This window comes from Variovorax sp. E3 (assembly GCF_016082275.1).
In the GTDB taxonomy this organism is placed as follows: Bacteria; Pseudomonadota; Gammaproteobacteria; order Burkholderiales; family Burkholderiaceae_C; genus Variovorax.
This window is the reverse complement of record NZ_MOWM01000048.1, coordinates 1-46,670: the sequence shown is the minus strand read 5'-3', so window position 1 is coordinate 46,670 and position 46,670 is coordinate 1. Positions and strand designations below refer to the sequence as shown.

Genomic DNA, 46,670 nt, shown 5'->3' with positions numbered 1-46,670 from the left:
CAACGCCGGTTTCGGCGGCGGCCGTGACGAAGGCGGTGGCGGTTACGGCCGCAAGCCGGGCTGGGGCGACAGCGCCCCGCGCGGCGGCAACGGCGGTGGCCGTGGCGACTTCGCTCCCCGCGAAGGTTTCGCACCCCGTGAGGGCTTCGCACCCCGCGGCAATGGCGCCGGTCACGGCGGCCCGGGCAAGGTGTTCGTGCCCCGCGACGCGCAAAAGCGCGCGTTCAAGCCCACCCGCTGATCCCGCCCGCCGAGCGGCCTGACCGGCCGCTTCGCCCCCCGAAGCCCGCGTTTCTCACGAACGCGGGCTTTTTCATTTCGGGTTTCCGAGCAGTCCGGTGCTGTCAAATTTGGTTGACACCTGAATCGATGAAAAGTAATGTAATAGCGCATTGCTTCCCCGGGTCCGTCCTGCGGCCGCCGGTTCATCGACACCTGCTTTTCGACTTTCGACATGAAAATTGCGATTCTTGGGGGTGGTCACGGCGCCTACGCGGCCGCCGCCGACCTGTCTGAAACCGGCCACGAGGTGCGCCTGTGGCGCCGTGACGCCGCCGCGCTCGAACCTGTGGTCCGCGCCGGCGCGATCACGCTGAAAGACGCGGCCGGCGTGCGCGAGGTGCCCATCGCGCTGGCCACCGCCGACATCGGCGCGGCGCTGAAGGGCGCCGAGCTCATCGTCATCCCGACGCCTGCCATTGCCCAGCACGACATCGCGCTCGCCATGGCGCCGCACCTCGTCGACGGGCAGGTCGTGTTCCTGCCGCCGGGCACCTTCGGCAGCTATGTGATGGCAAGGACGGTGAAAGACGCCGGCAGCCGCGCCGACGTCGCCTGGGCCGAGACCGGCACCTTGCCCTACCTGGCGCGCAAGCACGGCGAGCGCGAGGTCAACGTCACCATCCGCGCCATCCGCCTGCCCACGGGCGTCTACCCGGCGCGCAAGGAGGCGCAGGCCATCGAGGTGATCCGCCGCGCGTATCCGGCCGTGCACGGCTGCGGCGACGCGCTCTCGGGCGCCCTCATGAACGCCGGCCCCGTCATCCACCCGCCGCTGATGGTGATGAACGCCGCGCCGCTGCAGCACTTCGAGCGCTGGGACATCCACAACGAAGGCACGCAGCGCGCCGTGCGCGACGTGACCGACCGGCTCGACCAGGAACGCATGGCCGTGCGCGAAGCCTTCGGGCAGGGCGCGCCGCACTATCCGCTGGCCGACCACTACAACAACGACCAATGGATGTACGGCGACGCGCACAAGCAGCTCGTGAAGTCGGGCGACTGGCGCGAGAACATCGACCTGCACACGCACCGCTACATCACCGAAGACACCGAGCTCGGCCTCGCCTTCCTGGCCTCGGCCGCGCGCCATGCGGGCGTGGATGCGCCCATTGCGCACGGCCTGCTGGCCATCGTCGGCGGCTTCCTCGGCCGTGATCTGCGGCGCGGCCCGCGCACCTTCGAGGCGCTGGGCCTTGCCGGCCTGAGCGCGACGCAGCTCAAGCAGAGGCTGCACGATGGCGAATGACGCCGCGCCGCCCCGCTTCGCCGCCGTCGGCGCGGGCCGCATGGGGCGCGGCATCGCGATCGCGTTCGCCTACGCCGGCCACCGCATCGCGCTGATCGACCTGCGCCGGCGCAGTGCCGACGCCTGGCAGCGCCTGCGCGACGAAGCAAAGGCCGAGATCGAAGCCAGCCTCTCGGGCCTTGCGCAACTCGGCGTGATCGATGCGTCGCAGATCGAGCGCATTGCCGCGCGCGTGGAATACGTCAACGCCGAAGCCGCTCCGCAGGCATTGGCCGCCGCCGAACTCGTGTTCGAAGGCGTGCCCGAAACCATGGAGGCCAAGCGCGAAGCCTTCGCGCAGATCAACCGCGATTGCCGCGACGATGCGATCCTCACCTCGACCACCAGCAGCATCCTCGTGACGCAGCTGGCCGCGATCGTGCGGCTGCCGGAGCGCTTCCTCAACATGCACTGGCTCAACCCGGCGTATGTGATTCCGGTGGTCGAACTCAGTTGCCACCCCGGCACCGACGCCGCCGTGCTCGCGCGCACCAAGGCGCTGATGGAACAGATCGGCAAGCTGCCCGTGGTCTGCGGCGCATCGCCCGGCTACATCGTGCCGCGCCTGCAGGCGCTGGTGATGAACGAGGCCGCGCGAATGATCGAGGAGGGCGCCGCCACCGCCGAAGAAATCGACAAGGCCACGCGCTACGGCCTGGGCCTGCGCTTCGCGGCGCTGGGCGTGGTCGAGTTCATCGACTTCGGCGGCTGCGACATCCTCCATCACGCGAGCCGCGAGATGTCGGTCTCGCTCGACAAGGGCCGCTACACCGCGCCCGCCATCGTCGGGCGCATGGTCGAGGAAGGGCGGCTCGGCCTCAAGAGCGGCAGCGGCTTCTACGACTACGAGGCCGCGACGTTGCCGCCTACCGGCGCGACGTGCTCTCGCGCACGCTCGGCGAACTGCGGCACGCGGGCCTGTGGCGCGCACCGGCCGACGAGACCTTGTCATGACCGCCATTCGCCGCGCCTTCGCGGACCTGTCGGTGGGGCAGGTGCACTACGCGGCGTGCGGCGAGGCAAGCGCGCCGCCCGTGCTGCTGCTGCACCAGTCGCCGCGCAGCTGGGCCGAGTACCGCGCGGTGCTGCCGCTGCTCGGCGCGCATCGGCGGACCATCGCGATGGACACGGCCGGCTTCGGTGATTCCGAAGACGGCGGCGTGCCCGCGAGCATCGCGCAATGGGCGCGTGTCGCCTGCGAATTGCTCGATGCGCTGAACATCCGGCAGGCCGACTTGGTCGGCCATCACACGGGCGGTGTCGTGGCGGTCGAGCTGGCTGCGGCATTCCCCGATCGCGTCCGCAGCCTCGTGCTGTCATCGACGCCTTTCACCGACGAAGCATTTCGGCTGGCGCGCGCGCAGCGGCCGCCCATCGACGAGGTCGCTCCGAGTGAAGACGGCACGCATCTCGCGGCGCTGTGGCAGAAGCGCCAGGGCTTCTACCCGCCGGGCCGCCCCGATCTGCTCGAAGCCTTCGTGCGAGACGCATTGAAGGTCGCACATGTCGAGGCAGGCCACCGCGCCGTGGCGTCGTACCGCATGGAAGACCGCATCGGCACCGTCAAACAGCCCACGCTGATCGTGCGCGCCACCGACGACCCGTTCGCCGCGCCGCATGCCGCGGAGCTGCGGCACCAGCTGCCGCACGCACGCATCGTCGACATCGAAGGCGGCATGGTGCCGCTGCCCGACCAGATGCCCGACGCCTTCGCGCGCACGGTGCTCGACTTTCTGGCGACGCTGCGATGAAGGCCGTTCGCATTCACGGCTTCGACGCGGTGCCGGTGCTCGAAGAGGTGGCCGACCCGCTCGCAAGGCCGGGCCGCACGCTCGTGCGGATGGAGGCCGCGACGGTCGGCCACATCGATCGCACGGTGTGGCGCGGCAGCTTCCTGCGGCATCCGCCGTTGCCTTACACGCCGGGCGCGAGGCGGCGGGCGTCGTCATCGCGAGTGAACGCTACGACGTCGGCCAACGCGTGTGGCTGCGCGGCAGCGGCCTGGGCACGCTCTTCGACGGCACCTGGTGCGAGCAGATCGATGCGCCCGACGAAGCGCTGGGCCTGTTGCCGGACGGCGTGCCGATGACGCTCGGCGCGGCGTTCTTTTCACCGACGACATCGGCATGGGTGGCGCTGCACGAAGTCGCGAAGCTGCAAGCCGGCGAGCAGGTGCTCGTGACCGGCGCGAGCGGTGCCGTGGGCTCGCTCGTGGTGCAACTCGCGCGTGAGGCAGGCTGCGAAGCCGTGGCGGTAGATCCGGCTGCCGAGCCACCTTCAATGGCCAGCGCGGATCTGCTGATCGATACGGTGGGCGGCGATGTGCTCGCGAAAGTCCTGCCTGCCGTGCGCCCCGGCGGACGCGCCGTGCTGGTCGGCTACACCGCCGGCCCGACGCTGCGGCTGGACATTGCTCACTTCCTGCAACGCGATGTGGCGTTGCTGCCCCTGAACATGTTTCGACGTGAATCAGAAGGCCGTGCCGCCGCGCCCGATCTGCTGGCAAGGCTGGCCGATGGCCGCCTGCATCTCGACGTACAGCCGTTCGCGTTGGCGGACGCGGCAGCCGCGCTCGGCTGGATCACGCAGCGCGGCCATCGCGGCCGCGCCGTGCTCGTGCCTCGTCTCTGAAGAAGCGCGCGCGAACGGCGCGCGCCCATCCTTCAGTCTTCCTCTGGCCCTCCGACGGGTACGTGCACGTGCAGGTCGATCATCTGCCGCAGCGTCTGCTTGAGCTCTTCGGCGCGCCGCAGGCCGAAGGGTTCGAGCACGCGGCGCTCATGGTCGCGCGCGAGTTCCATCAGGTGCTCGACCGCCTTCAGCCCCTTGCGCGTGATGCGCACCAGCGTGATGCGGCGATCACTTTCGTGGGGCAGGCGCTCGACCTGACCGCGCGCTTCCATGCGGTCGAGCAGGCGCGTCACCGTCGGTTGCTTGGTCACCGTCACCTGCGCGAGCTGGCCGATGCTGACGGGCTCGCTGCCTGCAAGAGACGCCATCACGCGCCACTCCGACACCGAGAAGCCCTGCTGCCGCGCGACCTCGTGGAACTCCGACGAAATCAACTGGCTGGCCTGCGCCAGCAGCGCCGGCAGGTAGTCGTCGACGAAGCGATGCGAAGGAGCCTGCGCTTCAGCCACGAACGCACCCCGCGCATGTGTCGGGCACGCTGTTTGCATGTCTAGGGTAATTCATGATTGTGGATACATTCATTTGTCAACATTATAGGAAGCGTGATGTGGCAACTGATGCCCATCCTCCCACGATAGAGAACAAGGACCCACATGGCTGAGCGTTCGTTCGTCGAAGAAGTCAAGAAGCTGCGGCTTTCTGGCGGAGATGTGTTTCGTGGAGAGGGCATTCTGGCCGTCACCAAGGCCCTGCTCGAATCCGGGGTTTCCTATGTGGCGGGCTACCAGGGCGCGCCCATCTCGCACCTGATGGACGTGCTGGCCGATGCGCAGGACATCCTGGCCGAACAGGGCATCCGCTTCGAGAACAGCGCCAGCGAAGCCACTGCCGCGGCCACGCTGGCGGCATCGGTCAACTACCCGCTGCGCGGCGCCGTCACCTTCAAGGCCACCGTGGGCACCAACGTCGCGTCCGACGCGCTGGCCAACCTGGCATCGGGCGGCGTCACCGGTGGCGCGCTCATCATCGTGGGCGAGGACTACGGCGAGGGCTCGTCGATCATGCAGGAGCGCAGCCATGCCTTCGCGATGAAGTCGCAGATCTGGCTGCTCGACCCGCGCCCCAACCTGCCGAGCATCGTCGACGCGGTGAAGCAGGGCTTCGATCTCTCGGAGGCCAGCAACACGCCCGTGATGCTGCAGCTGCGCATCCGTGCGTGTCACGTGCACGGCCACTTCATCGCGGGCGACAACAAGCGCGCCAAATTCACGCTGAAAGAAGCGCTCGAGAACCCGCAACGCGACGTCGGCCGCATCGTGCTGCCGCCCGCGAGCTTCGTGCACGAGCAAGAGAAGGTGAAGGACCGCTGGCCTGCCGCCGTGCGCTTCATCGAGGAGCGCCAACTCAACGAGTTCTTCTCGGAAGACGCCGACGACATCGGCATCATCGTGCAGGGCGGCAGCTACAACACGCTGCTGCGCGCGCTCGAGCGCCTGGGCCTGGCCGACGTGTACGGCAACACGCAGGTGCCGCTGTATGTGATGAACGTGGCGTACCCGGTCATCGAGAGCGAGGTCATCCGCTTCTGCGAAGGCAAGCGCGCGGTGCTGATCGTGGAAGAGGGGCAGCCCAACTTCGTCGAGCAGAACCTCGCGACCATCCTGCGCCAGGCCGGCTCGGCGACCGCGCTGCACGGCAAGGACATGCTGCCGGTGGCCGGCGAGTACACCGCCGCCGAATTGCTGAAGGGCGCGCGCAGCTTCTGCGAACACTACGGCCGCCTCGCGCCGCAACCCGTGCCGGCGCCCGTGCGCAAGGTGATCCCGTTGATGGAAGTCGCCGCGGTCGGCGTCGATGCGGCGCCCGAGCCCGCATTGCCTTCCACCGCGCTGGGCGAGGTGGTCCATGCACGCCCGCCGGGTTTTTGCACCGGCTGCCCCGAGCGCCCGATCTTCAGCGCGATGAAGCTGGTCGAGCGCGAACTCGGTGCGCACCACGTGAGCGCAGACATCGGCTGCCACCTGTTCTCGATCCTGCCGCCCTTCAACATCGGCAACACCACCATGGGCTACGGCCTGGGCGGCGCGGGCGCTTCCGCGCTCAACGCGCCGGCCGGCAAGCGCGCGATCTCGATGATGGGCGACGGCGGCTTCTGGCACAACGGGCTCACGAGCGGCGTGGCCAACGCGGTGTTCAACAAGAGCGACAACCTCACCATCGTCGTCGACAACAACTACACCTCGGCCACGGGCGGGCAGGACATTCTTTCGTCGAACGCCGTCAACAAGACGCGCAGCACCGGCCACGAGATCGAGCGCGCCGTGCGCGGCGTGGGCGTCGAGTGGGTCAAGACACTGCGCCGCACCTACGACGTGGCCGGCATGCGCGACGCGCTGAAAGAAGCGCTCACCACCCAGGCCAAGGGCCCCAAGGTGCTGATCGCGCAGTCGGAATGCATGCTCAACAAGCAGCGGCGCGAGAAGCCGCTGGTGCGCAAGGCCATCGCCGACGGCAAGCGCATGGTGCGCGAGAAGTTCGGCGTCGATTCCGACACCTGCACCGGCGACCACTCGTGCATCCGCCTGTCGGGCTGCCCGTCGCTGTCGATCAAGCCCAACCCCGACCCGCTGCGCACCGACCCCGTCGCGACCGTGCTCGACAGCTGCGTGGGTTGCGGCGTGTGCGGCGAGGTCTCGCATGCCGCCGTGCTGTGCCCTTCGTTCTACAAGGCGCAGATCGTTAGCAACCCGAGCCGCTGGGACATGCTGCGCGAACGCGTGCGCGCCGCCGTCATCGGCTGGCTGCAGCGCGGTGAAGCACGCCGGCGCGAAGCCTATGCGTTCTGAAACCATGAGCACCGCGCAACCCATCAAGATCGCGATCCTCGCCATGGGCGGGGAGGGCGGCGGCGTGCTGGCCGACTGGATCGTCGACATGGGCGAGGCCAACGGCCATGTGGCCCAGACCACGTCGGTGCCGGGCGTGGCACAGCGCACCGGCGCGACCATCTATTACGTCGAGCTGTATCCGACCGTGCGGGCAGACGCCGATGGCGGCAAGCCCGTGCTCGCGCTGATGCCGCTGCCCGGCGACGTCGACGTGGTGCTGGCGTCCGAGCTCATGGAAGCGGGGCGCGCGGTGCAGCGCGGCCTGGTCACGCGCGACCGCACCACGCTGATCGCCTCGACGCACCGCGTGTTCTCCATCGCAGAGAAAAGCGCGCTCGGCGACGGGCGGGTCGACAGCGGCCAGTTGCTCGCGCACACGGGCAAAGCCGCCAAGCGCTTCATCCGCTTCGACATGGCACAGGCGGCCGAGGCTTCGGGCAGCGTGATCAGCGCCGTGCTGTTCGGCGCGCTCGCGGGCTCGGGCGTGCTGCCGTTCAGCCGGGCGCAGTTCGAGGCGACCATCGAGCGCGGCGGCGTGGGCGTGAAGCCCAGCCTGAAGGCCTTTGGCGCGGCGTTCGAGCGTGCGCAAGGCGGCGACGACGGCGAACCCGCGGCGCAGGCCGCCGCGGCCGCACCGGCCCCGCAGCCGCGCCATCCGGCCGTGCGCGCGCTGGTCGAGCGCGTGCAGCGCAATTTTCCGGAAGCCGCGCAAGACCTGCTGCTCGAAGGCGTGCGCCGCCTCATCGACTACCAGGACCCGGCGTATGCGGGCCTGTACCTCGACCGCATGGCGGCCGTTGCGGCGCTGCCGGCCGGCGACCACCGCCTGCTGCGCGAAACCGCGCGCCACCTGGCGCTGTGGATGTCCTATGAAGACACGGCCCGCGTGGCGGCCCTGAAGACCCGCGCCACCCGTTTCGAGCGCGTGCGCGGCGAGGCGCGCGTGCAGCCCGGCCAGGTGCTGGCCATCAACGAGTACATGCATCCGCGCCTGCAGGAAATCTGCGAGACGCTGCCCGGCGGCATCGGCCGCTGGCTCATGGGCTCGACGATGCCCAAGAAGCTCGTCGAGCGCTTCACGCAGCACGGCCGCGTGATCCAGACCAGCTCGTTGCGCGGCTACCTCATGCTGCGCACCGTGGCGGCATGCAAGCGCTGGCGCCTGTCGACCATGCGCTATGCCGAGGAGAACCGTCGCATCGAGGAGTGGCTGCAACGCATTGCCACGACCGCGCAGCGCAACCCCGAACTGGCCGTGGAGCTGGCGCAGTGCCAGCGGCTCGTGAAGGGCTACAGCGACACGCACGAACGCGGCATCCGCAACTACGACACCGTGATGCGCGCCGTCGAGCGCGCCGGCGCGGCGCTGGCGCCGGCCACCTTGCGCGAGCTGCGCGACGCGGCGCTGGCCGACGAACACGGCCACAAGCTGCAGGCCGCGCTGGCGCAGCACGCACTGGCCTGAAGAGACGAGACAAGACGACGATGACCGCACCCACAGCCACCCTCTCACTGCGCGTTGTCCAGGCGCAGCCGCTGAATCCGCTGATCCGCATGCTGCGCCTGCGCGCCGAGGACGGCCGCGCGCTGCCCGGCTTCGCGGCCGGCGCGCACATCCGCGTGCAGGTGTCGCTGCCCGACGGCAAGACCGACTGGCGCCACTACTCGCTCATCAACTTCGGCACCGCGCGCAACGCCACCACGCGCCGACGGAATACGTCATTGCCGTGCGCAAGGAGGCCGAAGGCCGCGGCGGCTCGCGCTTCATGCATGAGCAGCTGAAAGAAGGCGACACCCTCGCCATCGAGGCGCCGAAGAACGACTTTCCGCTGCACACCGGCCCGGGCGGCTCGGTGCTGGTGGCCGGCGGCATCGGCGTGACGCCGCTCGCCACCATGGCCGCGCGCCGCCGCGCCGAGGGCGCCGCCGTGCGCATGCACTACGCCGGCCGCAGCCGCGACCTGATGGCCTTTTTGCCCGAACTCCAAACCCTGCTCGGCGACGACCTGCGCGTGCACACCGACGCCGAAGCCGGTGGCCCGCTCGACATCGACGCGCTGCTCGACGACTGCCCCGCGGGCGACCGCCTCTACGTCTGCGGCCCCAAGGTCATGCTCGACGCCGTGCTCGCGCGCACCCAGGCGCGCGGCTGGGAACACGACCGCGTGCACTTCGAGCTGTTCACCGAACCGGTGGCGGAAGCGGGCGACCAGCCCTTCGAGGTGGAGCTCGCCCAGTCGGGCCAGCGCTTCACGGTGCCGGCCGACCAGAGCATCCTCGACTGCCTGATCGAGAACGGCTGCGACCCGATGTTCGACTGCAAGCGCGGCGAATGCGGCGTGTGCGCCGTGCCCGTGCTCGAAGGCGAGATCGAACACCGCGACTACGTGCTCACCGCCCGCGAGAAGGCGGAAGGCAACGTCATGCAGATCTGCATTTCGCGCGCCAAGGGTGCGCGCCTGGTGCTGGACATCTGAAGCAGGAGCCATGAGAACCATGACCTCGTACCGAGACAACCCCGACGCCGTTCGCGCGCTGGTGCGCAACGACCGCGTGCACCGCGACCTGTACACGAGCCAGGAGCTGTTCGAGCTGGAGCAGGAGCACTTCTTCGCGAACACCTGGAACTACGTCGGCCATGAAAGCCAGTTGCCGAAGCCGGGCGACTGGATCAGCAACGAGATCGCGGGCCGGCCGCTGATCGTGGTGCGCCACGCCGACGGCAGCGTCCGCGTGATGATGAACCGCTGCGCCCACAAGGGCTCGCGGCTGGTCAACGGCCCGTGCGGCAACACCGGCAAGTTCTTTCGCTGCCCGTACCACGCCTGGACCTTCAAGACCGATGGCGCGCCGCTGGCAATTCCGCTGAAGACGGGCTACGAGCACACGCAGCTGCACGAGTGCGAGTCGGGCAAGGGCCTGACCACGGTGAAGCATGTGCGCAGCCACCGCGGCTTCATCTTCGTGAAAATCAACGACGCGGGGCCGGACTTCGACGAATACTTCGGCGATTCGCTGAGCTCGATCGACAACATGGCCGACCGCTCGCCCGAAGGCGAACTCGAAATCGCGGGCGGCTGCCTGCGCTTCATGCACCAGTGCAACTGGAAGATGTTCGTGGAGAACCTCAACGACACCATGCATCCGATGGTGGCGCACGAGTCTTCGGCCGGCACTGCCAAGCGCATGTGGGCCGACAAGCCCGAAGACGAACCCAAGCCCATGGCGGTGGAGCAGTTCGCGCCTTTCATGTCGGACTACAAGTTCTTCGAGGACATGGGCATCCGCACGTACGACAACGGCCACAGCTTCACGGGCGTGCACTTCAGCATCCACAGCAAGTACAAGGCGATTCCCGCATACGACGACGCCATGAAGGCGCGCTACGGCGAGGAGAAGACGGCGCAGATCCTCGGCATGGCGCGGCACAACACGGTGTACTACCCGAACCTGACGATCAAGGGCGCGATCCAGGCGATTCGCGTGGTGAAGCCGATCTCCGCCGACAAGACGCTGATCGAGAGCTGGACCTTCCGGCTGAAGGGCGCGCCGCCGGAACTGCTGCAGCGCACGACGATGTACAACCGGCTCATCAACTCGCCGTTCTCCGTGGTGGGGCATGACGACCTGCAGGCCTATCGCGGCATGCAGGCGGGGTTGCATGCGAGCGGCAACGAGTGGGTCAGCCTGCATCGCGACTACGACGCCTCGGAGCTTGCGGGCGGCGAGATCACCACCGGCGGCACCAACGAGCTGCCGATGCGCAACCAATACCGCAGCTGGGTCGCGCGCATGACGGAGACCATGTGATGGCCGCCGCCGACATTTCCTGCCAGGACCTGATCGACTTCGTCGTGAACGAAGCGCACCTGCTCGACACGCGTCGGTACGAGGAGTGGAACGCGCTCTTCACCGACGACGCGTTCTACTGGATCCCGCTCGTGCCGGACCAGGAAGACGGGCTCAACCACACCTCGCACCTCTACGAGGACAAGCTGTTGCGCGACCTGCGCATCGAGCGCCTGAAGAGTCCGCGCGCTTTTTCGCAACAGCCGCCGAGCCGTTGCCACCACCTGCTGCAAGTGCCGGTGGTCGAGCAATTCGACGCCGAGGCCAACCGCCATGTGGTGCGCACCGAGTTTCACTACACCGAGTCGCAGGGCGACGAGCTGCAGTTCTATGTCGGCACCTTCTTTCATCACCTCACGGTGCGGGACGGCGCGCTGCGCATGACGCTCAAGCGCGTGAACCTGCTCAACTGCGACGCGGCCCTGCCGGCCGTGCAGCTTTTCATCTAGGGACGCGATGACCCACGCCACCGTCCACGACGTCTTCCAGGCCACCGCGGCGCGCACGCCGCAGGCCGAGTTCCTGTTCACCGAATCGGTGACGGCCGCGGCCTATGGCATCGCACCCGGCGCGATCCGCTGGGGCGAGGCCGCGGCGCAGATCGAGCGCCTGCGCGCCGCGTATGCGCAGGCGGGCTACGGCCACGGCCACCGCGTCGGGCTGCTGCTGGAGAACCGGCCGGCCTTCATCTTCCATTGGCTCGCGCTGAATGCATTGGGCGTGAGCGCGGTGCCGATCAATTCCGAGATGCGCTCGGCCGAACTGGTCTACCTGATCGGGCACAGCGAGATCGGTCTGGCCGTGACGCTGCCGGGCCGCGCCGCCGACCTGCAGGCCGCGGCGGCGCAGGCAGGCGTGGCCTTCGAGACGATGGGCCCGGACGATGCCGTGCCGCCCGCCAGGACGGCCGCGCCACGCGCCAGCGAGCCCATCGGCATCGACACCGAATGCGGCCTGCTCTACACCTCGGGCACCACGGGCCGTCCCAAGGGCTGCATCCTGGGCAACGCGTACTTCCTGTGCGCGGGCGAGTGGTATGCCGCGCTCGACGGCGTGTGCAGCATCCGCAGAGACCAGGAACGCGTCATCACGCCGCTGCCGCTCAACCACATGAACGCGATGGCGTTCTCCACCATGGTGGTGCTGGTGGCGGGCGGCTGCCTGGTGCAGCTCGACCGCTTCCACCCCAAGAGCTGGCTCGCCAGCGCCAAGGAGAGCGGCGCGACCATCGCGCATTACCTGGGCGTGATGCCGGCGATGCTGCTGTCCGCGCCCGCATCGCCGGCCGACCGCGACCATGCGATCCGCTGGGGCTTCGGCGCCGGCGTCGACCGCAAGAACCACGCGCCGTTCGAGCAGCGCTTCGGCTTTGCACTGGTCGAGGCCTGGGCGATGACCGAGACGGGCGCGGCCGCCTGCATCATGGCCAACCGCGAGCCGCGCCTGGTGGGCACGAGCTGCTTTGGGCGGCAGGAAGATTTCGTCGAGATCCGCCTCGTGGACGAAGCCGGCGGCGACGCGGCCACCGACATGCCGGGTGAGTTGCTCGTGCGCTCATCGGGCGCGGACCCCAAGCGCTACTTCTTCTCGGGCTACCTGAAAGACGAAGAAGCTACGCGCGAAGCCTGGGCCGATGGCTGGTTCCACACCGGCGACCTGGTGCGCCGCGACGCCGAAGGCAACTTCTTTTTTGTCGATCGCAAGAAGAACGTGATCCGCCGCAGCGGCGAGAACATCTCGGCCGTGGAGGTCGAGAGCGTGCTCAACCAGCACCCGGCCGTGAAGGCGTCGGCCGTGGCCGCCACGCCCGACGCGGTGCGCGGCGACGAAGTGCTGGCCTGCATCGTGATGCGCGAGGACGCCGATGTCCTGCATCCGGAGCAGACCGCCGCGAGTATCGTCGCGCATGCGCTGGCGCAACTGGCGTACTACAAGGCGCCGGGCTACGTGGCCTTTGTCGACGCGCTGCCGCTCACGCCGTCGCAGAAGATCCAGCGCGGCCAGTTGCGCGAGATGGCGCAGTCGCTGCCGGGCCAGGGCCACTGCATCGACACGCGCGCCATGAAGAAAAGACAGGTGGGGCAAGCATGAGCAAGCGACGGCTCTCCTACGAAGGCGTCGCGGTCGCGGTGCCCGTTACCGTGCCCTACGTGCGCTACTCCACGCGCACGGCGCACTGGTTCATCGGCCAGGCCGTCCAGGCGCTGGTCGAGGCCAGCGGCGTGGCCAAGGAACAGATCGACGGCCTGTGCCTGAGCAGCTTCTCGCTCGCGCCCGACACGGCGGTGGGCGTCACGCAGCATCTGGGCATGTCGCCACGCTGGCTCGACCACGTGCCCACCGGCGGCGCGTCGGGCGTGATGTGCCTGCGCCGTGCCGCGCGCGCCGTGCAGGCGGGCGACGCGGACATCGTCGCCTGCGTGGGCGCCGACACCAACCACGTCGACTCCTTCCGCCAGACGCTGGGCAGCTTCAGCAACTTCGCGCGCGACGCGAGCTACCCCTACGGCTCGGGCGGGCCGAACTCGATCTTCGCGTTCATCACCGCCAACTACATGCGCACCTACGGCGTGAAGCGCGAAGACTTCGGCCGCATCTGCGTCGACCAGCGCACCAACGCGCTGGGCAACCCGAACGCGATGTTCAAGAAGGCGCTGACGCTCGACGAGTACATGGCCGCGCGCCCCATCTCCGACCCGATCCACCTGTTCGACTGCGTGATGCCTTGCGCGGGCGCCGACGCCTTTTTGGTGATGAGCGAGGAGCGCGCGCGCGACCTCGGGCTGGCGCACGCGGTGATTCGCGGCGCCATCGAGCGCCACAACGCCTATGCCGAAGACCCGGTGATGGTGCAGGGCGGCTGGCGCAAGGACCGCGACGACCTCTATGCACAGGCCGGCGTGCAGCCCGCCGGGCTCGACTTCGTGCAGACCTACGACGACTACCCCGTCATCGTGATGATGCAGTTCGAGGACCTGGGCTTCTGCGAGAAGGGTGAGGGCTCGGCCTTCGTGCAGGCCCACACCATGACCTTCGACGGCAGCTTTCCGAACAACACGAGCGGCGGGCAACTTTCGGCCGGCCAGGCCGGCGCGGCGGGCGGCTTCCTCGGCATGGTCGAGGCGATACGGCAGCTGACCGGTGAAGCAGGCCCGCGCGCGGTGCCCGATGCGCAATCGGGCCTCGTCGCCGGCTTCGGCATGGTGACCTACGACCGCTGCCTGTGCACAGGCGCGGTCATCCTCGGGAGACCGGCATGACGATGCCTTTGATGCGCCCCCCGCGCAAGAACCCGGTGCTGCGCACCCGGCAGATGAACCTGCCGCCCGGCGCGCGCGGCCGCGTGGCGCTGGGCCTCACGGCCGCCGCCGCCGAAGGCCGTTTCGAGCTGCAGACCTGCGAGGACTGCGGCACGGTGCAGTACCCGCCGCGCGAGGTCTGCCACAAGTGCCTCTCGGCCGCGCTGCGCTGGCGCGAACAGAGCGGCGAGGGAGCGCTGCTCGGCAGTACCACGCTGCATCACAGCAACGACCTGTTCTTTCGCGAACGGCTGCCCTGGCGACTGGGCCTGGTGCACCTGGATGCCGGCCCCACGCTCATGGTGCACCTGCACGGCGAGGTCGGCGAGGCGCCGCAGCGCGTGCGTGTCGGTGCCCGGCTCGACCGCGCGGGGCAGGCCGTTCTCATTGGTTTTCCGAATGAAGGGAGTGCCCACATGGCCGACGACAAGATGCTGCGCGAAATGACCAGCGACCCCAAGTTCCGCAAGGCGCTGGTGACCGACGGCAAGACCGAGACCGGGCAGGCCATCGTGCGCGCGCTGGTGAAGGCGGGCGCAGACATCGTCTGGGTCGGCCATGCCGAGCCGTGGAAGAAGATGGGCGACGGGCTGGACGACATCTCGGCGCTGCCGCAGGTCACGCTGGTGCCGCTGGACCTGACCAACGGCCGCCAGGTGACGGAGCTTGCGGGCTCCATCGGCGGCAAGGTCGACATCGTCATCAACAACGCCGAGGTGCACCGCACCTTCGGCATCGGCGCGCGGCGCGGCACCGACGTGGCCAAGGCCGAGATGGACATCAACTACTTCGGCCTGCTGCGGCTGGCGCAGGAGTTCGGCCCGGCGCTGAAGGGCCGTTCGGCCGACGGCGTGACGGGCGCCACCGCGTGGGTCAACCTGCTGTCGATCTACGCGCTCAGCAACTTCCCGTCGCACGGCACCTTCAGTGCGTCGAAGGCTGCGGCGCATTCGCTGGCCCAATGCCTGCGCGCCGAGATGCGGCCGGCCGGCATCCGCGTGATCAACGTGTTCCCCGGCCCCATCGACGACGAGTGGAACCAGCACACGCCGCCGCCCAAGCTCGCGCCCACCGCGCTGGCCAATGCCATCGTGAAGGCGCTGCGCGACGGCGTGGAAGACGTGTACCCCGGCGACGTGGCGCAGGAGTGGCTGGAGCGCTGGCGCGACAACCCCAAGGTGCTGGAGCGCGAACTGGCCGCCGGCGGTTGAGCAAAGGAAAAGCACACGATGACCACGACAACAACCGAACTGGTGTCCGCCGCCGAAATTCTCGGCGGCCTGGTGACCGCCATGGCCAGCGGCCGCATCCGCGTGATCGACCTCACGCAGACGCTCACGCCCGAGTTCCCGCAGATCGCGCTGCCGCCCGAGATGGGCCAGTGCTGGCCCTTTCGCATCGAGGAAGTGTCGAAGTACGACGAGCGCGGCCCGGGCTGGTACTGGAACAACTTCTCGTGCGGCGAGCACACCGGCACGCACTTCGACGCACCGATCCACTGGATCTCGGGGCGCGACCTGCCGAACAACTCCGTCGACACCATTCCCGTGCAGCACTTCGTGGCGCCGGCCTGCGTGATCGACTGCTCGCCGCAGGTGAAGGACGACCCCGACTACCTGCTGACGCTGGAAGACATCGAGGCCTACGAGGCCGCGCACGGCCGCATCCCGAAGGGCGCATGGGTGCTGATGCGTACCGACTGGTCCAAGCGCAGCGACCCCGAGGCGTACCAGAACTTCGACGAGACCGGCCAGCACACGCCGGGCCCGAGCACCGCGGCGGTGCGCTTCCTGGTGGAGCAGCGCGACGTGCTGGGCTTCGGCTCCGAGGCCATCGGCACCGACGCGGGGCAGGGCTACCACCTGCGCCCGCCGTACCCGTGCCACTACTACATGCACGGCGCGGGCCGCTACGGACTGCAGTGCCTGAGCAACCTCGACCTGCTGCCGCCGGCCGGCGCGGTGCTGATCTGCCCGCCGCTGAAGATCGAGAAGGGCAGCGGGAGCCCGCTGCGCGTGCTGGCATTGGTGGGAGCCTCGGCATGAGCACGGTGGCCCCCAAGGTCGCGGCCGTCACCGGCGGCAGTGCCGGCATCGGCAAGGCCATCTGCGAAGACCTGCTGGCGCAGGGCTACGAAGTGATTTCGCTCGCGCGCCGCAAGGCCGAGATCGATCACCCGAAGCTGCACAGCATCGAGGTCGACCTGAGCGACCGCGTCGCCACGGGCGAGGCGGTGCAAGAGCTGGTCGAGCGTTTCTCGCCCACCACCATCGTCCACAACGCCGGCGTCATCCGCGCCGCGCTGCTGCCCGAGGTGAAGCTCGACGACCTCGACGCACTGGTCGACCTGCACCTGGGCTGCGCCATCCAGCTCGTGCAGGGCGCATTGCCCGCGATGCGCGCGCAGCACTTCGGCCGCGTCGTGCTGCTGTCGTCGCGCGCCGCGCTGGGCCTGGCCACGCGCACCAGCTATTCCGCCACCAAGGCCGGCATGCTGGGCATGGCCCGCACCTGGGCGCTGGAACTGGCGGCCGACGGCATCACGGTGAACGTGGTGGCGCCGGGGCCGATCCGCACCGACATGTTCTACGACGTGGTCGAGGCCGGCAGCGAGAAGGAACGCGCGCTGGCCGCCTCGGTGCCCGTCAAGCGCCTGGGCGAATCGGCCGACGTGGCACGCGCCGTGCGTTTCTTCGCCGACCCCGACAGCAGCTTCGTCACCGGCCAGGTCCTGTATGTCTGCGGCGGCACCAGCGTCGGCAGCCTGGCCCTCTGAATTCATTTCGTATTTGCTTTCTCACGTCCGTCCAAAAAACCACCTCTGGAGCATCGCCATGAAAGTCTTGAACCGAATTCGCACGCTCGCGGCCATTGCCGCGGGCCTGGGCGCGCTGAGCGCCGCGGGCGCGTGGGCCGCGACCTCAAGGTCGGCTTCATCACGTCGCTGTCGGGGCCGGTGTCCTCGCTCGGCATTCCGTACGACAAGGGCATGAAGGCGGCGGTGGCCTACAAGTCGGAGGTGGGCGGCCGCAAGGTGCAGGTGATCCAGCTCGACGATGCGTCCGACCCGTCGACGGCCGCGCGCAATGCGCGCAAGCTCATCGAGGAAGACAAGGTCGATGTCATCATCGGCACGGCCGGTGCGCCCGGTTCGCTGGCCATTGCCGGCGTGGCGCGTGAAACCAGGACGCCGCTGATCTCCATCGCCAATGCCGACCTGGCCGGCGAAGAGGGCGCGTGGATGGTGACGCTGCCGCAGCCCGCGCCGCTCATGATGGGCGCGATGGTCGAGAAGATGAAGCAGGCCGGCGTGAAGACGGTGGCCTACATCGGCTATTCCGACGCCTGGGGCGACCTGGTGTACGACGCGCTCATGAAGTCGGCGCCGCCGGCCGGCATCAAGGTGGTGTCGAACGAGCGCTATGCGCGCAGCGATTCGTCGGTGGCCGGCCAGGTGCTGAAGATCGTGGCGCTGCGGCCCGACGCGGTGATCACCGGTGCCTCGGGCACGCCCGGCGCATTGCCCTACCTGGCACTGGCCGAGCGCGGCTACAAGGGAAAGATCTACGGCATGCACTCGCTGATCAACCCCGACTTCATCCGCGTCGGCGGTGCATCGGTCGAAGGCCTGCTGGCGCCCACGGGCCCCGTGGTGGTGGCCGAGCAACTGCCCGACGCCAACCCGATGAAGAAGATCGCGATGGACTTTCGCGCCGCCTACCAGAAGGCCAACGGCGCGCCGCCCACCGACACCTTCTCGGCCTACAGCTTCGATGCATGGCTGATCTACCTGGACGCGGCGCAGCGCGCGCTGGCCGGCAAGGCCGAGCCGGGCACGCCGCAGTTCCGCCTGGCACTGCGTGACGCCATCGTCAGCACCAAGGAGCTGGTCGGCACGCACTCTGTCTACAACTTCAAGCCGACGGACCGCTATGGCTCGGACGACCGTTCGCGCGTGGTCGTGAAGCTCGAAAAGGGCCAATGGAAGCTGGTGCCCTGAGATGAAGAAACTGACCCACATCCTCGGCGCCACCGCGCTCGCGCTGGCCGCGTCGCAAGCACAGGCCGCCGACCTGAAGATCGGCTTCATCAGCTCGCTGTCGGGCCCGGTGGCCGCGCTCGGCATTCCCTACGAAAAGGGCATTCGCGCCGCCATCGCAGAGCACCCGGAAATCGCCGGGCGCAAGGTGCAGCTGATCGTGCTCGACGATGCATCGGACCCGACCACGGCCGGGCGCAACGCGCGCAAGCTCGTGACCGAAGACAAGGTCGACGTGCTCATCGGCACTTCGGGCGTGCCGGGTGCGATGGCCATCGCGGCCGTGGCCAGGGAGCTCAACACGCCGCTGATCTCGCCCACGCCGGTGACCATCGCGGGCCCCGAGGGCGCGTGGACCGTGACCGTGTCGCAGCCGTTCCCGCTCATGGTCGCGGGCGTCGTCGACCGCATGAAGAAGTCGGGCGTCAAGACCGTGGCCTTCATCGGCTTCTCGGACGCGCTGGGGGACCTGGCCTACGACTCGCTCGTGAAGAGCGCCGACCTCGCCGGCATCAAGGTGGTGGCGAACGAGCGCTATGCGCGCAGCGACTCGTCGGTGGCCGGGCAGATCCTGAAGATCGTCGCGGCGCGGCCCGACGCGGTGTTCGCGGGCAACTCGGGCACGCCCGGCGCGCTGCCCTACCTGGCGCTGGCCGAGCGTGGCTACAAGGGCAAGATCTACGGCACGCACGGGCTCATCAACGCCGACTTCGTGCGCGTGGGCGGTGCCTCGATCGAGGGGCTGCAGGTGCCCAGCGGGCCGGTGCTGGTGGCCGACCAGTTGCCCGACAGCAACCCGATCAAGAAGGTGTCGATGGGCTTTCGCAGCGCCTACCAGAAGGTCAACGGCGCGGTGCCGACCGATGCCTTCTCTTCGTACACCTACGACGCCTACCTGCTGCTGGCCGATGCGGCCTCGCGCACCAAGGGCGAGCCGGGCACGCCGCAGTACCGCACGGCGCTGCGCGATGCCATCGTGAGCACCAAGGAGCTGGTGGGCACGCACGGCGTCTACACCTTCAAGCCCGACGACCGCTACGGATCGGACCAGCGCGGCGTGGTCATCGTGCAGATGACCAAGGGCCAGTGGAAGCTGGTTCCCTGAGTCCGGCCTGAGCCACCGAGCACCACCATGACCACCTACCGCAACCGCCCCGATCTTGTCGCGGCGCTGGTCCGCGACGACCGGGTGCACCGCGACCTGTACCTCAGCGAAGAGATTTTTTCGCTGGAGCAAGAGCACCTGTTCGCCGGCACCTGGGTCTTTCTGGGCCACGCGAGCCAGGTGCCCGAGCCTGGCGACTTCGTGACGCAGGACATCGCGGGGCGGCCGTTGCTCATGGTGCGCCAGCCCGACGGCGACGTGCATGTGCTCTACAACCGCTGCGCCCACAAGGGCACGCAGCTGGTGACGGACGAGAGCGGCAACACCGGCCGCTTCTTCCGCTGCCCGTACCACGCGTGGACCTACAAGCTCGACGGCGCGCCGCTCGGGCTGCCGCTGAAGAACGGCTACGAGGGCACGCAGCTCAAGGCCTGCGAGTCGGGGCAGGGGCTGTCGGTGGTGAAGCACGTGAAGGTGTACCGCGACTTCGTGTTCGTGCGGCTGGCGGACACCGGGCCGTCGTTCGAGGACTACTTCGGCCAGGTGCTGGGCGCCATCGACAACATGGTCGACCGCTCGCCCGAGGGCAAGCTCACGGCAGGCGGGGGCGTGCTGCGCAACATCGTCCATTGCAACTGGAAGATGTACCTGGAGAACATCAACGACACGGTGCACCCGATGTCGACGCACGAGTCGGCCACCAAGGCGGCCGAGGCGCTGTGGGAGGGGCATGCGCCCACCGACCCCAAGCCCATGGCGATGGAGCAGATCCTGCCCTTCGGCTCGGGCTACGAGTTCTTCGACAAGATGGGCGGGCGCGTGTTCGCGAACGGCCACAGCGTGCTGGGCGTCAACTTCAGCATCCACTCCAACTACGCGCAGCTGCCCGAGTACGAGGCCGCGATGCGCGCCGCGCACGGCGAGGCGCGCGCCACCGAGATCCTGCAGCGCTCGCCGCAGAACTCGGTCTTCTACCCGAGCCTGTCGGTCAAGGGCTCGCCGCAAGCCATTCGCGTGATCCGGCCGCTGGCCGCCAACCGCACGCTCATCGAGGCCTGGAGCTTTCGCGCGGCCGCGCGCCGGCGCTGCTGTTCGAGCGCGCCATGAGCTACAACCGGCTCGTGTTCTCGCCGATGTCGGTGGTCGCGCACGACGACGTGCACCTGTTCGAGAGCATCCAGCAGGGCCTGCGCGCCGGCGGCAACGAATGGGTGAGCCTGCACCGCAACTACGACCCGGCCGAGAAGCAGCAAGCCATGGTCACCACCAACGGCACCAACGAGCTGTTGATGCGCAACCAGTTCCGCGCGTGGGCCCAGTCCATGGCGGCAGGCATGACGGCGGGCATGGAGGTCGCGCCATGACGGACCCGCGCGACCTTGTCGCCCACGAAGCGGCCCTGCTCGACGAGCGCCGCCTCGACGAGTGGCTGGCCCTGTTCGCCGAAGACGGCCACTACTGGGTGCCGCTGCTCGGCGCCGCGCAGGCCGACCCGTTCTCGCACAACTCGCTGGCCTATGAAGACCGCCTGCTGCTGCAGCTGCGCGTGGACCGCCTGAAGAACCCGCGCGCGCATTCGCAGCACCCGGCCAGCCACAGCCAGCACGTGCTGCAGCCTTCGCGCATCGAGCACGAGAGCGCCGACGAAGCACGCCTGCGCACGCCGTTCCTCTATGTCGAGGCGCGCGGCGAAGACCAGATCCTGCTGAGCGGAACCGCCCGCCATCACCTCGTTCGAACCCCCGCCGGCTGGCTGATCCGCGAGAAGCGCATCGACCTGCTCAACGCCGCGCGCGCGTTGCCGGCCATCCAGTTGTTCATTTGAGTTACCTGTTCGTTCATTCCAACAACCATCCTCACCGGAGCTACGACATGAAGAGCCTGATGCAGACCTTGACGCGCGGCACGCTTGCCGCGGTGCTGACCGCCTGTGGCGTTGCGAGCGCGCTGGCGGCCGACCTCAAGGTCGGCCTCAGCGTGTCGCTGTCGGGGCCCAACTCCTCGCTGGGCGTGCCCTATGCCAAGGGCATGCAGGCCGCGCTGGCCTACAAGCCCGAGGTGAACGGCCGCAAGGTGCAGCTCATCGTGCTCGACGACGGCTCCGACCCGACCACGGCCGGGCGCAATGCGCGCAAGTTGATCGAGGAAGAAAAGGTCGACGTGCTCATGGGCACTTCGGGCGTGCCCGCCGCCATTGCGATGGCGCAGGTCGGCAAGGAGTCGAAGACGCCGATGATCGGCCTCACGCCCATCCTGCTCGACCCCAACGAGAACCCGTGGGTGATGACGGTGGCGCAGCCCACGCAACTGATGATCGACGCGGTGGTCGAGCGCATGAAGCGCAACAACGTCAAGACCGTCGGCTACATCGGCTTTTCCGACGCCTGGGGCGACCTGGTGTACGACGCGCTCATGAAGGCCGCGCCCGGCGCCGGCATCAAGGTGGTGAGCAACGAGCGCTATGCGCGCGCCGACGCGTCGGTGACGGGGCAGGTGCTGAAGATCGTGGCGCTGCGGCCCGACGCGGTGATGACCGGCGGTGCCGGCACGCCGGGCGCGCTGCCGTTCCTGGCGCTGCAGGAGCGCGGCTTCAAGGGCGGCGTGTACGGCCAGCACGGGCTGATCAACCCCGACTTCGTGCGCGTGGTCGGCGCGGCCGGACAGAACGCGCTGATGCCCACCGGCCCGGTGATCGTGGCCGAGCAACTGCCCGACAACTACCCGACCAAGAAGATCGCGACCGACTTCCGCGCGGTGTTCCAGAAGGTCAACAACGCACCGACCAGCGACGCCTTCTCGGCCTATTCCTTCGACGGCTGGCTGGTGTTCGCCGATGCCGCCTCGCGCGCGATGAAGAAGGCCGAGCCGGGCACGCCCGAGTTCCGCGTGGCGCTGCGCGACGCGATCTTCAGCACCAAGGAAGTGGTGGGCACGCACGGCGTCTACACCTTCAAGCCCGGCAGTCTCTACGGCGTGGACGAACGCGCCCGCGTGATCGTCAAGCTCGACAACGGCCAATGGAAGCTCGCACCTTGAAACCCTTCTCGCCTTTGCTTTTCCGGAGGGCCGCGCGATGACATGGGACGTGGCGCTCATTCTTCTCACCGACGGCCTGGCCAACGGCGCCGTCTATCTGCTGGCCGGGCTCGGGCTGGTGCTGATCTTTTCGGTCACGCGGGTGGTGTTCGTGCCGTTCGGCGACATCGCGGCCTTCGCGGCGCTGTCGCTCGCGGCCTTCGAGACCGACCGCGTGCCGCCGACCATCGGCATGGTGGCCGTGTTGGCGGCGCTGGCGCTGGCCACCGAAATCGGCAGCCTGCTGCGCCGCGGCGAGGCCGCGCGCATTCCGAAGGCGGTGCTGATGTGGGGCGTGCTGCCGGCCATTCCATGCGTGCTGGCGTGGCTGGCCGCGCGGCCCGGCGTGCCGGTGGCGGTGCACATCGCGGTGGCCGTGCTGCTCGTGGTGCCCATTGCGCCGCTGCTGGCGCGCGTGGTGTTCCAGCCGATCGCCGATGCGTCGGTGCTGGTGCTGCTGATCGTGTCGCTGGCGCTGCACTTCCTGCTGTCGGGCCTGGGCCTGCTGTTCTTCGGACCCGAGGGTTCGCGCACCACGCCGCTCACGAGCGCCGTGTTCACGCTGAGCGACGGTTTCACGGTCAGCGGGCAGGTGGTGCTGATGGTGGGCGCGGCCATCGTGCTGAGCGGGCTGTTCTTCCTGGTGTTCGAGCGCACGGTGGCCGGCAAGGCGCTGCGCGCCACGGCGGTGAACCGGGTGGGCGCGCGGCTGGTCGGCATCCGGCCGGGGCGCACGGCGCTGCTGGCGTACGGCTGCGCGTCGCTGCTCGCGGGGCTGATCGGCGTGCTGATCGCGCCGGTGACGACGATGTATTACGACTCGGGCTTCATCATCGGCCTGAAGGCCTTCGTGGCCGCGATCATCGGCGGGCTCGTGAGCTACCCGATGACGGCCATCGGCGCGCTCGCGGTCGGCGTGGTCGAGAGCTTTGCTTCGTTCTGGAGCGGCGCGCTGAAGGACGTGATCGTGTTCAGCCTGCTGATTCCCGTGCTCATGTTGCGCTCCTTCATGGCCACGCACGCCGAAGAGGAAGAAGACGAGGTGGACCAATGAACGGCAATCGCAAACGCATGGCGTGGATCGCCGGGGTGGTCGTGGTGCTGGCGCTGGTGCCGGTGGTGGCGGGGAGCTTCACGGTCTCGCTGCTGAACGACATCGGCATCGGCGCGCTGGTGGCGCTGGGGCTGGTGCTGCTCACGGGCGTGGGCGGCGCGACCTCGTTCGGGCAGGCGGCCTTCGTCGGCATCGCGGCCTATGCGACGGCGTGGCTCACGACCACGCAGGGCATGTCGCCGTGGATCGGGCTGCTGTTCGCGCTGCTGCTCACGGGGCTGTCGGCGCTGGCCATCGGCATGCTCACGCTGCGGTTGGGCGGGCACTTCCTGCCGCTGAGCACCATCGCGTGGGGGCTGTCGATCGCGATGCTGTTCGGCAACGTCGATGCGCTCGGGCGGCACACGGGGCTGTCGAACATTCCGGCGCTGCAGGTCGCGGGCTGGTCGCTGGCGGAACCGCGCGCGATGTACTACCTGATCTGGGTGGTGGTCGGCCTGGCCTGCCTGTTCAGCCACAACCTGCTGCAGTCGCGGCCGGGGCGTGCGATTCGCGGGCTGCGCGGCGGTGCCACGCTGCTAGCGAGCGTGGGCGCGGACGCGTACCGCGTGCGGCTGTCGCTGTTCGTCACGGCCGCGCTGTTCGCGGGGCTGGCGGGCTGGCTCTATGCGCACATGAACCGCTTCGTGAGCCCGTCGCCCTTCGACGTGCGCGCGAGCATCGAGTACCTGCTGATGGCGGTGGCCGGCGGGCTCGGGCAACTGGCGGGCGCGCTGGTCGGTGCGGCGCTGGTGCTGGTGCTGAAGAACGGGCTGCAGGACGTGCTGCCGATGCTCACGCAGCGCGCGGGCCAGCTGGAAGCCGTGGCCTTCGCGGCGCTCTTCATCCTTCTGCTGCACTTTGCGCGCGGCGGGGTGATGGGCCTGCTGCGCCGCTGGACGCGCAGGCGCGGCGCCGTGCAAGGGCCGTCGCGCCACGAGGCGCCGCCGGTCGAGCCGCTGGCGCACCGCACGCTGCCCGAGCGCGGCTCGCAGGTGCTGTCGGTGAACGGCGCGGTCAAGCGCTTCGGCGGCCTGGTGGCGGTGAACGACGTGAGCTTCGACGTGAAGGCCGGCGAAATCGTCGGGCTGATCGGGCCCAACGGCGCGGGCAAGTCGACCATGTTCAACCTGCTGACCTGCACGCTGCCGATGAGCTCGGGCCAGGTGCGCTTCCTGGCCCACGACATCGCCGGCATGCCGCAGCGCCAGGTGGCGCGGTTGGGGCTGGCGCGCACCTTCCAGCACGTGAAGCTGCGCCCGCACATGAGCCTGCTCGACAACGTGGCGCTGGGCGCGCATTCGCGCACGCGCTCGGGCATCCTGAAGGCGGGGCTGCGGCTGGACCGCACGGAAGAAATGCAGATCCTGCAGGAGGCGCAGCGCCAGCTCGACCGTATCGGCCTGGGCGACCGCGCGCACGAGCTGGCGGGCAGCCTGCCGCTGGGCACGCAGCGCATTCTGGAGATTGCGCGCGCGCTGGCCGCCGACCCGGTGCTGCTGGTGCTCGACGAGCCCGCCGCCGGCCTGCGCCGCAAGGAGAAGATGGCCCTGGGCGACCTGCTGCGCAAGCTGCGCGAGGAAGGCGTGACCATCCTCATCGTCGAACACGACATGGACTTCGTGATGAAACTGGTGGACCGGCTGGTGGTGATGAACTTCGGCTCCAAGCTCGTGGAGGGCGTGCCGTCGGCGGTGCGCGCGGACGAGCGCGTGCAGGCGGCTTACCTGGGGAGCGTTGTATGAGCGCCGCACGGCCGCCCGAAGGCGCGGGCCCCCTTCAGGGGGTAGGAGAACTACACGAAGTGAGAAGCCTGGGGGTAGCCAAATGACCGCGATGCTGGAGATTGGCGACCTGCATGTGTCGTACGGGCAGGTCGAGGCGGTGCGCGGTGTGTCGCTCGACCTGCAGCCGGGGCAGATCATTTCGGTGATCGGGCCGAACGGCGCGGGCAAGACCACGCTGCTGGCGGCGGCGATGGGGCTGCTGCCCTGCAAGGGCACGCTGCGCTTCGAGGGCGAAGACCTGCAGGGGCTCGACGTGGAGGCGCGCGTGGAGCGCGGCCTGTGCCTCGTGCCCGAGAAGCGCGAGCTGTTCGGCGAACTCACCGTGCTCGACAACCTGCAGCTCGGTGCCTATGCCAAGCGGCTGCGCGGCGACGCGATGAAGAAGCGGCTGCAGTCGGTGTACGACCGCTTTCCGCGACTGGCGGAGCGGCGCACCCAGCGCGCCGACACGCTGTCGGGCGGCGAGCGGCAGATGCTGGCGGTGGGGCGCGCGCTGATGTCGGCGCCGCGGCTGCTGATGCTCGACGAGCCCAGCCTGGGCCTGGCGCCGCTGATCGTGCGCGACATCCTGACCATCGTGCGCAAGCTGCGCGAAGACGGCGTGTCGATCCTGCTGGTGGAGCAGAACGCGCGTGCCGCGCTCGAAAGCTCGGACCAGGGCTATGTGCTGGAGACCGGCGAGATCGCGCTGTCGGGCGCCTCGGCCGAACTCGCGAGCGACCCGCGCGTGCAGGCGACCTATCTGGGCGGAGGCACGCACGATGACGAGTGACGCCCGCGCCGTGCCGCCCCTGCAGCGCACGCTGCCGGTGATGCTGCGCCGGCAGGCCGAGATGTTCGGCTCGCGGGCGTTGCTGCGGATCGCGGGGCGTGCATGGGCGCATCGCGATGCGGCGGACGCGGCGGCTGTGCGCGCCGGTGCGCTGGCCGCCGCCGGGGTGACGCAAGGGGACCGCATCGCGGTGATGTGCGGCAACCGCATCGAGTTTCTCGAGAGCTTTCTCGGCGCGGGCTGGCTGGGTGCGTCGATCGTGCCGATGAACACGGCGTCGATGGGGCCGCAGCTCGAATACTTCCTGGCGAACAGCCAGGCGAAGCTGCTGGTCATCGAGGCGGCGTTCGTCGAGCGGCTGGCGACGGCGGACCTGGCGCGCACGGCGCTGCGAGAGATCTGGGTGATCGGCGAGATGCAGGCGGGGGCATGGCAGGCGCCGGCCGGCGTGCGCGTGGTGCCGTACCCCGAGGCCGGGGAGGCCGTCGAGCCCGCGCCGGTGCAGCCGGGCGATGCGCTCGCGATCCTCTATACGTCGGGAACGACCGGCCCGGCCAAGGGCGTGATTTGCCCGCACGCACAGTATTTCTGGTGGGGCGTGAACAGCGCGGAAGTGCTCGGCGTGGGGGCTGACGACGTGCTGTGCACCACGCTGCCGCTGTTCCACATCAACGCACTCAACACCTTCGCGCAGGCCGCGCTGACCGGAGCCGAGGTGGTGTTCGAGTCGCGCTTCTCGGCCTCGGGCTTCTGGCCCACGATGCGCGCGAGCGGCGCCACGGTGGTCTACCTGCTGGGCGCGATGGTGCCGATTCTGCTGGCGCAGCCGGAGGGCGCGGGCGAGCGGGAGCACCGCGTGCGCATCGGGCTGGGGCCCGGTGTGCCGTCCGCCGCGGGCGCTGCCTTCAAGGCGCGCACGGGGGTGTCGCTGCTCGAAGGCTACGGCTCGACCGAGACCAACTTCGCGATCGCGACCGCGCCCGATTCGCCGCGCGGCGGTGTCATGGGCTGGCTGCGGCCGGGCTTCCAGGCGCGCGTGGCCGACGCGCACGATGTGGCGCTGCCGCCCGGCGAGGCCGGCGAGTTGCTGCTGCGTGCCGACGAGCCGCACGCCTTCGCGAGCGGCTACTTCAACATGCCCGAGAAGACGGTCGAGGCGTGGCGCAATCTCTGGTTCCATACCGGCGACCGCGTGGTGCGCGATGCGGATGGCGCATTCCGTTTCGTCGACCGCATCAAGGACGCGATCCGTCGGCGCGGCGAGAACATCTCTTCGTTCGAGGTCGAGCAGGTGCTGCTGAGCCACCCGGGCGTGGCCGCGTGCGCCGTGTACCCGGTGCGCTCCGAACTGGCGGAAGACGAAGTGATGGCGGCGCTGGTGGCGCGCGAGGGCGTGCCGGTCGACCCGGCGGAGCTGGCGCGCTTCTGCGAAGGCCGGCTGCCGTACTTTGCCGTGCCGCGCTACATCGACGTGCTGGCCGATCTGCCGCGCACCGAGAACGGTAAGGTGCAGAAATTCAAGCTGCGCGAGCGCGGCGTGGGGCCGCAGACCTGGGACGGCCGGCCCGCAAGGAGCTGATGGCATGACGAACCCGATGCCTGCGCTTTCCGGCCGCGTGGCGTTCGTGACGGGGGCGGGGCAGGGGCTCGGCGCGGCCATTGCGCGAGGGCTGCGCGAGGCCGGTGCGCGCGTGGCGTTGGCCGACATCGATGGCGAGAACGTGGAAGCGGTGGCGGCGGAAGTCGACGGGCTGGCGCTGCAACTCGACGTGCGCGACGAGGCGGCCTTCCGCGCCTGCTTCGACAGGGCGGTCGCGCACTTCGGCGCGGTCGACATCATGGTCAACAACGCGGCGCGCACGGCGACGACATCGCTGTGGGACATCACGCCACAAGAGTGGGACGACGTGCTCGCCATCAACCTGCGCGGGAGCTTCTTCGGTTGCCGCATCGCGGGGCGGTACATGCGCGAACGAGGGCAGGGCCGCATCGTCAACCTGGCGTCGATGGCGGGGCAACAGGTCAGCGCCGCGACCGGCGCGCACTACGGGGCCAGCAAGGCGGGTCTGCTGGCGCTGACGCGTTCGTTCGCGCAAGAACTGGCACCGCACGGCGTGACCGTGAATGCGCTGGCTCCGGCGGCAATCCGCAGCCCCGCGCTCGATGCGCTGGAGCCCGCAAGGCAGCAAGCCTTGCAGGCCGGCATTCCGCTCGGACGCTTCGGCCTGCCGGAGGAAGTGGCCGCGGCGGTCGTCTACCTCGCGTCACCGGCGGCCGCCTTCATGACCGGCGCGACGCTGGACCTCAACGGCGGCCGTTTCATGCGGTGACAACCCGCACGGGCCTGCACCGCTAAAATGATTCAGAACTAAAATATTCAGGTATGCAATCAAATTCACTGACTGGCCGCCACGCACTCGTCACCGGCGCTGCGCGCGGCATCGGCGCCGAGATCGCCCGCACCCTGGCCGCCGAGGGCGCCGTTCTTACGTTGCTGGGGCGTGACCGCGAGGCGCTGCAACGCGTGGCCGATTCGCTTGCGGGAAGTGGGCACGGCGTGGTCGCGGCCGACGTGGCGAACCCGGAAGCGGTGCAGGCCGCCTTCGCCGAGGCCCGTGGCGCGCGCGGCGCTGTCGCCGTCCTGGTCAACAACGCGGGTGCGGCCGAGAGCGCGCCGTTCCTCAAGACCTCGTTCGACCTCTGGCAGCGCATGCTGTCGGTCAACCTCACCGGCAGCTTCCTGTGCGCGCAGGCAGCGCTGCCCGACATGCTCGACGCGGGCTGGGGCCGCATCGTCAACATCGCGAGCACGGCGGGGCAGAAGGGCTATGCCTATGTGGCGGCCTACACCGCGGCCAAGCATGGCGTGGTCGGGCTCACGCGCTCGCTGGCGCTCGAGGTGGCGCGCAAGGGCATCACGGTGAACGCGGTGTGCCCGGGCTATACCGACACCGACATCCTGCGCAACAGCGTGGCCAACGTGGTCGGCAAGACCGGGCGCAGCGAGGCCGATGCGCTGGCGGAGTTCTCCAGCGTCAACCCGCAGCGGCGCATCGTGCAGCCAGCCGAAGTGGCCGACGCGGTGCGCTGGCTGTGCGGCGAGAGCGCCGCGTCGGTCACGGGCCAATCGATTTCGGTTTCAGGGGGGGAAGTCACATGACACGCAGCAACGATGCCTCGCACGCCGTGCTGAGCGATGCGGAAGAACTGGGCCACGAGGCGCGCGCGGGCCACGAGGACCACGCGATGCTCAAGCTGTGGCTGCGCATGCTGGCCAGCACGACGCAGATCGAGGCCGAGATCCGTCGCCGGTTGCGCGAGCGCTTCGGCATTTCGCTGGCGCGCTTCGACTACATGGCGCAGCTCTATCGCTACAAGGACGGGCTCAAGATGCGCGTGCTGTCGCGCTACCTGATGGTGACGGGCGGCAACGTCACAGGCCTGACGGACGAACTCGAACGCGAAGGCATGGTGGCGCGCGCGCCCAGCCCCGACGACCGCCGCGCGTGGATCGTGAGCCTCACGCCCGCGGGCCGCCGCACCTTCGAGACGATGGCCAGCGAGCACGAGCAGTGGATCCTCGAGATGTTCTCGGGGCTCGACATGAAGACGGTGAAGCAGCTGCACACGCAGCTCGGCCTGCTGCGCGTGCATGTGATGCGCGGCGAGCCGGCGGGCGAGGAGGGCTGACGATGAGCGAGGCCAGGGAATTCCGGCGGCCGCGGCTGATTCGCTTCTCGGACTGCGACCCGGCGGGCATCGTCTTCTATCCGCAGTACTTCGTGATGCTCAACGGGCTCATCGAGGACTGGGTCAACGAAGGCCTGGGGCTCAGCTACCACGGGCTGGTGGCGCAGCGGCGCATCGGCCTGCCGACCGTGAAGCTCGATGTCGACTTTCGCGCCGTGAGCCGCATGGGCGACCCGGTGATGCTCGGCTTGGCGGTGCAGCGGCTGGGCTCGCGTTCAATGACGCTGGCGGTGCGCTGCTTCAGCGCACAGACCGGCGAAGTGCGCATGCAGATGACGCAGGTGATCGTGACGACCTCGCTGGAAACGCATCGTGCGGTCGCCATTCCGGACGACATGCGCGCGGCCATCCTGCGCGACGCGCCCGAGCTGGGCGCGGCCTGATCTTCAGGGCGCGGGCTCGCCACCAGCGGCGTCTTGCGCGCGCTTCTTCAGCCAGCCGCTGAGTTCCTTCTTGCCCTTGGCGTTGGCCGTGCGCCATGCCTCGCGCGCAGCCGCGATGAAGCGTTCTTCCGCCGCGTCGGGCACCTCGGAGGGACGGTCTTCCTTGTCGAGCCAGCCGGCCTCCACGTCGCAGTGCCGTTCGATCTGCCGTGCCAGGTTGTCGCCGATGGGCCGCGAACTCTTGATCTGGCTCCACATGCTGGGAGAGATCTCGACCTTCTTGGCGAACGCCTGGTCCAGCCCCTTGGCGGGCAGGCCCGCGGCAACTGCCTCTTCGAGGAAACGGCGATGAAGCGCGAGGGCATTGCGGCGACGCGCGACGGTGATATTGGGCACTGTTCAAAAACAACAACAAGACAAAAAAAGATTGTCCCGGTTGTTGACGTCGCCGTAAACACTATTTACAGTTGTCTTCATTCGCGGCCCAAGCCGTACCTTTTTTCCAACCCTTTACAGCCGACAGCGGCAATTTTTGACTCAGGAACCATCGTGAACACCGCATTGACCTTCATCAGCATTCGACCCGCCTCGGGCCGATCGCTCGTGCGCGTCTGGGCGTGTGGTGGTTTCGATGGCATGCCGTCGGTCCGACTGAATCAGCACCAGAGCCACGCGTATTCCACGCAAGCCGCAGCCAGCCTGCGCGTTGGAAAAGTCGAGGATCAGGTGCTACCGGGTGGAGGTTGCGCGTAGGCGCATACCTTCCAAGCTCTCTCACACAGAGGCCCGGAAACCGCAAGGTTCCGGGCCTTTTTGTTTTTGTCGTTTGTTCGTTGTTGGCCGTGCTTGGCCATTCCGGGTGTGCCTTCACCACACCGCCAGAACCCACCGCGTAGACGGTCTGGCGGGATGTGCAGGAATTGATCTCTCCTGTGCAGCGACGTCGTACGGGACCGCACCCCGCGTGCTGTCCGTCGCGTGAGGACACAACCGGAATGGAAAGCAGGCGGGCAACCGTCTTTTTTTCAACCCCCAACTCGAGCGGGAGCCGGCCATGCAAGTGGCCCTCCCGCGGAAACCGGCCGCAACGATTGGGCGGCGCCGGAACCCGTCACCGGACATTGTTTGCTTGTTTGTTTTTCGACCCGCGTTAGCTCAATGGATCAGAGCACTTGCCTACGAAGCAAGGGGTTGCACGTTCGAGTCGTGCACGTGGGGCCATTTTTTTCTCGAGTTTGCTGTCACATCAACCAAGGAGTCACTCATGCGCAAGCGCAACACCCCGATCCGGATGATCACCGTGCGCCCGGCACAGCCGCGCAAGCGCATGGTGCTGGCCCTGGCCCAACGCTTCGGCATCTTGACCAGTGCAGGTCGCGCCGCAGAAGGCGCGTCGGCATCGCAAGGCGAGGCGCCGCAGTTCGACGGCCTCGATCTCGACCAGCGCGTGCGCGCGGTCGGCGAGTGGTAATAAGGCGGCCAGCCGGCTGATCGCTCATGTTTCATGGTGCGCGTAGCTCAATGGCAGAGCCGCGGGTTGTGGTCCCGCTGACGACGGTTCGATCCCGTTCGTGCACCCCATCGTTCTTTGTATTTCGTTCCACGTCGTCACGACGACCATCGCCGCGAAAGGAGGCGAGTCATGCACCCTCACGTCCTGCAACTCGATATTCAGGGCACGCCGCAAGCCTGGATCTCGCTGGAGCAGGCGGTGTTGCACTACGCCACCGGCTCCGTGGCCTGGGAAGACGGCGAGCTGCCGCTGGCCACGCTGCGCGGCGGCTTCAACGTGGCGCGCGGTGTGCAGTCGCGTGTCGAGGTGGCGCCGATCATCGCGCTGTGCGGCGCGTCGAAGATCAATCTCTTCGACGTGGTGCCGAGCGTCACCAAGAGCAAGCTGCTGCGCCGCGACCGCCACACCTGCGCCTACTGCGCGGGCGTGTTCCAGGAGCGCGACCTGCAATGCGAGCACGTGATGCCCGAGTCGCGCGGCGGCCCGTGGACGTGGACCAACCTTGTGAGCGCGTGCGCGGTCTGCAACAACCGCAAGGCCGCGCGCACGCCCGAGGAAGCCGGCATGCCGCTGGTCTATCTGCCGTATGTGCCGAGCCGCTTCGAGAACTTTCTGCTCGAAGGCCGCAACATCCGTGCGGACGTGCACGAGTGGCTCGCGAAGCGCCTGCCCAAGGGCTCGCGGCTGCAGTAGGGGCGGGGCGGTGATCTCGCTCCTTGCCCTCGCCCATGAAAAAAGCCCGCTGTCCTGGAGGCGGCGGGCTTGGTTGCGTGGGGCGTGCGAGTCGTCGAGGTCAGCGCCCGACGCCGAAGAAGCGGTAGGCGATGACCCCCGCGGCTGCGAGTCCCCCCACGATGACGAAGATCACTTTGGTTGCACGGCCACCGCCGCGCCGCGAGCGAGGCCAGTGGTCCGGCCCAATCAGGTCGATGGGCACCGTGGGTTTGCCTATGTCGGAAGCCTTTTCCATGGGAAGAAATATAGCTCACGCTCGAAAGCACCCGCCGGCGCAGGACACATTGTGTGGTTCCTGGACATCGCGATCGACACCGGCGGTGGACAGGCAAAAAAATACCCGCATGAGCGGGTCTGAACGAGCTTTTGAGCTTCGAGTTTGATGTCCCTGTCGTACTGTTCTTATGGTGCGTGACAGCCATTGCAAGATGCCATGCCTGACAGGTGTCTTTGGTACTTGTGTAGAAAGCGGTGCGTACGTGCCAGTTAAAACCGTGAAATATTGCCGTATGAACAAAGAAATCATTCTTGAAAGCTTGGGCCGCGCACTGGAAAGCTGGGTTCGCAATGCTTCGGCGGCGCAGCTCTGGCAGGTGCACCAATCGGGTGGCCTCGGCGCGGTCATCGACGCGGACGACGAGGTGGTGCAGGTTCGCATCGTGCTCGGCGGCCCGCGCGGCGCGCTGTCGGACATCGGCAAGACGGATGGGCGCCTGCCGGTGACAGAGGCCTTTCTTGGCAGCCAAAGCGCGGCCTGGGGCACGCCGCCGGTGCAGGGCAGCCGTGCGCGCGAACAGTGGTTTCTGTCGAGCGAGCTGGCGCAAGAACATGCGCGGCAGTACCTGATGGCCGAGGTGGGCGAGCAGCGCGATGCGCTTGCGCGCTTTGTCGACGGGTGGATCGCAGGGCGGGGCGAGGGGGCGTCTTAGTCTCTGTTGTCGTGCGTTGGCACCGGGGCCTGCATCCAGCATTTGCCAGCCCTGTCCCAAGGCTTGAACCCGCCCCAAGTCAGGCCTCAAGCGGCGGCGGCATGGACTTCCGCGGCGCGAAGGCCCCCGAAGGATTCGATCCCTTGCACTTGACGCTCCGACGGAATGGGCATGCGGCCGAGTTCATAGCCCCGGCCGTACACGGTGTGCAGGATGAACCCGTTTTCCCGGCACAGAGACAGCTTGCGGCGAATGCCCGACATGCAGACGTCGAGCACCCGGCTGTCCTTGCGCGAAACCTCGGTGCCCCAGAGCAGCGAAAGAATCCAGTCCCGCTCCAGCAGCCGCCCGCTGTTTCGAAAGAGCAGCAGTGCGAGTTCGAACTCGCGCGGCTTCAGCCGCACCTCGCGGTCTTCATGCACGATCACGCGGTTGGGGCCGAGAAAGTGGTAGCCGTCGAAGACCAGGTCGACCGTGCGAGGCTGTGGCTGCGCCGGGACGTCGACGCGGCGAATCAGGGCCCGCATGCGCCAGTCGAGCTCAAGGTCGTTGATCGGCCAGACGATGAAGTCGATGGCGGGGCTTCTCGAGGTTTCGTCGCGCACTGTGACCAGCTCGTCGACCGGAAGATGGCGCTGCGACTCGTCGATGACCAGGAGCGCAGGAATGTGCAGCACCTTGCACATGGCCACCAGCCCCGCCCATCCCCCTTCGCCTCGCAGCGTCAGCAGGAGCATGCCGAACTTGGTGCCGCTGCCCAGTGCCACCAGGAAATCGGCGCCGCTCTCGAACGATGTCGACGCGTGGCCCAGGGACCGAAGCCTCTCAGTCAGCAGTACGGCCTGGACTTTGTCGCAGCCCACGAGGGCGATGGGTTTCGGTTCCGCTAACCAGGTCATTGCGAGCTTCCCTGTCGATGAGTTTTTCAAGCCAAGCCGCATGCGTTGCGCGATGCCGGGTCTGCCCTCTGTCCCTTGTGCGACAGCGGTGGCGTGAATCTCCACTTTTCAGCGCTGCTGGAAAAGGTTGGATTGAGACAGCTGTAGGTGCTGTCCAGCCAAATGCTCAGATTTGTTAAGTAGCTCTTCGTATTGTGAATAAAGTCCAGGTGCCTGAAAGGTCGGCCTGTAGGTCAGGAGTTCGCAATGACGGATTGCGGTGGTTGCGCAGGCGCGCCGAGCACGGGTGTGCCGCCGATGCGCCGCAGAATGGTGTCTTCATCACTCATGAGGCATCCGCCACTTCGCCACCATGTTGACCTACGCGATCCAGAAAGTTGGCTACGACTATCAGCAAACAGACCCGCAAGGCGCGACGGACCTGATTGCCTTCGTGACCGCCATCGACGGCTTTCCGTGGAAAGAGCAGCACGAGGAATGGGACGAGCAACAGGACGGGCCGTTGCCGGCGCTGGTGCTGCAGAACGAACCCGCGCAGCGAGAGCTGTGGGTTACGGCGCTTGGCTACCAAGGAAGCTGGAGCTACCAACTGCAAGCGGTGTCGATGCAGATGCACAAGGGCTTCTTCGGCAAGGGCAAACTGGAGCGGAACGCGGAAGTTGTCAATGAATGCACGCGTGGCGAACTCGATCGGCTCTGCGAGCTTTTCTGCGACGGCCAGTACGAAGTGTTCGATCGCGAGGTGGCTCGGTTCGTCCAGCGCGACCGCGAACGCGACGCTTGAGTTTCGCCTCGGCGGGAACTTCAGAATGGATTCAGAAAGCCCCGCGCTTCGCGGTCTAAAGTCACCTTTGCCAAACGTGCGAGGCCATGGATGAGGTGCGATCACCGATCGTGTTCGAGAGCCCCGTGAGGGCTTTTCGCGACAAGAAACAGACGCGTTGGCCGCCGACCGTGGAGGGAGGTGCCACAAGGACTCGACCATGCGTATTTCGACGGGCCATCGTCATCTGGCTTCTCTTGCACTGATCGGGTGGATCGGCCTGCAGGTGCCGCAGGTCCATGCCCAGGCGCCGCCAGCCGCTTCGACCGACGAAGTCATTCAGCACAACAGGAGTGCAGAGGACAAGTGGGAGCTGACGATCTCGCCCTACGCCTATCACTGGACCCACAGCCCCGAACACCGCAGCGTCTACCTGATAGGGATCGAGCGGCACTTGGCTGACAACTGGCTTTGGGGCGCAGGATTTTTCAGCAACTCTTTCGGCCAGCCGAGTGGCTACGCGTACTACGGCTATCGTTGGGACAACCTGTTCAACCAGCCATCGCTCTACGCCAAGCTGACGGTCGGCGTGATGTACGGCTACGTGGGTGAATACAAGAACAAGGTGCCACTGAACCACGGCGGCTTTTCACCGTTGGTGATTCCGGCGCTGGGCTACCGCCTCACGAAGCGGGACTCGGTGCAGATTGCACCGCTGGGCAAGGCGGCATTGCTGTTTACGTACAACCGCAGTTTTTGAGGGAGCGTCCCAGCCTGGGTTGAGCTCACACAAGCAAATCTCGCCACAATGAAAAACGCCCGCTACCTTGTGGGTAGCGGGCGGTTCAGCATTGCTGCGCTTGTTGGTGGTGGGCCCTGAGTGACTCGAACACTCGACCTACGGATTAAGAGTCCGCTGCTCTACCAACTGAGCTAAGAGCCCTTGCTTTGAAAACGTTTAGTGTTTTCTGGCAAGACCACGAGTATATCCCAGAATTTGAGCTTGTCCAAAAAATTTGTGAGTCGCAGCGTTAGCATTCGCCATCACCGACGGGCCACGCCCCTTCCACCAGGAGAGTTTCCATGAGCGATGCGAGCATCACCTCCCATGTCTTGATCACCGGCGCCGCTGGCGCACTCGGCCGCGCCGTGGCCCAGCACTTTCTCGAGCAGGGCGCGCGCCTTGCGTTGGTCGACCACCACGCGGGCCGTCTGGCCGAAGTCTTTCCGGGGCTCGACAACTCGCAGCACCTGCTGCTCGCGGGCGACGTGACTTCGGCGACCGGCATGGCCGATCTCGCCGGGCAAGTGCTCAAGTCCTTCGGCCGCATCGATGCGCTCGTGCATATCGCGGGCGGCTTCGAAATGGGCGAGGCCACGCATGCGCTGACGCGCGAGAGCTGGGACCGGATGATGAATCTCAATGCGTGGTCGTTCGTCGCGGTGACGCAGGCCGTGCTGCCTTCGATGATCGAGCGCCGCGCGGGCCGCATCGTGGCCGTGACCGCGAAGGTCGCCGCGCGCGGCTTGCCGGCGATGTCCGCGTACATCGCCTCGAAGAGCGCGCTGCAGCGCCTGGTGGAAGCCATGGCGGCCGAGGCCGCGCCGCATGGCGTCAACGTGAACAGCGTGGCGCCCAGCGTGCTCGACACGCCCGCGAACCGCCAGGCCATGCCCGACGCCAATCCGGCCGAATGGGTCTCGACGTCGGTCGCGGCGCAGACCATCGGTTTTCTCACCTCGCCGGGCGCCGCCGCGCTGCACGGCCAGCACCTGACGCTCGATACCTGACGGAGCGAACGAGCTGGTAGAAAAAGAAAAGGCCCTGGCGAATGCCAAGGCCTTTTCTGTGTCGGTTGGTGGAGAGGATGAGGATCGAACTCACGACCTCCGCATTGCGAACGCGGCGCTCTCCCAGCTGAGCTACCCCCCCAACACAAGCCGAATTTTAACCAGAACTCCCGTTTTGGCGCATGCGCCGTGCCAAGATTCGCGCCTCGCGAAACTCGGAGAAAAATCGCATGGCTTCGTACGAACCCGCCTGGCTGGAAGGCATGTACAACAACCTCGCGCGGGTGAAAGACCACCCCGCGTACTTCGAGCGATGGACCCGCGATTCGGCCGCCGCGCGCGACGCCTTGCCCGGCCGGATCGACGTGCCCTACGGCAACGGCGCGAACGAAACACTCGACATCTTTCCAGCGCCGGTGCCCGACGCCCCGGTGCTGGTGTTCATCCACGGCGGCTACTGGCGCGCGATGGACAAGAGCCAGCACTCCTTCATTGCCCCGGCGTTCAACGACCGCGGCATCTGCGTGGTCCAGCCCAACTACGCGCTGTGCCCGGGCACGCCGGAGCGGCCGGTCACGGTGCCTGAAATCGTGATGCAGATGGTGCGCGCGCTCGAATGGACGTGGCGCCACGTCGCGGCCTACGGCGGCGACCCTTCACGCATCACCGTGGCCGGGCATTCGGCCGGCGGCCACATGGCGGCGGCGTTGCTGTCTTGCGACTGGAAGGCCGTCGCACCCGACCTGCCCGCGCAACTGGTGCGCAATGCGCTGTCGATCTCGGGCCTTTACGACCTGCGGCCGCTGCAGCGCACGCCGTTCCTGGAGCACACGCTGAACCTGACCGACGCCGACGCCTTGCGCGCCAGCCCGGCCCTGTGGCCCGCGCCCAAGCGCGGCCAGCTCTACGCGGCCGCCGGTGGCCAGGAGAGCGAGGAGTTCATCCGCCACAACGCGATGATTCGCGACGCGTGGGGCCGCAACGCCGTGCCGGTGTGCGAGGTGTTGCCGGGGCTCAACCACTTCGGCGTGGTCGATGCGCTCGCCGACCCGACCCATGTGCTGCACCGGCACGCGGTGCAGTTGCTCGAAGCCTGACCCACTTCGCAGCGAGTCAGGGCAGGGCGCTTACATCAGCAGGTGTTCGCCCGCGTTGTCGCCGCCCAGCGTGACGTAGTTGACCTTGCGGATGTCCATCAGCGTGCGGCCGCCCGCGTAGCTGATCGAGCTCTGCACGTCCTGCTCCATCTCGATGAGCGTATCGGCCAGCTTGCCCTTGATCGGCTCGAGGATGCGCTTGCCCTCGACGTGCTTGTACTCGCCCTTGTTGAAGTCACTGGCCGAGCCGTAGTACTCCTTGAACAGCGTGCCGTCGACGTCCACCGTCTTGCCCGGCGACTCTTCGTGGCCCGCGAACAGCGAGCCGATCATCACCATCGATGCGCCGAAGCGCACGCTCTTGGCAATGTCGCCGTGGTCGCGAATGCCGCCGTCGGCAATGATCGGCTTGGTCGCCACGCGCGCGCACCACTTGAGCGCCGACAGCTGCCAGCCGCCCGTGCCGAAGCCGGTCTTGAGCTTGGTGATGCAGACCTTGCCCGGGCCGATGCCGACCTTGGTCGCGTCGCGCCCCAGTTCTCCAGGTCGATCACCGCTTCAGGCGTGCCGACGTTGCCGGCGATCACGAACGACGCCGGCAGCTTCTGCTTGAGGTAGCCGATCATGTTCTTCACGCTGTCGGCGTGGCCGTGCGCGATGTCGATGGTGATGTATTCGGGCACCAGGCCCTCGGCCACCAGCTGGTCGACGGTGTCGTAGTCGGGCTTCTTCACGCCCAGCGAGATCGAGGCGAACACGCCCTTGCCCTGCATGTCCTTGACGAACTTGACGTTGTCCAGGTCGAAGCGGTGCATCACGTAGAAATAGCCGTTCTGCGCCATCCACAGGCAGATCGATTCGTCCACCACCGTCTTCATGTTGGCGGGCACCACCGGCAGGCGGAAGGTGCGCGCGCCCAGCGTCACGCTGGCGTCGCACTCGGAGCGGCTCTCCACGCGGCACTTGCGGGGGAGCAGAAGAATGTTGTCGTAGTCGAAAATTTGCATGGCCAGGCTCCTGAAAGGAATCGTTGAAAGGAACGAAAGAGCGCTTGGTCCGGCCGGCTTTGGCGGTGCGTTCCGCAAGGGAAACGCCCACAAAAAACCGGGCGCAAGAAACTTGGGCCCGGTGATTGAGTTTACGCGGTCTCGCGCTGGCGGGTCTTCCGCTTCTTCATATAACCCGCATACGCAGTGGTTTCTACAATCGCAGGATGTTGTTTAACGATCCTGCGGCTGACGCCCACTCCCCGAGTCCCTCGGAAATGCCGCTGCTGAAGAACCTGAACGGCGAGCAGCTCGCCGCGGTCACGCTCCCGGCCGGCAATGCGCTCATCCTGGCGGGCGCCGGCTCCGGCAAGACGCGCGTGCTCACCACCCGCATCGCCTGGCTGCTCCAGACGGGGCAGGTGTCGGCCGGCGGCATCCTCGCCGTGACCTTCACGAACAAGGCCGCCAAGGAAATGATGACGCGGCTGACCTCGATGCTGCCCGTCAATGTGCGCGGCATGTGGATCGGCACCTTCCACGGCCTGTGCAACCGCCTGCTGCGCGCGCACTGGAAGCTGGCCAACCTGCCTTCGACCTTCCAGATCCTCGACACGCAAGACCAGCTCTCGGCCATCAAGCGGCTCATGAAGCAGTTCAACGTCGACGACGAGCGCTTTCCGGCCAAGCAGACCCAGTGGTTCATTGCCGGCGCGAAGGAAGACGGCCTGCGCCCCGGCGACGTCGAGGTGCGCAGCGACGACGACCGCAAGAAGGTCGAGCTTTACCAGCTCTACGAAGAACAGTGCCAGCGCGAAGGCGTGGTCGACTTCGGCGAGCTCATGCTGCGCAGCTACGAACTGCTGCGCGACAACGACCCGGTGCGCGAGCACTACCAGCGGCGCTTTCGCCACATCATGATCGACGAGTTTCAGGACACCAACCGCCTGCAGTACGCGTGGATCAAGATGCTGTCGGGCAACGTCGTCAGCGGGCATTTCGAGCCCAGCGAGAACAACAGCGTGATCGCCGTGGGCGACGACGACCAGAGCATTTATGCCTTCCGCGGCGCGCGTGTGGGCAACATGACCGACTTCGTGCGCGAGTTCAATGTGCGCCACCAGATCAAGCTGGAGCAGAACTACCGCAGCTACAGCAACATCCTGGACTCGGCCAACGAACTCATCAGCCACAACAAGAAACGCCTGGGCAAGAACCTGCGCACCGACCAGGGCCCCGGCGAGCCCGTGCGCGTGTACGAGTCGACCACCGACCTGGCCGAAGCGCAGTGGATGGTCGAGGAAATGCGCCAGCTCGCGCGCGACGGCTACGACCGAAAGGAAATGGCCGTGCTCTACCGCAGCAACGCGCAGAGCCGGGTGATCGAAACGGCGCTCTTCAACGCGTCGGTGCCGTACCGCGTGTACGGCGGCCTGCGCTTTTTCGAGCGCGCCGAAATCAAGCACGCGCTGGCCTACCTGCGCCTGCTCGAGAACAAGGACGACGACACCAGCTTCCTGCGCGTCGTGAACTTTCCGCCGCGCGGCATCGGCGCGCGCACGCTCGAAACCCTGCAGGACGCGGCCCGCGCGGCCGGCCGTTCGCTGCACGATGCGGTGAGCGTGGTCGGCGGCAAGGCGGGCGCCAACCTCACGGGCTTCGTCGCCAAGATCGACGTGCTGCGCGAGCAGACCCAGGGCGTGAGCCTGCGCGAGATCATCGAGCTGGTGCTCGACCACAGCGGCCTTGTCGAGCACTACAAGGCCGACCGCGAAGGCGCCGACCGCATCGAGAACTTGGACGAACTGGTGAACGCGGCCGAGAGCTTCGTCACGCAGGAAGGCTTCGGCCGCGACGCCGTGGCGCTGCCGGTCGACGAGCTGCGCCAGTCGCCCGCGAGCCAGGGCATCGACCTGACGCGCGCGGTGATCGACGAGCCGCTCGCGCCCGACGCCGAGACCGGCGAAACGCTGAGCCCGCTTGCGGCCTTCCTCACGCACGCGGCGCTCGAGTCGGGCGACAACCAGGCGCAGGCCGGGCAGGACGCGGTGCAGCTGATGACCGTGCACGCCGCCAAGGGCCTGGAGTTCGACTGCGTGTTCATCACCGGCATGGAAGAGGGCCTGTTCCCGCACGAGAACTCGATGAGCGACTTCGAGAGCCTCGAGGAAGAGCGCCGCCTGATGTACGTGGCCATCACGCGCGCCCGCAAGCGCCTGTACCTGAGCCATTCGCAGACGCGCATGCTGCACGGCCAGACCCGCTACAACGTCAAGAGCCGCTTCTTCGAAGAGCTGCCGCAGGGCGCGCTCAAGTGGCTCACGCCCAAGAACCAGGGCTTCGGCGGCGGCACCTCGGCCTTCGGCTACGGCGGCGGCTATGGCAGCACGCGCGGCGGGGCAGGGGGCGGTGGCGGCAGCTACGGCAACAGCTACGGCGGCGGAAGCAGCCGCGAGAAAGACACCTTCGCCAGCCCGCCCGTGCCTCCGCAGAAAACCGCGCCTTCGCACGGCCTGCGCTCGGGCATGCAGGTGTTCCACAACAAGTTCGGCGAGGGCACGGTGACGGCGCTCGAAGGCACCGGGGATGACGCGCGCGCGCAGGTCAAGTTCGCGCGGCACGGCATCAAGTGGCTCGCGCTGTCGGTGGCCAAGCTCACGCCGATTTGATATCGCTACTAAAACAATAGCTAACAAATAAGGCAGGGCGGGGCACGAGAGCGGATCGTGCCCTGAACCACCGTACACTCCGCACTCGCCAAACAAGGGGAGTCAGGATGTGGTTCATTGGCATCATTGCCGGCCTGTTCATCGGGGCGCTGTTCGAGTCGGTGCCCGTGGCGCTGGTGCTTGCGGTGATCGGTGCGTTCGCGCTGCCGCAACTGGTCGGCAAGAAAAAGAAAGCCGAGCCGCATCGCACCGAGGCTGAACGCCTGCAGGCGCCGGGCCCGGCGCAGTCGGCTGCCACGGCGCCCGTCGGCAGCGTGGTGAAGCTGCAGCAGCGCGTGACCGAACTCGAGCAGCGCGTGGCCTTGCTCGAAAGCCGGTTGATGCAGGGCGAGGTCGCGGTGCAGCCCCTACCGCCCCCGATCCCTGAAGCCGCTGCGGGCGATCTCGCGACTTCGCAGACGAGCATGCCGTTGGCCGAGGCGCCTTCGCTGCCGCTGGCCGGGAAGCCCGCGCAGGCTGCCGAGATGGCGCGACCGCGTATCTCGATCATGCAGGCGCCGAAATCCGAAGCGCGCCCGCAATCGAACCCGCAGCCGCCCCGGTGCAGCCCGAACCGGCCCTCGTCCCCGAGGCCATCGTTCCCGCTCCCCAGCCGCCCGTCGCCCCGCCGCTGCCCGTGCGCCGGCCACCCCCGCCGCCTCCACCCCCTGCGGTCCCGCTGCGCGACCGCCTCCCCGCGCCCATCGCCAACCTGATCTTCGGCGGCAACATGCTCGTCAAGCTCGGCGTGCTGATCCTGTTCCTCGGCCTGGCCTTTTTGCTGCGCTACACGGCCGAACGCGTCACCGTGCCGATCGAGCTGCGCTACGCGGCGGTGGCGCTGGTCGGCGCCGGCCTGCTGGTGCTGGGCTGGCTGCTGCGCAAGAAGCGCGCGGGCTACGCGCTGATCCTGCAGGGCGCGGGCATCGGCGTTTCTATCTCACGACGCTCGCGGCCATGAAGCTCAGCGGACTGCTGCCGGCCAGCGTCGGCTTTGCATTCCTGTTCGGCGTGGCGGTGCTCAGTGCCGCGCTGGCCGTGTTGCAGAACGCGCCCATGCTGGCCATCGTCGCGGCGCTCGAAGGTTTCGCAGCGCCGGTGCTCGCATCCACTGGTTCCAACCAGCCGGTGGCGCTCTTCACTTACCTGCTGGTGCTCGACATCGGCATCGTGCTCATCGCGTGGTTCCGGGCCTGGCGCGTGCTCAACCTGATCGGCTTCGTCGGCACCTTCACGCTGGCGGCCGGCTGGGCGCACAAGTACTACACCGACGACCAGTACGCGACGGTGCAGCCCTTCCTGATCGTGTTCTTCCTGCTGTTCACCGCCATCGGCCTGCTGTTCGCGCGCCGCACGCTGTTCGACGCGCCGGTGCAGCCCGCGCAACCGCTGGCCACGCGCGCGCTCGACACCCTGCGCCGCGCGGGCCGGGTCGACAGCTCGCTGGTGTTCGGCACGCCGATGGTCGCGTTCGGCATGCAATACCTGCTGATGCGGCCGTGGGAGTACGGCGCCGCGTTCTCGGCGATGCGCTCGCGGCCTTCTACCTCGTGATGGGCCGGCTGGTGTTCGCCACGCAGCCCAAGGGGCTGGCGCTGCTCGCGGAGGCCTATGCCATCGTCGGCGTGATCTTCGGCACGCTCGCGATTCCGCTCGGCCTCGAAGGGCAGTGGACGGGCGCCGCCTGGGCGGTCGAGGCTGCGGGCATGTACTGGCTGGGCGCACGGCAGGGGCGGGTGTATGCGCGCGCCTTCTCGTTCGTGGTGTTCGCCGGTGCGGTGCTGAAGCTGCTCGAAGCCACGGGGCTCGACGCCGCGCCGGGGCATCCGCTGCTCGAAGGCTCGGTGATCGGCCCGGTGCTGGTGGCCGTGAGCGCGTTCGCGATGTGGGCCATGCACCGCCGCGCCAAGCTCGACGAGGGCAACGGCGTGGAGGCCATGGCCGGCAGCGCCTTGCCGTGGCTCGCCATGGCCGCGCTCACGCTGCTGCCGTGGCAGTGGTGGACGCCGCCGTGGGCCGCCGCCGCAACGGCCGTGCTCGCCTCGGCCACCTTCGCCGTGGCCATCCGCGTCGCCTTGCTGCCGCTGACTTATGTGAGCTTCGGCATGCAGGCGCTCGCGGTCGCGGGCTTCATCGCCACGCTGCATCGCACCGGCGAGATCGTCGACGGCCGGGTGCTCGAAAGCGGATGGCAGGGCGCCGTGGCGGCCAGCGTGATCGCGCTGAGTGTGCTCGGCAGCGCCGCGTGGTCGATGCTGCAGGCGCATCGCGCCGCGTTGGCGCGCGGCGTGCAGCCCGTGTGGTCGACCGGCAATGTCATCGGCGTGCTCGCGGGCGTGAGCCTGCTGCACCTGGCGATGCTGTTCCAGCTGAGCCTTGCGCAGGCCGCGCTGCTGTGGCCGCTGACCGCCACGGTGGTGCTGTGGGTGGCGTTGCGCATGGCGCACTTCCCGCTCGCCGCGCTGGCGGGCGTGCTGCAGGTGATTTCGGCCTGCGCGTTCGGCGCGACCCAGTCGGTCGAGCTCGACGCCGCCGCGCCGGCCTTTGCCGGCCTGCATTTCTGGCGCCCGTGGTGCTCGGCCTGGCCGCCTTGCTGGCGGGCGACTGGCTGCGCGACGAGGCGCGGCCACGTGTCAACGAGCCGACGGGCGCGGCGCGCAAGCGCTGGACCAATGCATGGTGCGCCGTTGCGCCGGTGCTGTGGGCGCCGGTGGTCTGGGGGCTCGGCTGGTGGCTGTTCGGCGTGCTGGACGAAAGCGTGCGCGTGCTAAACCGCGAGGGGCTGGCGGCCTATGTGGTGGCTGCGGCAATGGCAGTGGTGCTCGTCACCTCCGCGCTGGCCGCGCTGGTGGCGCATCGCCGCGACTGGGCGCAGCTCGGCAAGGCGACCATCGCCACGCTGCCGGGCTTCGGGCTGATCGCCGCCTACGGCATCGCGGGCGGCCTGACGTTCTTCTACGTGCCGTCGAGCGCGCTGGGCTGGGTGGCATGGCCGCTGGCGCTCGCCTGGCACCTGCGCCTGCTGCGCGCGCAGAAGCAGTGGTTCAACGCCTCGGCGCTGACGCCATTCCATGTCGCCGGTTTCTGGCTCTTCCTGCTGCTCGCGGCCCGCGAGTGCCAATGGCAACTGGGCCGCGTCGGTGCCGAGTGGTCGAGCTGGCAACTGCTGGGCTGGGCGATCGTGCCGGCGCTCGTGCTGTGGGCGCTGCGCTCGCGCGTGCTGCTGCAGCGCTGGCCGCTGGCCGAGTACCGCGCCGCGTACCTGGAGCTTGCCGCGACGCCGGTGGCGGCCTATCTGCTCGCATGGGTGTGGGTGACCAATGCGGTCAGCCCCGGCGACGCGGCGCCGCTGCCGTATGTGCCGCTGCTGAACCCGCTCGAACTCGCGCAGTGGCTCGTGCTGTTCGCGCTGGTGCTGTGGTGGCGCGCGTTGCCGGCCGGCTCGTTCGCGCGCGTGCAACCCATGGTCGCGAAGGGCGCGGCAGGCTTCACCGGGCTCGCGCTGCTGACCGGCATGGTGCTGCGCACCTGCCATCACTACGCGGGCGTCGAATGGCGTTTCGACGCGCTCTATGCCTCGTGGCTCACGCAGGCGGCACTGTCCATCACCTGGGCCGTGTGCGGCGTGATCGCGATGGTGCTGGGCCATTCGCGCAGGGTGCGCACGCTGTGGGTCGCGGGTGCCGCGCTGCTCGGCGTGGTCGTGTTGAAGCTGTTCTTCGTCGAGCTGGCGGACCGGGGCGGACTGTTCCGCATCGTGTCGTTCATCGCGGTGGGGGCCTTGCTTCTGCTGGTGGGGTACTTCGCGCCCGTGCCGCCGAAGAAGGAAGACGCAGAAGCGCCGCCGAAGGCGCCGACGGAAGGCGGTGCGACATGAACAGGTATTCGATGAGCGCGCTTCGCACAGGCGCCGCGCTGTGGGCGGTGGCCGCCGTGGGCGCCGTCGCGCAGCCCGTGGCCACCGCACCGATCACGCTGGAGGGCGCGGGGCCGTACCACCGCCTCGCGCTGCCGCTGGCCATCTACAGCCGCGCGGCTCATGTCGACTTGCGCGACCTGCGCGTGCGCAACGCCGCCGGCCACGCCGTGCCCTACGCATGGCTGCGCAACGAAGCCGCGACGCCGCAGACCGCCTCGCGCAACGTGCCGATCTTCGCGCTGCCCGGCAGCGACACCGGCGCGGCGTCGGGCGACACCTCGCTCGCGTTCACGGTGCGCCCCGACGGCTCGCTGGCACTGGACGGCAAGGCCGCCGCGGCCAGCCGCAAGGCGGGCGAGGCCACGCCGTGGCTCATCGACGTGAGCCAGGTCAGGGGCAGCCTGCTGCAGGCGCGCTTCGAGATCGCGCCCGATGCGCGCGGGCTGTTCGCCTTCCGCCTCGAAGCCAGCGACGACCTGCGTCAATGGCGCGCGGTGGGCGGCGAAGAGCAGCTCGTGCGGCTGGCCCACGGCGGCCAGACCATCGAGCGCCTCGCGGTCGACCTGGGCAATCTGCGCACGCGTTTCCTGCGGCTGCGCTGGAGCGATCCGCAACACGGCGCGGTGCTGACCGGCGTGGGCATCGACAGCGTGCAAGAGGTCGAGCCCGTCGCGCCGCTCGAATGGTCCGCCGCGCTGAAGCCCGAGCGCTGCGCCACCGACTACTGCGACTACCTGCTGCCGCGCGGCCTGCCGGTGCAGAGCCTGCGCATCGACTTGGCGGACATCAACACGCTGGCGCAGGTCGCGATCTCGGGCCTGTTCGAGCCCGCGTCGGCCGCGCAGACGCCGCAGCCCGTGCCCCGCAATCCGCTCTATGCCTTGCGGCACCAGCAGCGCCAGCCCGTTCAGCGCGCGGCCGGTTCAGACGAGGCGCCGCTGGTCGATGCCGTGGTGTACCGGCTCGCCCAGGCGGGCGGCGAAGCGCGCTCGCCCGTGCTGGCGCTCGACGGGGCGGTGCATGCGCGCCTGCGGCTGCGCACCGCGGGTCCGGTCAGCGTGCTGGGCGCGACGCCGCCGACCATCGCCGTGG

38 protein-coding genes, 4 tRNA genes and 7 pseudogenes are annotated in these 46,670 nt (G+C 68.2%); 42 read left to right on the top strand and 7 right to left on the bottom strand.

The window, feature by feature from the left end; genetic code table 11:
- From BMG07_RS18270 to BMG07_RS44165, 5 genes and pseudogenes are all read left to right on the top strand, one after another.
- Positions 1-241 (top strand): annotated as a pseudogene (locus tag BMG07_RS18270) (ATP-dependent helicase); the annotation flags it as partial.
- 213 nt (positions 242-454) lie between these two features.
- Entirely contained in the window at positions 455-1,528 is a 1,074-nt protein-coding gene (locus BMG07_RS18265) for an NAD/NADP-dependent octopine/nopaline dehydrogenase family protein (protein WP_198085750.1), read from the top strand.
- Positions 1,518-2,521: pseudogene (locus BMG07_RS18260) on the top strand (3-hydroxybutyryl-CoA dehydrogenase). Before BMG07_RS18265 ends, BMG07_RS18260 begins: the two are co-directional and overlap by 11 nt.
- Positions 2,518-3,318 carry an alpha/beta fold hydrolase gene (locus BMG07_RS18255; RefSeq protein ID WP_198085749.1) on the top strand — a complete coding sequence of 267 codons (801 nt, stop codon included), beginning with the start codon at positions 2,518-2,520 and terminating at the stop codon, positions 3,316-3,318. Before BMG07_RS18260 ends, BMG07_RS18255 begins: the two are co-directional and overlap by 4 nt.
- 127 nt (positions 3,319-3,445) lie before the next feature.
- On the top strand, positions 3,446-4,198 hold the full coding sequence (locus tag BMG07_RS44165; RefSeq protein WP_307867000.1) for a zinc-binding alcohol dehydrogenase family protein: 753 nt from the start codon (positions 3,446-3,448) through the stop codon (positions 4,196-4,198).
- Between the two features lie 32 nt (positions 4,199-4,230).
- Here BMG07_RS44165 and BMG07_RS18245 read toward each other — a convergent pair whose 3' ends face one another.
- A complete protein-coding gene (locus tag BMG07_RS18245; protein ID WP_198085748.1) occupies positions 4,231-4,746 on the bottom strand; it encodes a MarR family winged helix-turn-helix transcriptional regulator in 516 nt (171 codons plus the stop codon).
- Between the two features lie 105 nt (positions 4,747-4,851).
- Between BMG07_RS18245 and BMG07_RS18240 the strand changes: the two genes are divergently transcribed.
- The 23 genes and pseudogenes from BMG07_RS18240 to BMG07_RS18130 all read left to right on the top strand — a co-directional run bounded on the left by BMG07_RS18240 (position 4,852) and on the right by BMG07_RS18130 (position 30,238).
- Entirely contained in the window at positions 4,852-7,044 is a 2,193-nt protein-coding gene (locus BMG07_RS18240) for an indolepyruvate ferredoxin oxidoreductase subunit alpha (protein WP_198085747.1), read from the top strand.
- Positions 7,045-7,048: 4 nt separating this feature from the next.
- Positions 7,049-8,551 (top strand): indolepyruvate oxidoreductase subunit beta family protein, encoded by a 1,503-nt coding sequence (locus tag BMG07_RS18235; RefSeq protein WP_198085746.1) that lies wholly within the window; start codon positions 7,049-7,051, stop codon positions 8,549-8,551.
- Between the two features lie 20 nt (positions 8,552-8,571).
- A pseudogene (locus BMG07_RS18230) lies at positions 8,572-9,563 on the top strand (2Fe-2S iron-sulfur cluster-binding protein).
- 19 nt (positions 9,564-9,582) lie between these two features.
- Complete coding sequence (locus BMG07_RS18225; protein ID WP_198085745.1) at positions 9,583-10,896, top strand: aromatic ring-hydroxylating dioxygenase subunit alpha; 1,314 nt, start codon at positions 9,583-9,585, stop codon at positions 10,894-10,896.
- Positions 10,896-11,384, top strand: coding sequence for an aromatic-ring-hydroxylating dioxygenase subunit beta (locus BMG07_RS18220; RefSeq protein ID WP_198085744.1), 489 nt, complete (start codon positions 10,896-10,898; stop codon positions 11,382-11,384). The genes BMG07_RS18225 and BMG07_RS18220 overlap by 1 nt, the downstream gene beginning before the upstream one ends.
- Before the next feature lie 7 nt (positions 11,385-11,391).
- On the top strand, positions 11,392-13,026 hold the full coding sequence (locus BMG07_RS18215; protein WP_198085743.1) for an AMP-binding protein: 1,635 nt from the start codon (positions 11,392-11,394) through the stop codon (positions 13,024-13,026).
- Entirely contained in the window at positions 13,023-14,195 is a 1,173-nt protein-coding gene (locus BMG07_RS18210) for a thiolase family protein (RefSeq protein WP_198085742.1), read from the top strand. The genes BMG07_RS18215 and BMG07_RS18210 overlap by 4 nt, the downstream gene beginning before the upstream one ends.
- A complete protein-coding gene (locus tag BMG07_RS18205; RefSeq protein WP_198085741.1) occupies positions 14,192-15,445 on the top strand; it encodes an SDR family NAD(P)-dependent oxidoreductase in 1,254 nt (417 codons plus the stop codon). Before BMG07_RS18210 ends, BMG07_RS18205 begins: the two co-directional genes overlap by 4 nt.
- An 18-nt stretch (positions 15,446-15,463) precedes the next feature.
- Complete coding sequence (locus tag BMG07_RS18200) at positions 15,464-16,279, top strand: cyclase family protein (protein ID WP_198085740.1); 816 nt, start codon at positions 15,464-15,466, stop codon at positions 16,277-16,279.
- Positions 16,276-17,010 (top strand): SDR family NAD(P)-dependent oxidoreductase, encoded by a 735-nt coding sequence (locus tag BMG07_RS18195; protein WP_198085739.1) that lies wholly within the window; start codon positions 16,276-16,278, stop codon positions 17,008-17,010. Before BMG07_RS18200 ends, BMG07_RS18195 begins: the two co-directional genes overlap by 4 nt.
- Positions 17,011-17,068: 58 nt before the next feature.
- Positions 17,069-18,234 (top strand): annotated as a pseudogene (locus tag BMG07_RS18190) (ABC transporter substrate-binding protein).
- Between the two features lies 1 nt (position 18,235).
- Positions 18,236-19,378: an ABC transporter substrate-binding protein gene (locus tag BMG07_RS18185; RefSeq protein WP_198085738.1), complete on the top strand. Its 1,143-nt coding sequence runs from the start codon at positions 18,236-18,238 to the stop codon at positions 19,376-19,378.
- A gap of 27 nt (positions 19,379-19,405) precedes the next feature.
- A pseudogene (locus tag BMG07_RS18180) lies at positions 19,406-20,742 on the top strand (aromatic ring-hydroxylating dioxygenase subunit alpha).
- Positions 20,739-21,203 (top strand): aromatic-ring-hydroxylating dioxygenase subunit beta, encoded by a 465-nt coding sequence (locus tag BMG07_RS18175; RefSeq protein ID WP_198085737.1) that lies wholly within the window; start codon positions 20,739-20,741, stop codon positions 21,201-21,203. The pseudogene BMG07_RS18180 and the gene BMG07_RS18175 overlap by 4 nt, the downstream one beginning before the upstream one ends.
- Positions 21,204-21,250: 47 nt before the next feature.
- Positions 21,251-22,414, top strand: a complete 1,164-nt coding sequence (locus BMG07_RS18170; protein ID WP_198085736.1) for an ABC transporter substrate-binding protein — start codon at positions 21,251-21,253, stop codon at positions 22,412-22,414.
- Positions 22,415-22,451: 37 nt separating this feature from the next.
- Positions 22,452-23,507, top strand: coding sequence for a branched-chain amino acid ABC transporter permease (locus BMG07_RS18165; RefSeq protein WP_198085735.1), 1,056 nt, complete (start codon positions 22,452-22,454; stop codon positions 23,505-23,507).
- Positions 23,504-25,291 carry an ATP-binding cassette domain-containing protein gene (locus BMG07_RS18160; protein ID WP_198085734.1) on the top strand — a complete coding sequence of 596 codons (1,788 nt, stop codon included), beginning with the start codon at positions 23,504-23,506 and terminating at the stop codon, positions 25,289-25,291. The genes BMG07_RS18165 and BMG07_RS18160 overlap by 4 nt, the downstream gene beginning before the upstream one ends.
- Positions 25,292-25,373: 82 nt before the next feature.
- On the top strand, positions 25,374-26,105 hold the full coding sequence (locus BMG07_RS18155) for an ABC transporter ATP-binding protein (protein ID WP_198085733.1): 732 nt from the start codon (positions 25,374-25,376) through the stop codon (positions 26,103-26,105).
- On the top strand, positions 26,095-27,684 hold the full coding sequence (locus BMG07_RS18150) for an ATP-dependent acyl-CoA ligase (protein ID WP_198085732.1): 1,590 nt from the start codon (positions 26,095-26,097) through the stop codon (positions 27,682-27,684). The genes BMG07_RS18155 and BMG07_RS18150 overlap by 11 nt, the downstream gene beginning before the upstream one ends.
- A 4-nt stretch (positions 27,685-27,688) precedes the next feature.
- On the top strand, positions 27,689-28,435 hold the full coding sequence (locus BMG07_RS18145; protein ID WP_198085731.1) for an SDR family NAD(P)-dependent oxidoreductase: 747 nt from the start codon (positions 27,689-27,691) through the stop codon (positions 28,433-28,435).
- A 53-nt stretch (positions 28,436-28,488) separates the two neighbouring features.
- Entirely contained in the window at positions 28,489-29,265 is a 777-nt protein-coding gene (locus tag BMG07_RS18140) for an SDR family NAD(P)-dependent oxidoreductase (RefSeq protein ID WP_198085730.1), read from the top strand.
- Positions 29,262-29,795, top strand: a complete 534-nt coding sequence (locus BMG07_RS18135) for a MarR family winged helix-turn-helix transcriptional regulator (protein ID WP_198085729.1) — start codon at positions 29,262-29,264, stop codon at positions 29,793-29,795. The genes BMG07_RS18140 and BMG07_RS18135 overlap by 4 nt, the downstream gene beginning before the upstream one ends.
- 2 nt (positions 29,796-29,797) lie before the next feature.
- Positions 29,798-30,238, top strand: a complete 441-nt coding sequence (locus tag BMG07_RS18130) for a thioesterase family protein (protein WP_198085728.1) — start codon at positions 29,798-29,800, stop codon at positions 30,236-30,238.
- 3 nt (positions 30,239-30,241) lie between these two features.
- On the opposite strand, the gene BMG07_RS18125 is transcribed toward BMG07_RS18130, so the two are convergent.
- Positions 30,242-30,634, bottom strand: a complete 393-nt coding sequence (locus BMG07_RS18125) for a hypothetical protein (protein WP_198085727.1) — start codon at positions 30,632-30,634, stop codon at positions 30,242-30,244.
- A 748-nt stretch (positions 30,635-31,382) separates the two neighbouring features.
- Here BMG07_RS18125 and BMG07_RS18120 point away from each other — a divergent pair.
- From BMG07_RS18120 to BMG07_RS18105, 4 genes are all read left to right on the top strand, one after another.
- Positions 31,383-31,459 (top strand) — tRNA-Arg (locus tag BMG07_RS18120).
- A gap of 43 nt (positions 31,460-31,502) precedes the next feature.
- Positions 31,503-31,709, top strand: coding sequence for a short-chain dehydrogenase (locus BMG07_RS18115; RefSeq protein ID WP_198085726.1), 207 nt, complete (start codon positions 31,503-31,505; stop codon positions 31,707-31,709).
- 36 nt (positions 31,710-31,745) lie between these two features.
- Positions 31,746-31,819 (top strand) — tRNA-His (locus BMG07_RS18110).
- A 61-nt stretch (positions 31,820-31,880) separates the two neighbouring features.
- On the top strand, positions 31,881-32,444 hold the full coding sequence (locus BMG07_RS18105; RefSeq protein WP_198085725.1) for an HNH endonuclease: 564 nt from the start codon (positions 31,881-31,883) through the stop codon (positions 32,442-32,444).
- A gap of 100 nt (positions 32,445-32,544) precedes the next feature.
- Here the strand turns inward: BMG07_RS18105 and BMG07_RS18100 are convergent, their stop codons facing one another.
- The gene (locus BMG07_RS18100) at positions 32,545-32,721 is read right to left on the bottom strand and encodes a hypothetical protein (RefSeq protein ID WP_198085724.1); all 177 of its coding nucleotides are present in this window, start codon (positions 32,719-32,721) and stop codon (positions 32,545-32,547) included.
- 169 nt (positions 32,722-32,890) lie between these two features.
- On the opposite strand from BMG07_RS18100, the gene BMG07_RS18095 reads away from it, so the two are divergent.
- On the top strand, positions 32,891-33,415 hold the full coding sequence (locus BMG07_RS18095; protein ID WP_269759124.1) for a hypothetical protein: 525 nt from the start codon (positions 32,891-32,893) through the stop codon (positions 33,413-33,415).
- 86 nt (positions 33,416-33,501) lie between these two features.
- Here the strand turns inward: BMG07_RS18095 and BMG07_RS44160 are convergent, their stop codons facing one another.
- The gene (locus BMG07_RS44160) at positions 33,502-34,419 is read right to left on the bottom strand and encodes a winged helix-turn-helix domain-containing protein (RefSeq protein WP_198085723.1); all 918 of its coding nucleotides are present in this window, start codon (positions 34,417-34,419) and stop codon (positions 33,502-33,504) included.
- A gap of 247 nt (positions 34,420-34,666) precedes the next feature.
- On the opposite strand from BMG07_RS44160, the gene BMG07_RS18085 reads away from it, so the two are divergent.
- Positions 34,667-35,098: a hypothetical protein gene (locus BMG07_RS18085; protein ID WP_198085722.1), complete on the top strand. Its 432-nt coding sequence runs from the start codon at positions 34,667-34,669 to the stop codon at positions 35,096-35,098.
- A gap of 199 nt (positions 35,099-35,297) precedes the next feature.
- Entirely contained in the window at positions 35,298-35,837 is a 540-nt protein-coding gene (locus BMG07_RS18080; protein ID WP_198085721.1) for a hypothetical protein, read from the top strand.
- A gap of 107 nt (positions 35,838-35,944) precedes the next feature.
- Here BMG07_RS18080 and BMG07_RS18075 read toward each other — a convergent pair.
- Positions 35,945-36,020: transfer RNA gene (locus tag BMG07_RS18075), tRNA-Lys, on the bottom strand.
- Between the two features lie 140 nt (positions 36,021-36,160).
- Between BMG07_RS18075 and BMG07_RS18070 the strand changes: the two genes are divergently transcribed.
- A complete protein-coding gene (locus BMG07_RS18070) occupies positions 36,161-36,868 on the top strand; it encodes an SDR family NAD(P)-dependent oxidoreductase (protein WP_198085720.1) in 708 nt (235 codons plus the stop codon).
- Between the two features lie 66 nt (positions 36,869-36,934).
- Here the strand turns inward: BMG07_RS18070 and BMG07_RS18065 are convergent.
- Positions 36,935-37,010, bottom strand: a tRNA-Ala gene (locus BMG07_RS18065).
- Positions 37,011-37,098: 88 nt separating this feature from the next.
- Between BMG07_RS18065 and BMG07_RS18060 the strand changes: the two genes are divergently transcribed.
- Positions 37,099-37,965, top strand: a complete 867-nt coding sequence (locus BMG07_RS18060) for an alpha/beta hydrolase (protein ID WP_198085719.1) — start codon at positions 37,099-37,101, stop codon at positions 37,963-37,965.
- Between the two features lie 30 nt (positions 37,966-37,995).
- On the opposite strand, the pseudogene BMG07_RS18055 reads toward BMG07_RS18060, so the two are convergent.
- A pseudogene (locus tag BMG07_RS18055) lies at positions 37,996-38,972 on the bottom strand (GMP reductase).
- Between the two features lie 206 nt (positions 38,973-39,178).
- On the opposite strand from BMG07_RS18055, the gene BMG07_RS18050 reads away from it, so the two are divergent.
- The 5 genes and pseudogenes from BMG07_RS18050 to BMG07_RS18040 form a co-directional block, all read left to right on the top strand.
- A complete protein-coding gene (locus BMG07_RS18050; protein ID WP_198085718.1) occupies positions 39,179-41,620 on the top strand; it encodes a UvrD-helicase domain-containing protein in 2,442 nt (813 codons plus the stop codon).
- A gap of 107 nt (positions 41,621-41,727) precedes the next feature.
- Positions 41,728-42,375 (top strand): hypothetical protein, encoded by a 648-nt coding sequence (locus tag BMG07_RS42360; RefSeq protein WP_269759123.1) that lies wholly within the window; start codon positions 41,728-41,730, stop codon positions 42,373-42,375.
- 14 nt (positions 42,376-42,389) lie between these two features.
- A pseudogene (locus BMG07_RS42350) lies at positions 42,390-44,430 on the top strand (DUF2339 domain-containing protein).
- Entirely contained in the window at positions 44,355-45,536 is a 1,182-nt protein-coding gene (locus BMG07_RS42345) for a DUF2339 domain-containing protein (protein WP_374221294.1), read from the top strand. The pseudogene BMG07_RS42350 and the gene BMG07_RS42345 overlap by 76 nt, the downstream one beginning before the upstream one ends.
- Positions 45,537-45,547: 11 nt before the next feature.
- Positions 45,548-46,670: DUF3999 family protein (locus BMG07_RS18040; RefSeq protein ID WP_198085717.1), on the top strand; the 1,123-nt coding region annotated here is incomplete at its 3' end.

What these genes read in the sequence shown, in the direction of transcription:
- BMG07_RS18265 (WP_198085750.1), top strand. Translation starts at nt 455, where the DNA reads ATGAAAATTGCGATTCTTGGGGGTGGTCACGGCGCCTACGCGGCCGCC.
- BMG07_RS18255 (WP_198085749.1), top strand. Translation starts at nt 2,518, where the DNA reads ATGACCGCCATTCGCCGCGCCTTCGCGGACCTGTCGGTGGGGCAGGTG.
- BMG07_RS18245 (WP_198085748.1), bottom strand. Translation starts at nt 4,746, where the DNA reads ATGCAAACAGCGTGCCCGACACATGCGCGGGGTGCGTTCGTGGCTGAA.
- BMG07_RS18240 (WP_198085747.1), top strand. Translation starts at nt 4,852, where the DNA reads ATGGCTGAGCGTTCGTTCGTCGAAGAAGTCAAGAAGCTGCGGCTTTCT.
- BMG07_RS18235 (WP_198085746.1), top strand. Translation starts at nt 7,049, where the DNA reads ATGAGCACCGCGCAACCCATCAAGATCGCGATCCTCGCCATGGGCGGG.
- BMG07_RS18225 (WP_198085745.1), top strand. Translation starts at nt 9,583, where the DNA reads ATGACCTCGTACCGAGACAACCCCGACGCCGTTCGCGCGCTGGTGCGC.
- BMG07_RS18220 (WP_198085744.1), top strand. Translation starts at nt 10,896, where the DNA reads ATGGCCGCCGCCGACATTTCCTGCCAGGACCTGATCGACTTCGTCGTG.
- BMG07_RS18215 (WP_198085743.1), top strand. Translation starts at nt 11,392, where the DNA reads ATGACCCACGCCACCGTCCACGACGTCTTCCAGGCCACCGCGGCGCGC.
- BMG07_RS18210 (WP_198085742.1), top strand. Translation starts at nt 13,023, where the DNA reads ATGAGCAAGCGACGGCTCTCCTACGAAGGCGTCGCGGTCGCGGTGCCC.
- BMG07_RS18205 (WP_198085741.1), top strand. Translation starts at nt 14,192, where the DNA reads ATGACGATGCCTTTGATGCGCCCCCCGCGCAAGAACCCGGTGCTGCGC.
- BMG07_RS18200 (WP_198085740.1), top strand. Translation starts at nt 15,464, where the DNA reads ATGACCACGACAACAACCGAACTGGTGTCCGCCGCCGAAATTCTCGGC.
- BMG07_RS18195 (WP_198085739.1), top strand. Translation starts at nt 16,276, where the DNA reads ATGAGCACGGTGGCCCCCAAGGTCGCGGCCGTCACCGGCGGCAGTGCC.
- BMG07_RS18185 (WP_198085738.1), top strand. Translation starts at nt 18,236, where the DNA reads ATGAAGAAACTGACCCACATCCTCGGCGCCACCGCGCTCGCGCTGGCC.
- BMG07_RS18175 (WP_198085737.1), top strand. Translation starts at nt 20,739, where the DNA reads ATGACGGACCCGCGCGACCTTGTCGCCCACGAAGCGGCCCTGCTCGAC.
- BMG07_RS18170 (WP_198085736.1), top strand. Translation starts at nt 21,251, where the DNA reads ATGAAGAGCCTGATGCAGACCTTGACGCGCGGCACGCTTGCCGCGGTG.
- BMG07_RS18165 (WP_198085735.1), top strand. Translation starts at nt 22,452, where the DNA reads ATGACATGGGACGTGGCGCTCATTCTTCTCACCGACGGCCTGGCCAAC.
- BMG07_RS18160 (WP_198085734.1), top strand. Translation starts at nt 23,504, where the DNA reads ATGAACGGCAATCGCAAACGCATGGCGTGGATCGCCGGGGTGGTCGTG.
- BMG07_RS18155 (WP_198085733.1), top strand. Translation starts at nt 25,374, where the DNA reads ATGACCGCGATGCTGGAGATTGGCGACCTGCATGTGTCGTACGGGCAG.
- BMG07_RS18150 (WP_198085732.1), top strand. Translation starts at nt 26,095, where the DNA reads ATGACGAGTGACGCCCGCGCCGTGCCGCCCCTGCAGCGCACGCTGCCG.
- BMG07_RS18145 (WP_198085731.1), top strand. Translation starts at nt 27,689, where the DNA reads ATGACGAACCCGATGCCTGCGCTTTCCGGCCGCGTGGCGTTCGTGACG.
- BMG07_RS18140 (WP_198085730.1), top strand. Translation starts at nt 28,489, where the DNA reads ATGCAATCAAATTCACTGACTGGCCGCCACGCACTCGTCACCGGCGCT.
- BMG07_RS18135 (WP_198085729.1), top strand. Translation starts at nt 29,262, where the DNA reads ATGACACGCAGCAACGATGCCTCGCACGCCGTGCTGAGCGATGCGGAA.
- BMG07_RS18130 (WP_198085728.1), top strand. Translation starts at nt 29,798, where the DNA reads ATGAGCGAGGCCAGGGAATTCCGGCGGCCGCGGCTGATTCGCTTCTCG.
- BMG07_RS18115 (WP_198085726.1), top strand. Translation starts at nt 31,503, where the DNA reads ATGCGCAAGCGCAACACCCCGATCCGGATGATCACCGTGCGCCCGGCA.
- BMG07_RS18105 (WP_198085725.1), top strand. Translation starts at nt 31,881, where the DNA reads ATGCACCCTCACGTCCTGCAACTCGATATTCAGGGCACGCCGCAAGCC.
- BMG07_RS18100 (WP_198085724.1), bottom strand. Translation starts at nt 32,721, where the DNA reads ATGGAAAAGGCTTCCGACATAGGCAAACCCACGGTGCCCATCGACCTG.
- BMG07_RS18095 (WP_269759124.1), top strand. Translation starts at nt 32,891, where the DNA reads ATGGTGCGTGACAGCCATTGCAAGATGCCATGCCTGACAGGTGTCTTT.
- BMG07_RS18085 (WP_198085722.1), top strand. Translation starts at nt 34,667, where the DNA reads ATGTTGACCTACGCGATCCAGAAAGTTGGCTACGACTATCAGCAAACA.
- BMG07_RS18080 (WP_198085721.1), top strand. Translation starts at nt 35,298, where the DNA reads ATGCGTATTTCGACGGGCCATCGTCATCTGGCTTCTCTTGCACTGATC.
- BMG07_RS18070 (WP_198085720.1), top strand. Translation starts at nt 36,161, where the DNA reads ATGAGCGATGCGAGCATCACCTCCCATGTCTTGATCACCGGCGCCGCT.
- BMG07_RS18060 (WP_198085719.1), top strand. Translation starts at nt 37,099, where the DNA reads ATGGCTTCGTACGAACCCGCCTGGCTGGAAGGCATGTACAACAACCTC.
- BMG07_RS18050 (WP_198085718.1), top strand. Translation starts at nt 39,179, where the DNA reads ATGTTGTTTAACGATCCTGCGGCTGACGCCCACTCCCCGAGTCCCTCG.
- BMG07_RS42360 (WP_269759123.1), top strand. Translation starts at nt 41,728, where the DNA reads ATGTGGTTCATTGGCATCATTGCCGGCCTGTTCATCGGGGCGCTGTTC.